Annotated in this window: 52 protein-coding genes and 1 pseudogene (1 of these 53 running past the window's edge); 31 read left to right on the plus strand and 22 right to left on the minus strand. The window is 68.3% G+C overall.

Features of this window, described 5'->3' with window-relative positions; all coding sequences use genetic code 11:
- Positions 1-163 (minus strand): annotated as a pseudogene (locus tag A6M56_RS12735) (2OG-Fe(II) oxygenase); the annotation flags it as partial.
- 164 nt (positions 164-327) lie between these two features.
- Between A6M56_RS12735 and A6M56_RS12740 the strand changes: the two are divergent.
- Positions 328-711, plus strand: coding sequence for a VOC family protein (locus A6M56_RS12740; RefSeq protein WP_045218887.1), 384 nt, complete (start codon positions 328-330; stop codon positions 709-711).
- A gap of 19 nt (positions 712-730) precedes the next feature.
- Here the strand turns inward: A6M56_RS12740 and A6M56_RS12745 are convergent, their stop codons facing one another.
- On the minus strand, positions 731-1288 hold the full coding sequence (locus tag A6M56_RS12745; protein ID WP_102079222.1) for a dihydrofolate reductase family protein: 558 nt from the start codon (positions 1286-1288) through the stop codon (positions 731-733).
- A 153-nt stretch (positions 1289-1441) separates the two neighbouring features.
- On the opposite strand from A6M56_RS12745, the gene A6M56_RS12750 reads away from it, so the two are divergent.
- The gene (locus A6M56_RS12750) at positions 1442-2062 is read left to right on the plus strand and encodes an HAD hydrolase-like protein (protein WP_102079221.1); all 621 of its coding nucleotides are present in this window, start codon (positions 1442-1444) and stop codon (positions 2060-2062) included.
- 64 nt (positions 2063-2126) lie between these two features.
- Here the strand turns inward: A6M56_RS12750 and A6M56_RS12755 are convergent, their stop codons facing one another.
- Positions 2127-2453, minus strand: coding sequence for a hypothetical protein (locus A6M56_RS12755; RefSeq protein ID WP_180964193.1), 327 nt, complete (start codon positions 2451-2453; stop codon positions 2127-2129).
- Between the two features lie 72 nt (positions 2454-2525).
- Positions 2526-2876 carry a hypothetical protein gene (locus A6M56_RS12760; RefSeq protein WP_045218896.1) on the minus strand — a complete coding sequence of 117 codons (351 nt, stop codon included), beginning with the start codon at positions 2874-2876 and terminating at the stop codon, positions 2526-2528.
- A 190-nt stretch (positions 2877-3066) separates the two neighbouring features.
- Here A6M56_RS12760 and A6M56_RS12765 point away from each other — a divergent pair, with 190 nt between their 5' ends.
- Entirely contained in the window at positions 3067-3645 is a 579-nt protein-coding gene (locus tag A6M56_RS12765) for a chorismate mutase (protein WP_102079220.1), read from the plus strand.
- 99 nt (positions 3646-3744) lie between these two features.
- Here A6M56_RS12765 and A6M56_RS12770 read toward each other — a convergent pair whose 3' ends face one another.
- The 3 genes from A6M56_RS12770 to A6M56_RS12780 all read right to left on the minus strand — a co-directional run bounded on the left by A6M56_RS12770 (position 3745) and on the right by A6M56_RS12780 (position 7416).
- A complete protein-coding gene (locus A6M56_RS12770) occupies positions 3745-5217 on the minus strand; it encodes a DegQ family serine endoprotease (RefSeq protein ID WP_045218900.1) in 1473 nt (490 codons plus the stop codon).
- 144 nt (positions 5218-5361) lie between these two features.
- On the minus strand, positions 5362-6678 hold the full coding sequence (locus A6M56_RS12775) for an ATP-binding protein (protein ID WP_062738053.1): 1317 nt from the start codon (positions 6676-6678) through the stop codon (positions 5362-5364).
- 3 nt (positions 6679-6681) lie between these two features.
- Positions 6682-7416, minus strand: coding sequence for a response regulator transcription factor (locus A6M56_RS12780; protein ID WP_045218903.1), 735 nt, complete (start codon positions 7414-7416; stop codon positions 6682-6684).
- Between the two features lie 256 nt (positions 7417-7672).
- On the opposite strand from A6M56_RS12780, the gene A6M56_RS12785 reads away from it, so the two are divergent.
- Positions 7673-8551, plus strand: a complete 879-nt coding sequence (locus A6M56_RS12785; RefSeq protein WP_045218905.1) for a MurR/RpiR family transcriptional regulator — start codon at positions 7673-7675, stop codon at positions 8549-8551.
- A gap of 7 nt (positions 8552-8558) precedes the next feature.
- Here A6M56_RS12785 and A6M56_RS12790 read toward each other — a convergent pair whose 3' ends face one another.
- The 3 genes from A6M56_RS12790 to zwf are packed head-to-tail and all read right to left on the minus strand — an operon-like array spanning position 8559 to position 11768.
- Positions 8559-9614 (minus strand): glucokinase, encoded by a 1056-nt coding sequence (locus tag A6M56_RS12790; protein WP_045218907.1) that lies wholly within the window; start codon positions 9612-9614, stop codon positions 8559-8561.
- On the minus strand, positions 9595-10299 hold the full coding sequence (gene pgl, locus A6M56_RS12795) for a 6-phosphogluconolactonase (RefSeq protein ID WP_102079219.1): 705 nt from the start codon (positions 10297-10299) through the stop codon (positions 9595-9597). Before pgl ends, A6M56_RS12790 begins: the two co-directional genes overlap by 20 nt.
- Positions 10299-11768 (minus strand): glucose-6-phosphate dehydrogenase, encoded by a 1470-nt coding sequence (zwf, locus tag A6M56_RS12800; protein WP_045218911.1) that lies wholly within the window; start codon positions 11766-11768, stop codon positions 10299-10301. Before zwf ends, pgl begins: the two co-directional genes overlap by 1 nt.
- Positions 11769-12191: 423 nt before the next feature.
- Here zwf and edd point away from each other — a divergent pair, with 423 nt between their 5' ends.
- The gene (gene edd / locus A6M56_RS12805; RefSeq protein WP_045218912.1) at positions 12192-14030 is read left to right on the plus strand and encodes a phosphogluconate dehydratase; all 1839 of its coding nucleotides are present in this window, start codon (positions 12192-12194) and stop codon (positions 14028-14030) included.
- A 44-nt stretch (positions 14031-14074) separates the two neighbouring features.
- Here edd and A6M56_RS12810 read toward each other — a convergent pair whose 3' ends face one another.
- Positions 14075-14788, minus strand: a complete 714-nt coding sequence (locus A6M56_RS12810; protein ID WP_045218914.1) for a YceH family protein — start codon at positions 14786-14788, stop codon at positions 14075-14077.
- A gap of 125 nt (positions 14789-14913) precedes the next feature.
- Positions 14914-15369 carry a universal stress protein gene (locus A6M56_RS12815; RefSeq protein ID WP_063393821.1) on the minus strand — a complete coding sequence of 152 codons (456 nt, stop codon included), beginning with the start codon at positions 15367-15369 and terminating at the stop codon, positions 14914-14916.
- Positions 15370-15499: 130 nt separating this feature from the next.
- Between A6M56_RS12815 and A6M56_RS12820 the strand changes: the two genes are divergently transcribed.
- From A6M56_RS12820 to A6M56_RS12850, 7 genes are all read left to right on the plus strand, one after another.
- Complete coding sequence (locus A6M56_RS12820) at positions 15500-15958, plus strand: DUF3293 domain-containing protein (RefSeq protein WP_045218919.1); 459 nt, start codon at positions 15500-15502, stop codon at positions 15956-15958.
- A gap of 81 nt (positions 15959-16039) precedes the next feature.
- A complete protein-coding gene (locus A6M56_RS12825; RefSeq protein WP_102079217.1) occupies positions 16040-16552 on the plus strand; it encodes a hypothetical protein in 513 nt (170 codons plus the stop codon).
- 225 nt (positions 16553-16777) lie between these two features.
- Positions 16778-17926 (plus strand): c-type cytochrome, encoded by a 1149-nt coding sequence (locus A6M56_RS12830; RefSeq protein ID WP_045218923.1) that lies wholly within the window; start codon positions 16778-16780, stop codon positions 17924-17926.
- A 12-nt stretch (positions 17927-17938) separates the two neighbouring features.
- Complete coding sequence (ctaD, locus tag A6M56_RS12835) at positions 17939-19717, plus strand: cytochrome c oxidase subunit I (protein ID WP_102079216.1); 1779 nt, start codon at positions 17939-17941, stop codon at positions 19715-19717.
- Entirely contained in the window at positions 19714-20322 is a 609-nt protein-coding gene (locus A6M56_RS12840; RefSeq protein ID WP_045218926.1) for a cytochrome c oxidase subunit 3, read from the plus strand. The genes ctaD and A6M56_RS12840 overlap by 4 nt, the downstream gene beginning before the upstream one ends.
- On the plus strand, positions 20319-21011 hold the full coding sequence (locus A6M56_RS12845; protein ID WP_045218927.1) for a heme-copper oxidase subunit III family protein: 693 nt from the start codon (positions 20319-20321) through the stop codon (positions 21009-21011). Before A6M56_RS12840 ends, A6M56_RS12845 begins: the two co-directional genes overlap by 4 nt.
- Before the next feature lie 8 nt (positions 21012-21019).
- The gene (locus A6M56_RS12850) at positions 21020-21358 is read left to right on the plus strand and encodes a cytochrome C oxidase subunit IV family protein (protein ID WP_045218928.1); all 339 of its coding nucleotides are present in this window, start codon (positions 21020-21022) and stop codon (positions 21356-21358) included.
- Positions 21359-21370: 12 nt separating this feature from the next.
- On the opposite strand, the gene A6M56_RS12855 is transcribed toward A6M56_RS12850, so the two are convergent.
- Entirely contained in the window at positions 21371-22606 is a 1236-nt protein-coding gene (locus tag A6M56_RS12855; RefSeq protein ID WP_045220328.1) for a cystathionine gamma-synthase family protein, read from the minus strand.
- Between the two features lie 149 nt (positions 22607-22755).
- Between A6M56_RS12855 and A6M56_RS12860 the strand changes: the two genes are divergently transcribed.
- From A6M56_RS12860 to A6M56_RS12910, 11 genes are all read left to right on the plus strand, one after another.
- Positions 22756-25725 carry an ATP-binding cassette domain-containing protein gene (locus tag A6M56_RS12860; protein ID WP_286758153.1) on the plus strand — a complete coding sequence of 990 codons (2970 nt, stop codon included), beginning with the start codon at positions 22756-22758 and terminating at the stop codon, positions 25723-25725.
- A gap of 119 nt (positions 25726-25844) precedes the next feature.
- A complete protein-coding gene (locus tag A6M56_RS12865; protein ID WP_233902563.1) occupies positions 25845-26279 on the plus strand; it encodes a hypothetical protein in 435 nt (144 codons plus the stop codon).
- 326 nt (positions 26280-26605) lie between these two features.
- The gene (locus A6M56_RS12870) at positions 26606-27919 is read left to right on the plus strand and encodes a glycosyltransferase (protein WP_062738040.1); all 1314 of its coding nucleotides are present in this window, start codon (positions 26606-26608) and stop codon (positions 27917-27919) included.
- A 49-nt stretch (positions 27920-27968) separates the two neighbouring features.
- On the plus strand, positions 27969-28730 hold the full coding sequence (locus tag A6M56_RS12875; protein WP_102079215.1) for an SDR family oxidoreductase: 762 nt from the start codon (positions 27969-27971) through the stop codon (positions 28728-28730).
- Positions 28721-29335: a D-glycero-alpha-D-manno-heptose-1,7-bisphosphate 7-phosphatase gene (locus tag A6M56_RS12880; protein ID WP_045218937.1), complete on the plus strand. Its 615-nt coding sequence runs from the start codon at positions 28721-28723 to the stop codon at positions 29333-29335. Before A6M56_RS12875 ends, A6M56_RS12880 begins: the two co-directional genes overlap by 10 nt.
- A complete protein-coding gene (gene waaF / locus A6M56_RS12885; RefSeq protein ID WP_062738037.1) occupies positions 29332-30525 on the plus strand; it encodes a lipopolysaccharide heptosyltransferase II in 1194 nt (397 codons plus the stop codon). The genes A6M56_RS12880 and waaF overlap by 4 nt, the downstream gene beginning before the upstream one ends.
- 40 nt (positions 30526-30565) lie before the next feature.
- Complete coding sequence (locus A6M56_RS12890; RefSeq protein ID WP_045218942.1) at positions 30566-32386, plus strand: carbamoyltransferase family protein; 1821 nt, start codon at positions 30566-30568, stop codon at positions 32384-32386.
- Positions 32383-33420 (plus strand): glycosyltransferase family 2 protein, encoded by a 1038-nt coding sequence (locus tag A6M56_RS12895; RefSeq protein WP_102079214.1) that lies wholly within the window; start codon positions 32383-32385, stop codon positions 33418-33420. Before A6M56_RS12890 ends, A6M56_RS12895 begins: the two co-directional genes overlap by 4 nt.
- The gene (locus A6M56_RS12900) at positions 33417-34577 is read left to right on the plus strand and encodes a glycosyltransferase family 9 protein (RefSeq protein ID WP_045218945.1); all 1161 of its coding nucleotides are present in this window, start codon (positions 33417-33419) and stop codon (positions 34575-34577) included. Before A6M56_RS12895 ends, A6M56_RS12900 begins: the two co-directional genes overlap by 4 nt.
- Positions 34574-35566: a glycosyltransferase gene (locus tag A6M56_RS12905; RefSeq protein WP_045218948.1), complete on the plus strand. Its 993-nt coding sequence runs from the start codon at positions 34574-34576 to the stop codon at positions 35564-35566. Before A6M56_RS12900 ends, A6M56_RS12905 begins: the two co-directional genes overlap by 4 nt.
- Positions 35563-36585, plus strand: a complete 1023-nt coding sequence (locus tag A6M56_RS12910; protein ID WP_180964192.1) for a UDP-glucuronic acid decarboxylase family protein — start codon at positions 35563-35565, stop codon at positions 36583-36585. The genes A6M56_RS12905 and A6M56_RS12910 overlap by 4 nt, the downstream gene beginning before the upstream one ends.
- 13 nt (positions 36586-36598) lie before the next feature.
- On the opposite strand, the gene A6M56_RS12915 is transcribed toward A6M56_RS12910, so the two are convergent.
- From A6M56_RS12915 to A6M56_RS12940, 6 genes are all read right to left on the minus strand, one after another.
- Entirely contained in the window at positions 36599-37522 is a 924-nt protein-coding gene (locus tag A6M56_RS12915; protein WP_045218950.1) for a glycosyltransferase family 2 protein, read from the minus strand.
- Positions 37506-38222 (minus strand): PIG-L deacetylase family protein, encoded by a 717-nt coding sequence (locus A6M56_RS12920; protein WP_045218952.1) that lies wholly within the window; start codon positions 38220-38222, stop codon positions 37506-37508. The genes A6M56_RS12915 and A6M56_RS12920 overlap by 17 nt, the downstream gene beginning before the upstream one ends.
- Positions 38219-39490 (minus strand): zinc-dependent alcohol dehydrogenase, encoded by a 1272-nt coding sequence (locus tag A6M56_RS12925; protein ID WP_102079460.1) that lies wholly within the window; start codon positions 39488-39490, stop codon positions 38219-38221. Before A6M56_RS12925 ends, A6M56_RS12920 begins: the two co-directional genes overlap by 4 nt.
- Positions 39491-39578: 88 nt before the next feature.
- Positions 39579-40850, minus strand: coding sequence for an Nramp family divalent metal transporter (locus tag A6M56_RS12930; protein ID WP_062738034.1), 1272 nt, complete (start codon positions 40848-40850; stop codon positions 39579-39581).
- An 8-nt stretch (positions 40851-40858) separates the two neighbouring features.
- Positions 40859-41125, minus strand: a complete 267-nt coding sequence (locus A6M56_RS12935) for a hypothetical protein (protein ID WP_045218958.1) — start codon at positions 41123-41125, stop codon at positions 40859-40861.
- Positions 41126-41172: 47 nt separating this feature from the next.
- Entirely contained in the window at positions 41173-41664 is a 492-nt protein-coding gene (locus A6M56_RS12940; protein WP_062738033.1) for a DUF421 domain-containing protein, read from the minus strand.
- A gap of 140 nt (positions 41665-41804) precedes the next feature.
- On the opposite strand from A6M56_RS12940, the gene A6M56_RS12945 reads away from it, so the two are divergent.
- From A6M56_RS12945 to A6M56_RS12960, 4 genes are all read left to right on the plus strand, one after another.
- Positions 41805-42665, plus strand: a complete 861-nt coding sequence (locus tag A6M56_RS12945) for an SDR family oxidoreductase (protein WP_045218962.1) — start codon at positions 41805-41807, stop codon at positions 42663-42665.
- 216 nt (positions 42666-42881) lie between these two features.
- Positions 42882-46088: an efflux RND transporter permease subunit gene (locus tag A6M56_RS12950; RefSeq protein ID WP_102079213.1), complete on the plus strand. Its 3207-nt coding sequence runs from the start codon at positions 42882-42884 to the stop codon at positions 46086-46088.
- Positions 46081-47388, plus strand: coding sequence for an efflux RND transporter periplasmic adaptor subunit (locus tag A6M56_RS12955; RefSeq protein WP_102079212.1), 1308 nt, complete (start codon positions 46081-46083; stop codon positions 47386-47388). The genes A6M56_RS12950 and A6M56_RS12955 overlap by 8 nt, the downstream gene beginning before the upstream one ends.
- Positions 47388-48857, plus strand: a complete 1470-nt coding sequence (locus tag A6M56_RS12960) for an efflux transporter outer membrane subunit (RefSeq protein WP_180964204.1) — start codon at positions 47388-47390, stop codon at positions 48855-48857. Before A6M56_RS12955 ends, A6M56_RS12960 begins: the two co-directional genes overlap by 1 nt.
- A 3-nt stretch (positions 48858-48860) precedes the next feature.
- On the opposite strand, the gene A6M56_RS12965 is transcribed toward A6M56_RS12960, so the two are convergent.
- Positions 48861-49784 carry a hypothetical protein gene (locus tag A6M56_RS12965; protein ID WP_286758154.1) on the minus strand — a complete coding sequence of 308 codons (924 nt, stop codon included), beginning with the start codon at positions 49782-49784 and terminating at the stop codon, positions 48861-48863.
- Between the two features lie 425 nt (positions 49785-50209).
- On the opposite strand from A6M56_RS12965, the gene A6M56_RS12970 reads away from it, so the two are divergent.
- Together A6M56_RS12970 and A6M56_RS12975 are read left to right on the plus strand one after the other, a co-directional pair.
- On the plus strand, positions 50210-50566 hold the full coding sequence (locus A6M56_RS12970; protein ID WP_045218973.1) for a RidA family protein: 357 nt from the start codon (positions 50210-50212) through the stop codon (positions 50564-50566).
- 13 nt (positions 50567-50579) lie between these two features.
- Positions 50580-51833: an NAD(P)/FAD-dependent oxidoreductase gene (locus A6M56_RS12975; protein ID WP_102079209.1), complete on the plus strand. Its 1254-nt coding sequence runs from the start codon at positions 50580-50582 to the stop codon at positions 51831-51833.
- A gap of 77 nt (positions 51834-51910) precedes the next feature.
- Here the strand turns inward: A6M56_RS12975 and A6M56_RS12980 are convergent, their stop codons facing one another.
- Complete coding sequence (locus A6M56_RS12980) at positions 51911-52570, minus strand: glutathione S-transferase family protein (protein WP_045218977.1); 660 nt, start codon at positions 52568-52570, stop codon at positions 51911-51913.
- A 256-nt stretch (positions 52571-52826) separates the two neighbouring features.
- Between A6M56_RS12980 and A6M56_RS12985 the strand changes: the two genes are divergently transcribed.
- Both A6M56_RS12985 and A6M56_RS12990 read left to right on the plus strand, forming a co-directional pair.
- A complete protein-coding gene (locus tag A6M56_RS12985; RefSeq protein ID WP_102079459.1) occupies positions 52827-54182 on the plus strand; it encodes a polyhydroxyalkanoate depolymerase in 1356 nt (451 codons plus the stop codon).
- A gap of 88 nt (positions 54183-54270) precedes the next feature.
- Entirely contained in the window at positions 54271-55470 is a 1200-nt protein-coding gene (locus A6M56_RS12990) for a cupin domain-containing protein (RefSeq protein ID WP_202966845.1), read from the plus strand.
- On the opposite strand, the gene A6M56_RS12995 is transcribed toward A6M56_RS12990, so the two are convergent.
- Positions 55401-55889, minus strand: the end of a protein-coding gene (locus tag A6M56_RS12995; RefSeq protein ID WP_286758155.1) for a M81 family metallopeptidase. Its footprint extends 987 nt past the window's final position; the window shows 489 of its 1476 coding nt (coding positions 988-1476); its start codon lies off the right edge, out of view; its stop codon occupies positions 55401-55403. The two genes, A6M56_RS12990 and A6M56_RS12995, sit on opposite strands and share 70 nt — an antisense overlap.

A 55889-nucleotide genomic window follows, 5' to 3' on the forward strand; every position in this document is an offset into this window, starting at 1 on the left:
CGGTATGTGGGGGAATCTCCGCCCCGTCCGGATAGCGGATCAGGTAGCTGTCGAACGGGAGCGGCCACAGCGCGGTGGCCAGCAGCATCTTGTCGTAGCCCGTGCCCTGGCGGCCGCGCTGCCAGCGGAAGGCGGTCGTGAAGAATGCGCGCAAGGAAGACATGGCATCGGCAGGTAGGGGAACGCCGCCATCTTAGCCGCGAACACAACGTGCGGACAGATGCCCTTTTGGCCAATGCACGCGGCCACGCGGGTGCCCCGTGCCCACCCCGCCTTGCATGCCAGGCTGCATGGACTATCGTGTCAGAACAGCGTTGCGGGGGCTACATGCCCATCGAGCTCAACCACACCATCGTCTGGTGCCGCAACAAGGAGCGCTCCACACGCTTCCTGCGCGACATCCTCGACTTGCCCGAGCCGATTCCGTTCGGGCAGATGCTGGTCGTCCCGCTATCGAACGGCGTGTCGCTCGACTTCTTCGACAGTGACTCGCCGATCGCCATGCAGCACTATGCCTTTCTCGTGAGCGACGCCGAGTTCGACCACGCGTTTGCCTCCATCCAGGCCCAAGGGCTGCCGTACTGGGCCGACCCCGGCAAGCACCGGGCCAATGAAACATACGTGCACCACGGCGGGCGCGGCCTGTATTTCGACGATCCCGACGGGCACCTTCTGGAAATCATGACCCGGCCCTATGACCTTGCCGGCTGAACCAGCCCGGACCCTGGCGTTACGCCCGCACCACCTCGTACCGCATCTCGACGAACGTGTCCTTGTACGGCAGCGCCGAGGTGAGCTTCAGCGGCGGCGTGACGATGCGGCGCGGCAGCAGCGGCAGGCCGCCACCCAACACCACCGGCATCACCTGCACGATCAGCTCGTCAAGCAGCCCCGCATCGAGAAACTGGCCGGCCAGCTCGCCGCCGCCGACGATCCATACGTTGCGGCCGCTGGCGGCGGCCAGCATGTCCCGATGGACTGGCGCCACATCGCCGTGTGCGAAGCGGATGTCAGCGCCTCCCACGCGCGGCAGCGTGCGCGACGTGAAGACCCACGCCGGCGCCGCATACGGCCACGGCTGCGCGTGCTCCGTGCCCGGCTTGACGAGCTCTCGCAGCAGCCATTCATACGTGGAGGTGCCCATCGCCAACGCGCCGACCTCGCGGATGAAGCCGTCGTAGCTCGTGCCCTCGAGCGAGCCGAACTGCATCAGCCAATCGAGCGAGTGGTCGGGCGTGGCGATGAACCCGTCGAGGCTGCTGGCGGCGTAGTACTGGGTCTTGGACATGGCATGCGCTCTCGTTGTTGTTCGGGGGACCGCAATGCTACGGGATCGGCAGCGCGCGAGTTTTAGATCGGCTGAGGCGCAACGGACGCCGTCGCCCCAGCGCATGCCTGGGCCGCTACAATCGGCGCCCCGCCTTTTCCAACGCCGGCACGGATGCCCTACGGACTCATCGCCTTTGACTTTGACGGCACACTGGCCGATTCCTTCGACGCGTTCGTCGATGCACTGAATGCGGCAGCAGCGAAACACGGATTCCACCGGCTCGAAGGTGCACGGCTGGCGCAGGCGCGCGGAGCATCGGCGCGCGACGTCATGCGCCTGCTGGATGTGCCGTTGTGGAAGGCCCCCGCCATCACCCTCGAGATGCGCCAGCAGATGCGTGAGCGCATCATCGCCCAGACCCGCCTGTTCGACGGCGTCGCGGACACGCTCGCAGCACTCGCAGGGCGTGGTGTGCGTCTGGCCATCGCCACATCCAGCGCCGAGGACAACGTGCGGGCCGTGCTGGGGCCGGCAACACGGTGGGTCCACCACTACAGCTGCGGCATCCCGGTATTCGGCAAGGCGCGCAAGCTGGCGGCGCTCACGGCCTCGACACGCGTGCGCCCGGAAGACGTGCTGTATGTGGGTGACGAAATGCGCGACGCCGATGCGGCGCGCGCCGCAGGCATCGCGTTCCGGGGAGTGGCCTGGGGATACACGGCGCCAGACGCGTTGCAGCAACACGCGGGGGCGCCGCTGCTCGGCCGGCCGGAGGATTTGCTGGCCTTGTAGCAGCGGCCGCAGCGCTGGCGGCAGTCCGGTGCCATCGCTGCACGCCGGCGCCGCCGCCCCGCTCTCAGCGCTCCGGGCCCAAGTCGTCGACGGCGCGCCCGCCGGCGGAGTGCAGCGCCGCTTCGGCGGCATCCACCTCCGAAGGCTCGGCTTCGATGGTCAGCAGGAAACGCCCGCCGATCACGACGTTCTGAAACTTGCGCTCGTACGTCTCGGCAATCTCGCCGCCGGGCTCGTAGTCGCCGCAGAGGAAGTTGCCGCACAAGGCGCCTGCCTCGTCAGCCTGATGCGACAGCGCCACGCGGTCGCGTGCGAGGCCCGTGCTCAGCACGGCGAGGCGGGCCGCTTCGGCGGCGGCGGAGTCTGTGAAGATGCGGACGATGGTGGGCATGGGGGTTCTCCTGGCTGGTGAACCCGAACATCGACGCATCGGCCGTGCCCGCCAATGTGCCCGGTGAGCGACTCAGAACAGCGCCATCTGGCGCATCCCGAACCCGATCGCTTCTTCCACGCGCATGCGCGCATGCGACAGCGAACCCTCGATGCCAGACAGCGTGCCGGCCAGCCAGCGGTAGACCAGCGGCAGCTGACCGCGCGGGCTGAGGTGGATTTCACCGAGCTTCTTGCCGCGCTTGTCGCGGTAGTAGTGGGAGCGATAGCCGCGTTCCCAATGCGTGATCGGGCCGCGCCATTGGCGCGGGCGACTTGGTTTGGCGGGGGGTGTTTCGGTGGGCGGCGCCGACACCGGTTCCTCCCAGCCGAATGCGGGTTTGGCGAACAGCGGCAAACCTTCCAGATCGGGGTCGAAATCCATCGTCGTACGCTCAAGCTAGCGCCGCCGCTGGCTTTGCAGACACTCACGGCGCGTAGCCCGCATGATACCTGGGTTTGTGGCCAACGGCACGTGCAAACGCAAGCGGGCCGGGCACCGGCGCAACGTTGCAGCGCGCGGGCCGTCCTTGCTTCGGTATCATGGCCGCTTCCTCCCTCAGGCCGGTAGCCGCATGAAGATCGACTGCAACGCTCCCAAAACCGCCCGACTCGCGTGCGCCATGTTGTTGGCTGCCGCGTGCGCCCTTCCCGCCCATGCCGAAGAAGGCGCGCTTGCGCCGCTGATCCGCCATCTGGCCGATCGACTCGTCACCGCAGACCAGGTCGCCCTGAGCAAATGGGACAGCGGCCAACCCGTCTATGACGCGGCACGCGAAGCGCAGGTCATTGCCAATGTCTCGGGCGAAGCGCCGGCATACGGGCTGGCCCCCGCCGATGTGGGGAGCGTGTTTGCCGACCAGATCGAAGCCAACAAGGAAGTGCAGTACGCCCTGCTCAATGACTGGCGCCGGGCCGGGGCCGCACCCCAAGCGCAGCGGCAGAGCCTGCGCGACGTCATCCGGCCCAGGCTGGACGGCTTGCAGAAATCCATCCTGCAAGCGCTGCGCGACGCGGCCCCGGCACGCGGCCGCGCGGATTGCCCGGTGCAGGTGGCAAAGGAAGTCGAGCGCGTCACGCGGGAGCAGTCGCTCGACACGCTGCATCGCATTGCACTGGACCGCGCGACAGCGCGGCTGTGCGTGGCGCACTGAGCTGCGCTGCGGCGCCATGAAACAGCGGCGCGGCCCCTCGGCGGGGCGCGCCGCAACGTGCATGCTCAGGAGAGAGGCAGGGCCCCCATCGGCCCCGAATCAGCCCAGATCCACCGGCACGAAGATCTTCGTGTCGTCACGCTGCACGAGCAATGCGACATGCTTGCCGGCGCGATCCACCAGCGTGCGCAGCTCCTGCACCGACGACACCGGCGTACCGTTGAGCGACAGGATCACGTCGCCCGGCTGGATCCCGACCTTGGCCGCGGGGCCCGTCGCATCCATCACGACCAGGCCGCCGGCCAGACCGCTCTGCCGCTTCTCTTCCGGCTGCAGCGGCCGCACCGCCAGGCCAAGGCGGCCCTGGTTGGGCGCAGCGTTGTCGCTGGAGGCCACCTTCGCGTCCTTGGCGGCGCCCACGGTCACCGACAACGTGACTGGCTTGCCCTGACGCATCACCTGCAGCGGTACCGTCGTCCCCGGCTTGATGTCGGCCACCTGCTCCGGCAGATCGCCCGATCGATCGATGTGCACGCCGTTGATCTGCAGGATGACGTCGCCGGGCTGCAGGCCGGCCTTGGCCGCGGGGCCGCCGTCTTCCACGGAGTTGACGAGCGCGCCCTCGGGCCTGGGCAGCCTGAAGGAATCGGCCAGCGACTGGTCGACCTCCTGCACCGCAATGCCCAGGCGCCCGCGCGTGACCTTGCCCGTAGCGACGAGTTGCTGCTCCACCTTCATCGCCACGTCGATCGGCACGGCGAATGACAGGCCCTGGTAGCCGCCGGTCTGGCTGTAGATCTGCGAATTGATGCCGATGACCTCGCCACGCTGGTTGAACAGCGGGCCGCCCGAGTTGCCGGGGTTCACGGCCACATCGGTCTGGATGAACGGCACATAGGTGTCGTCGGGCAGCGAGCGCGACTTGGCGCTCACGATGCCAGCGGTGACGGTGTTCTCAAAGCCGTACGGCGAGCCGATCGCCACCACCGGCTCACCGACCTTGGTGTTGGCCGGGTTGCCGATCTGCACCACCGGCAGGTTCTTGGCCGAGATGCGCAGCACGGCCACGTCGGACTGCTTGTCCACGCCCAGCACCTTGGCCTTGAATTCGCGGCGGTCCGTCAGCTTGACGTTCACTTCTTGCGCGCCATCCACCACGTGGGCGTTGGTGAGGATCAGCCCATCGGCCGAGACGATGAAGCCCGAGCCCAGGCCGCGCACGATCTGGTCACCGCGCTGCTGCGGCATCTGCGGCATGAAACGCTTGAAGAATTCGGCGAACGGATCATCGGGGCTCATGCCGGGCGGCAGCCCCTGCATGCTGGTGCGCTGCGCATGCGCGGTGGTGCTGATGTTGACCACCGCGGGGCCATAGCGCTCGACGATGCCGGAAAAGTCCATCGGCGCCGGCACGGCCACCGGGGCCGTTGCAGCGGCGGGGGCTGTCACCGCGGCCACGGGAGCGGCCACGGCGCGCGTGATCATGTCTTTCTGCAGATACGCATAACCGCCTGCAACGGCGACCACGGCGGCCAGGCCGGCCGCGCTGCGTGCCAGGGTTTGACGTGTCATTGTCTTGTCCTCTCTTGCTGGTGCGAGGGCCACGGCGGGCGGACTCGCCTGCGGTGCCCATCGGTTGCAGGCATCGTAGGCGGCCAGACTTAAACGAGACTTAAACGCGGGGGCGGCACCTGGCGTCACATGCCGCCCGCCTGGCTATGCACGCGCCTGAAACGGAAAGCGCAGCACGACACGCAGGCCGCCTCCCTCGCGCTCCTCCAGGGCCAGCGTGGCGTCGTGCGCCTGGGCGATCTCGCGCACGATCGCGAGCCCCAGGCCGCTGCCGCCCGTGGGCGCCTGCGTGGGGCGGTAGAAGCGGTCCAGCACGCGCTCGCGCTCTTCGGCGGGAATGCCGGGGCCGTTGTCTTCCACCACGAGCTGCGCGCCGCCGTCGGGTGCATGGCCGGTGATCACGTCGACGCGCGCGCCGCGTGGGCAATAGCACAGCGCGTTGTCGACGAGATTCACAAGCAGCACGCGCAGCGCATCGGCATTGCCGATCACCGACGCGGGCTGCGACTCCACGGCGATGCCCAGGTCGATGCCCTTCTGCACCGCCGTTGCCGAGAGCTCGCCCACCACGTCGGCCGCCACCGCATCGATCGCAACCGGCGCACGCTGCGTATCGGCGGCGCCAGGCTCCTGCCGCGCCAGCGTCAGCAGCTGGCCGACGAGGCGGATCATGCGCTCCACACCGCGATGCAGATCGGCGTGCGCCGCGCGGCGTTCGTCCTCGTCCTGCGCGCGGTCGGCCACCTGCAGCTGCAGCTTGAGCGCGGCCAGCGGCGTGCGCAGCGCATGCGCCGCATCGGCGACGAACGCGCGCTGATGCGCGAGCGCTGTCCCGAGCCGCACCAGCAGGTCATTCAGCGCGTTGGTGAGCGGGCGAATCTCGGCAGGCAGCCCATGCGTGGGCAGCGGCGACAGCGCTGCCGCATCGCGCGTCTGCACTTGCTGGGCGACTGTCCCCAGCGGCGCGAGCCCCCGCCCCACCGCCAGCCATACGATCCAGGCGAGCAGCGGCAAGAGGATCAGCAGCGGGGCGACTGTCCGCAGCGCCATGCGCGCCGCCACCTCGTGCCGCGCGCTGTAGGGCTGCGCGATCTGCACCACGGCAGGCCCGAACGCGACGCTATACACGCGCCAGGCACCCTCTGGCGTGTTCACATCGGAAAAACCGAGCTCCGCGCGCTCCGGCAGATCCGGCCTCGCATGCGACAGATACAGGCTGCGGCCCGAGCCGTCCCAGATGCGGATGACGACGTCGTCATCGCGCGCGATGCCCGCCAGCGCGGGCGGGGGCGGGTCGATCCACTGGCTGGGCAACGCGGCGGCCACCTGCTGCATCTGGTAGTCGAACAGCGCGTTGGCCTCCTGGCGCGCCTGCGCATAGATGAGCCCCGTGGCAATGACGATGCCGGCGAGCAGCCCGCCGGCCAGCCACCACAGCAGCGTTTTTCGGATCGATTGCATGGGCTATTGGGCGTCTGCGCCGGTGGCAGGTTCCGCGGGCGGCGTGGGCGTCTCGCGCGGGATCACATACCCCACGCCGCGGATGTTCTGGATGAAGTGGCTGCCAAGCTTCTTGCGCAGCGCGTGGATGTAGACCTCGACCGTGTTGCTGCCGACTTCTTCGTCCCAGCCGTACAGGTTGTCCTGCAGCTGCGCGATCGACCACACCTTGCCGGGCCGCGCAAGCAGCGCATGCAGCACGGCAAACTCACGCCCCGACAGCTTGACCGGAATCCCGGCGCGCAGCACCTCGCGCGTCACGGGGTTGAGCAGCACTTCGCCATGGCGCAGGAGCGGATCGGCACGGCCGCCCTGGCGGCGCAGCAGCGCATGCATGCGCGCGGCAAGCTCCTGGAGGTCGAACGGCTTGACGAGGTAATCATCGGCGCCGGCGTTCAGGCCCGCCACGCGGTCTGCCACGGCATCGCGCGCGGTCAGGATCAGGATGGGGATGGCAATGCCGCGCTGACGGACCTCGCGCACCACCTCCAGTCCGTCGCGCTTGGGCAGGCCGAGGTCGAGCAGCATGAGGTCGAACATGGAGCCGCCTGGCTCCGCGGCGTGGGCACCGGGCGCCGTCACGGCCTGCACGGCGGCCTCGCCGTCGCGCACCCAATCGATCGCAAAGCCGTCGTGGCGCAAACCCTTGCGCACGCTTTCGCCGATCATGTCGTCGTCTTCTACGAGAAGCACCCGCATGGCAGAAGAAATAAGGGGCCGGGAAAGGCTCATTGTAGAACTGTCCCGCAGGTGGGCTGTGCGGCGCTGCCGGCATGGCGTGCCGACATGCTGGCCGGACACGGCTGTCACACATGCCCGCATGGGCCGAACGTCCCGGCCGGCGGCCTCGCGCGCGATCGCCGCGGCGCAGCCGGAGCGCGCTGGATGACGCGGTTGCACCGCAGACGCCTTGCCTTTATCGTGACGCGATCCCTGTCACGAACATCGTGCGCACATGAGCGCCCAGCAAGCCACGCCCTCCGACGCCACCGAACCCGTCACCGACCTGCGCGCACGCATCCGCGCGGCACGCCCGTCGCTGTCTCCGGCCGAGCGCCAGGTGGCCGACTGGGTGCTGCGCCAAGCGGGCACGGTGCTCAGCCTGCCGGTGGCCGCCATTGCGCGCGAGGCCGGCGTCAGCCAGCCCACGGTGATCCGCTTCTGCCGCTCGATGGGCTGCCACGGGCTGTCCGACTTCAAGCTGCGGCTGGCACAAGGCAACGTCGGCCCCGAGGCCGCACGCCACACAGGCACGGCCCAGGCGCCCGCCCGTGCCGCACGCGCCGCACATGCAGCCGCGCCGTCCGGCACGCGCGTATTGCAGAACACCATCGACGCGCTCACCGCGTTGCAGGATCGTTTCGATGCGCGCGCGCTCGACGCCGCCGTCGCGCTGGTCGCCGGTGCGCAGCGCATCGACCTGTATGGCTTCGGCAGCTCCGGCGTCGTCGCTGCCGACGCGCAGACCAAGTTCTTCCGCTACGGCATCGCGGCCAACGCATATAGCGATCCGTATCTGGTGTCGATGTCGTTGAACGTGCTGCAGGCCGGCGACGTGGTGATCGCCATTTCCAAGTCCGGCACGCTGCCCGAGCTGCAGACGGCAGTGGAACGCGTGCGCGAGCTCGGTGTGCAGGTGATTGCCGTCACGGCGCCGGGCAGCCCGCTGGCCGCCCTGGCCGATGTGGTGCTGCCCGCAGACGTGGACGATGCCGTGACCGACCGCTCCATGGTGGCGCGGCTGCTGCACCTTGCGCTGCTCGATGCGCTGGTGGTCGAGGTGGCGCTGCGCAAGGGCAACGCCGTCCCGCCCCGGCATCCGCTGCCGGAATAGCGCGGCGTCAGTGGCCCTGCGCCACGGCGTGGTCCATCGCCGCGCACAGGCCGATGAGGCCGGGATACGGCGAGTGGATGACATACACCGGCATCGCCGCCACGTACGCTGAAAAGCGCCCCTTGTCTTCAAAGCGCCGCCGGAAGGGCGAATTGGCAAAGGCCGGCCCGAGGCGCGGCACGATGCCGCCGCCGATATACACGCCGCCCCGCGCGCCCAGTGTGACAGCCAGGTTGGCCGCGATGGTGCCAAGGAACGCGCAGAACGTGTCGACGGCATAGCGGCAGCGCGCGTGGTCGCCGGCGGCATCTTCCATCTCGCCCAGGGCGATGGCGGTGATGTCGGCGGCGCGGCGCACGGCGGGGCCCTGCTGCCACAGGTCGAAGCACACGCCCAGCGCTTCGTAGATCAGCTCCAGGCCCATCCCCGAAATCAACCGTTCCGCCGAGACATGCCCGAAGCGCTCGCGCGCGAAGCGCCAGATGGCGACCTCCTCGTCGTTCATGGGCGGAAACGCGACATGCCCGCCTTCGCCTGCCACGGCGATGTAGCGGCCGTCCGCCGTCGGCAGCAGCGATGCCACGCCCAGGCCCGTGCCCGCGCCGAGCAGCGCGCGCGGTGCATCGGCCACGCTTGCGCCGCCGCCCACCTGCTCCAGCTCTTCGGCGGGCAGGAACGGCAGCGCATGGGCCAGCGCCGCAAAGTCGTTCAGCACGACGAAGGTGTCGAAGCCCAGCGACTGCCGCATGGCTTCGATGGAGAAGGCCCAGTCGCGGTTGGTCATGCGGATCTGGTCGCCGAGCACCGGGTTGGCGATGCCGATGGCCGCGTGGCGCACACCCGCTGCGGCAATCTCGGGCGGCAGCGATGCCAGGTACGCCCGCATGGCCGCCTCGAGCGAGGGGTAATCGTCGCCGGCGAGGACGCCGATGTGCGCAAGGCGCATGGGCGCCATCTCGAGTGCAAAACGCACGTTGGTGCCGCCCACGTCGGCCACCAGGCGCGGATAGGCCGTCACATCGGCCACGGTGCCCGCGCTCACTTCATGCAGTCCAATAGACATCGAGCGGTACCTCCCGCTGATGAATGACATAACTCACCGGTAGCGCGGGCTGTGCCACGTCCTGCGCCGCCGTGTCGAACACCGCGCGCTTGACCGGCCCCGCGATCGACAGGAACAGCCGCCGCGCCGCGCACAGCGCCGAGAGGTTGAGGCTGATGCGCCGGTGCGGTGCGGTGCCCGGCCGCACGGGCAGGTAGCCGGGCGGCTTCGTGCGGTCCACGCCGTCCGGCAACTCGGGCGCATCGGGAAACAACGAGGCCGTGTGCCCGTCGTCGCCCATGCCGAGGATCACGACGTCGGGCTGCTGGAACGGCGCGTTGGCCGTAGCGACGCAGGCATCGACGTCCACCGAGCCGCCATGCACATGCAGCGGCAGCACAAGCGGAAAGAATCGCGCCGCGGCGGCTGCGTCCTGCAGCAGGTGTTCGCGGACCAGGCGCGCGTTGCTGTCGGCATGGTCAGGCGGCACCGCGCGTTCGTCGACGAGCGTGATCGACACATCGGCCCAGCGCAGGGGCAGCACGCGCAACGCCGCAAACAGGGCAATCGGCGATCGCCCGCCCGACACCGCCAGGCACGCGGTGCCCTGGTCTTCGATCACATGCGCGAGCGTACTGGCGATGGATGTGGCGAGCGCCTGAACCTGCGCCGCCGCGTCGGTGGCTGCGTGCCAGCGGGTTGCCATTACATCTCCTCGTGCCAGGCGGCGTTGTCGCGCGAGAGCAAGGCGCTCGATGCCGCGGGGCCCCAGCTGCCTGCCGTATACCCCTTGGGCGGCGTACGTGCCTCGTTCCACGCTTCGATGATGGGCTCGACCCAGCGCCACGCTTCGGCCTGCTCATCGCGGCGTACGAACAGGCCAAGCTTGCCGTTGACCGCATCCATCAGCAGGCGCTCATACGCGCCGGCATGGCGCACGCCGCCGTGGTCGGTGAAATCCAGATCGAGCGTGGACGGCTGCAGGCCCAGCGCCGCGCCCGGTGTCTTGGTCAGGAACTGCAGGCGGATGCTCTCTTCCGGCTGCAGTCGGATGACGAGCCTGTTCTCCGGAAACTGGATCAGCGGCTTCGGGAACAGCGCGTGTGGCACGTCATGGAAGCGCACCACGATCTCCGCCAGCCGCTGCGGCATGCGCTTGCCGGTGCGCAGGTAGAACGGCACGCCGGCCCAGCGCCAGTTGGCAATCTCGGCCTTGATGGCGACGAAGGTCTCGGTGCGGCTGTCCGGCGGAATGCCCTGCTCCTGCAGATAGCCCTGCACCGGCTGGCCCGCGATGGCGCCCTCCTGGTACTGCCCGCGCACGGTCTTGTCGGGCACCTCCTGCAGCGGGATCGGCTTGAGCGCCTTGAGGATCTTCAGCTTCTCGTCGCGGATGGCGTCCTGCGACAGGCTCGACGGCGGCTCCATGGCCACGATGCACAGCAGCTGCAGCAGGTGGTTCTGCACCATGTCCCGCAGCGCGCCGACGCCGTCGTAGAAATCGCCGCGCTTTTCCACGCCGAGCTGCTCTGCGATGGTGATCTGTACGTCCTTGATCCACTCGCGGCGCCACAGCGGCTCGAACAGCGCGTTGCCGAAGCGGATCGCCATCAGGTTCTGCACCGACTCCTTCCCGAGGTAGTGGTCGATGCGGTAGATCTGGTCTTCGGCAAAGTACTCCGCCACGGCGGAGTTGATGCGCTCGTTGGAGGCGAGGTCCGTGCCCAGCGGCTTTTCCAGCACGAGGCGCACGTTCGGCGTGTTCAGCCCGACACGGGCCAGTTGCTTGCAGATGTCGACAAAGATGCCCGGTGCGGTGGCGAGGTAGCACACCGTCACGGGGGCGCGGTCTTCGCCGAGGGCGGCGGCCAGCGCATCGAACTGCTCGGGTTTGCGGGCATCGACCTGCTGGTAGACGATGCGCTCGGCAAACGAGGCCCACGCGTCATCGGAGACCGGCGCGCCGGAGTACAGACGCATGGTCGGGCGCGTCTCGCGCTCCAGCAGCGCGAGATAACCGGCGGTTTCCAGCGGCTGCGTGCCGATGGCGAAGATGCGCCCGCGCGGGTGCAGTTCGCCGCCCTGGTGCGCATCGAACAAGGCCGGGATCAGCTTGCGGCGGGCCAGATCGCCCGTACCGCCAAACAACACCATGTCGAATGCGGGCACCGACATCGTCATCTCCTGTGTGTGAGCCATCGATTAGGCTAGCCTAGCTGACTGGAGCCTGTCATCCAATGAAACGGGCATGCGCCAGGGGGCATTGAGCTCGCATGGCGTCGTTGCGGCCCAGAGGCCCGGCTCAGGGCAACGCGCGCCCGCTCGATTGGACGACAGGTCCGGCCAGCACCTGTTTTGGCCTCATTTTGTAGTATTACTACATCGCGAGCAAGGTGCTGCAACGCTGCCCGAGCAGGGGTTTCCTGCCCGACTTGCGACGCGGATCGTGGCTCCTGGCGCGCCTTCTGGCACGCAATTCGCGTGCACGCCGTTGCGAGACGACGCATCCTTGTGGAAAACCCTGTCCCACAACGGGCGTGTTTGTAGGAAAATTACAGCACACCTCCCACCCCGGACCCCACTTCCTGGAGAACCCGCATGGCCCAGCACCGCCTGCATGACGTCGTGGCCGACGTCACCCAGCGCATCATCGACCGCAGCCGCGGCCCGCGCCAAGCCTATCTGGACGTCACCCGCAAGAACGCCGGCCGCAAGGTCGAGCGCACGCTGCTCTCGTGCACGAACCTCGCCCACGGCTTCGCGGCCATGGAGGGCGAGACCAAGATCCGGCTCAAGGCACTGGAGCGGCCGAACATCGGCATCGTGTCGGCGTACAACGACATGCTCTCGGCCCACCAGCCGCTGGAGGCATTTCCGGCGTGGATCAAGCAGGCTGCGCTCGAAGCCGGCGGCACCGCGCAGTTTGCCGGCGGCGTGCCGGCCATGTGCGATGGCGTGACGCAGGGGCAGGACGGCATGGAGCTGTCGCTCTTCTCGCGCGACACCATTGCGCTGTCGACGGCCGTGGCGCTGTCGCACCAGATGTTCGACGCGGCGCTGTACCTCGGCGTGTGCGACAAGATCGTGCCGGGGCTGGTGATCGGGGCGCTGTCGTTCGGCCACCTGCCGGCCGTGTTCGTGCCGGCCGGCCCCATGACCACCGGCATCAGCAACGACGAGAAGGCCCGCACGCGCCAGCTCTACGCCGAAGGCAAGCTCTCGCGCGCCGACCTGCTCGAAGCCGAATCGAAGTCGTACCACGGCCCCGGCACCTGCACGTTCTACGGCACGGCCAACTCCAACCAGATGCTGATGGAGATCATGGGCCTGCACCTGCCGGGCACCGCTTTCATCAACCCGGGCACGCCGCTGCGCGAGGCGCTCACGCGCGAGGCCGCGCGCCAGGTGCTCAAGCTCGTCTACAGCGGCAACCAGTACACGCCCATCGCCGATGTGCTCGACGAGCGCGCGTTCGTCAACGGCATCGTCGGCCTGCTGGCCACGGGCGGCTCGACCAACCACACGCTGCACCTGATCGCGATGGCGCGTGCGGCGGGCATCCTGCTCACGTGGGACGACTTCAACGACCTGTCGGGCGTGATTCCGCTGCTGGCGCGTGTGTACCCGAACGGCAAGGCCGACGTGAACGAGTTCCAGGCCGCCGGCGGCCTGTCGATCGTGATCCGCGAACTGCTCGACGCCGGCCTGCTGCACGAGGACGTGACGACGATCATGGGCAAGGGCCTGCGCCGCCATACCCAGGAGCCTTTCCTGGAAGGCGACAAGCTGGTGTGGCGCGACGGCATAGCTGCGTCGCTCGACACGAACATCGTGCGCGGCGTGGCCGAGCCGTTCTCGCCGGACGGCGGCCTGCGCGTGCTCGAGGGCAACCTCGGACGCTCGGTCATCAAGGTGTCGGCGGTCAAGCCGGAGCATCGCTTCGTGGAAGCCCCGGCGCGCGTCTTCCATGCGCAGGACGACCTGATCGACGCTTTCAAGGCCGGCGAGCTGGAGCGCGACTTCGTCGCCGTGCTGCCGTACCAGGGCCCCGCCGCCAACGGCATGCCCGAGCTCCACAAGCTCACGCCGACGCTGTCGGTGCTGCAGGAGCGCGGCTTCAAGGTGGCGCTCGTGACGGACGGCCGCATGTCGGGGGCATCGGGCAAGGTGCCGGCGGCGATCCACGTCACGCCGGAAGCGCTCAACGGCGGGCCGCTGGCGCGCGTGCGCGATGGCGACATCGTCGTGCTGGATGCTGAGGCGGGCACGCTGTCCGTGCGCGTACCGGAGGCGGAGTGGAACGCCCGCAAGGTCAGCACGCCGGATCTTTCGCACTATCACGCGGGCGTCGGGCGCGACCTGTTCTCGGGCTTCCGCCGCAATGTGTCTGCCGCCGAGGAAGGCGCCTGCACGCTGTTCGTGTCGCCGGGCGCGTAGGCGGATGACGATGCGGCCGTCTTCGCTGCTGAGGCCGGCCGCGTTTACAGCACGGACTTGTCGACCGGGATGCCGAGCTCGCCGGCCATCTGCTCGACCAGCGCCTGAAGCCTTGCCACCTTGTCGGCCAACTGCTTGTGCTCGGCCTTCAGGGCTTCGAATTCGGAAGGCGGAATGGCTTCGTCGGGCGCATCCGCATCACGCGGCCGCACGTCGCTCAGGGCCACTTCACCGCAGAGCCGGTGCGTCCAGCGGCTTTCTCGCTCGCCGGCCGCGCGCGGCAGCTTCACGACGTAAGGCGGGTCGTTCTCGGCCAGTTCTTCCAGAAACGCTTCAACGGACGAGATGTCTGCAAACGCGTGCAACCGCGCGGCGTTCAGGCGCAGCTCGGCGGCCGTTTGCGGACCGCGCAACAGCAGCGCGGTGAGAAGCGCCACGGACTGGCTCGGCACGCCGAGCACGCGGCCCATGTTGTGCTCGAAGCGCGGCACGCGGCTGCTGCTGCCTTCCATCACGAGGCTCAGCGATTTCAATCCGTCGATGGCGGTGAGGATTTCCGCTTCAGTAACGTTCATCACCGGCGCGCGTGCGGTCTTCTGGTTGCAGCCGGCAACCAGCGCGTTGAGTGTGAGCGGATAGGTGTCGGGCACCGTGTGCTGCTTCTCGACCAGGACGCCGAGCACGCGGCCCTCGAGAGCGGTGAGCGCCCGGATGGCGCGGATGGGGGGACGTGACTGGGCGTCCGGATTGGCGTTCATGGCGGTGGCGACGGAGACTGTTGTGGCAAACAAGCCGCGAGCCTGCCAGCCCGCGACCCGAGATGCCCACATGATATCCGTCACGCGCAGGGGCAAACCCGGCCTGCGCGCGCAACCACCGCTGCTCAGCCCTTGGCCGGACCGCGCACCAGCAGCACCGGCGTGGTCGCCAGGCGGACGAACTTTTCGGCCACGCTGCCCAGCATGGCGTGCGCCAGGCCGCGGCGGCCGTGCGTGCCCATCACCACCACATCGGCGCCGCTCTGCAGGGCTTCGCGCTGCAGGGCACCGGCCACATCCTCGCCCACGCCTTCGGTTTCCACCAGCGTGGTTTCGTTTGCGAGGCCCGCCGCGGCCAGCGCGTCCGCGGTCTCCTTCAACAGCAGCGTGCCGGCTTCGATGAACGACTTGCGCAGCTCCGTCGGGTCGTAATAGCCGACGTCGAACAGCATCGCCGGGCTGTCGACGATGTAGACGGCGCGCACGGTGCTCTGGAACGCCTTGGCCAGGCGGATGGCTTCGGCCAGGGCCAGCTTGCTCGTGTCGCTGCCATCAACGGCGACCAGGATCTTCTTGTACATGGTTCAAGCCTCGCAGGAGAGTGGTTGTCGGAACGGCGCTGGAGCAGCGTCCGCCCCCAGGCTATTCTGTGACATCGGCAGCCCTCTTTCGTTGCGCCAGATCAGATGGCCGTGTTCGCGCGGCACAACAATGCATCGGTCTCCACCCACACCCACGCCTGAACTCATTGCCGCCTACCAGCGTGCGCGCTATCGCGTGCGCGGGCCCCAAGGCGACGTGCTGCTGCGCCTGGATGCCGTCAACCCGTGCGTTGCGGGGCTGCTCGCGCAGGCCGACGCGCCGTGGGCGGTGTTCGTGACGGCGCACCAGCCGTTCTCGCGCCCGGTGTCCGCCGAGGAAAACACCGCCCGCCAGGCCGAACTGCTCGCCTGGGTGATCGCACGCGGCATGGCCTGGCTGCCCGGCGAGGGCGGCCCGCCGGACGACATGCCCGCGCACGCATGGGCGCCGGAGCCGAGCCTGCTGCTGTTCATCGACGACCCCGCCGTCGCCGACACGCTGATGCTGACGTTCGAGCAGAACGCCGTGGTGCTCTGCGATGCGCAGGGTTTTTGTACCTTGCGTTGGCACCCGTATCTGCCATTCTGAATTCCATACGATTTGCACTTGCACGCAAAGTGGCGCGTGCGATCCATAAGTGCTGACGTTGATACACCGCAGGAGGTTCGTATGGAACTGCACATGCAATCGCATCATTGGGAGCGCCGCATGCCCGACTGGCTCGCCGCGAGCGCGGCAGGGATCGTGGGCGGCGCACTCGTCATCGTGCTGGAGTTCTTCTGGTCGACCATGGTGCTCAATGAAAGCCCGTGGCGCCCGACACACAAGATCGCGGCCATGGTGATGGGCCGCGGGGCGCTGGAAGACATGGCGCTGTTCAGCTTCAGCATCGTCGGCGTGGCGCTCGTGCTGCACTTCGTGCTCGGCGCCCTCATGGGGATGATGCTGGCGGCCATCATCGCGCCGTTCCACTTCGATTCGAGCCCGGGCATGCTCGCGGTCATCGGGGTGGCGTTCGGGATCGTCGCGTACGTGGTGAATTTCTACGGCATGACGGCGGTCTTCCCGTGGTTCGTGTCGGAGCGCGGGTCGGGGCCGCTGCTGGCGAACCTGCTCTTTGGCGTGGTCGCCGCCATCGCGTACGGCATGCTGGAACGGCGCGGGCAGGAAACGATGCGCTGACGCACCGCATTTTTCCTGCGGCGCCGCAAGTCGAGCGGCACCACCAGGAGACGGCCGCCTGCGGCAACGTGTGCCGAAGGCGGCCGTTTTGCATTGCAGCGCAACAGGCTGCGCGCGCATCGAGGCGATCCGCATGCCCGGTGCGCCTCGTCCTTACGTTGCCTTGCACGAACCCGGTGCGCGAACTAGCCTAGGGTCGAAGGAGTCCCTGCGCGGGAGGTGCCCATGGCCCTTGCGATTGCGCTCGTTCTGATCGTCGTGCTGGCGGTGGGGTTTCACGTTGCCAGCCCCTGGTGGATCACGCCAGTCGCGTCCAACTGGGGCCGCATGGACGACACGCTGACGATCACCATCGTCATCACCGGCGTGCTGTTTGTCGCCATCAACCTTTTCGTGGTGGCCGCGCTGCTGCGCTACCGGCACAAGGACGGCCACCGCGCCAGTTACGAACCGCACAACAGGCGCCTGGAATGGTGGCTGATCGGCGTCACCACCGTGGGCGTGGCCGCACTGCTCGCGCCGGGCCTCTTCGTCTATGCCGATTACGTCCGCCCGCCGCCCAACGCGCTGCAGATGGAGGTGCTCGGCCAGCAGTGGCAATGGCGCTTCCGCTTTGCCGGCCCCGGCGGCAAGCTCGGCACGACCGACGTGCGCTACATGACGAACGACAACCCGTTCGGCATGAACCCGGCTGACCCGAACGGCCGCGACAACTACCTGATCGACACGCCGGAGCTGCACCTGCCGATCAACCGCCCGATCCAGGTACTGGCACGCTCGCGCGATGTGCTGCACGACTTCTATGTGCCGCCATTTCGTGCGCGCATGAACATGGTGCCCGGCATGGTCACCACCTTCTGGTTCACGCCGACCAAGGCGGGGCGATACGACATCCTGTGCGCGCAGCTCTGCGGCATCGGCCACGCCAACATGCGCGGCGTGGTCGTGGTGGAAGACGAGGCCGCGTTCGCCCGCTGGCTGGCACAGCAGACCACCTTCGAGCAACGCCAGAAAGCCAAGGCCCAGGCCGCTTCGGCATCGGCCGGCGGCCCGTCGCAGGCGTTGGCCGAGCAGGGCAGGACGCTGGCGCAGGCCAAGGGCTGCGTCGCATGCCACAGCGTGGACGGCAGCCCCGGCGTCGGCCCCACGTGGAAGGGCCTGTACGGCAAGACCGAAACCATGGCCGACGGCAGCACCGCGCATGTCGACGAGGCCTACCTGCGGGCATTCATTCGCGACCCGAAGGCACGCGTGGTGAAAGGCTTCGCGCCGATCATGCCGAGCTTCGACCTCAGCGAGCAGGAGCTCTCCGCACTGGTGGCGTACATCCAGGCGCAAGGCGGCGCGCCCGCAGCCACCACGGCGAAACCGTAGCGAGGAGACGCCATGTCCTACGGCAACAATGACCACGGCGATCCCAGCCATGCACCGCAAAGCTTCTGGACGCGCTACGTCTGGAGCCAGGACCACAAGGTCATCGCGGTGCAGTATTCGCTCACGGCCATCGCCATCGGGCTGGTGGGCCTCGTGCTGTCGAACCTGATGCGGCTGCAGCTCGGCTTTCCGGGCAAGTTCGCCTTCATCGACGCCAATCACTACTACCAGTTCGTCACCATGCACGGGATGATCATGGTGATCTATCTGCTCACGGCGCTGTTCCTCGGCGGCTTCGGCAACTACCTGATCCCGCTGATGCTGGGTGCGCGGGACATGGTGTTCCCGTTCCTGAACATGCTCAGCTACTGGGTCTACCTGCTGGCCGTGCTGGTGCTGGTGGCGAGCTTCTTCGTACCGGGCGGGCCGACAGGCGCGGGCTGGACGCTGTATCCGCCGCAGGCCATCCTGCCCGGCACACCGGGCACCGACTGGGGCATCGTGCTGATGCTGGTGTCGCTGGCGATCTTCATCGTCGCGGCCACCATGGGCGGCCTCAACTACGTGACCACCACGCTGCAGGCGCGCACGCGCGGCATGACGCTCATGCGCATGCCGCTCACCGTGTGGGGCATCTTCACGGCCACGGTGCTGGCGTTGCTGGCCTTTCCCGCGCTGTTCGTGTCGGCGCTCATGATGCTGCTCGACAAGACGCTCGGCACGAGCTTCTTCATGCCGGCCGTGGTTTCGATGGGGCAGCAGCTCAAGCACGCCGGCGGCAGCCCGCTGCTGTTCCAGCACCTGTTCTGGTTCTTCGGCCACCCGGAGGTGTACATCGTCGCGCTGCCTGCCTTTGGCATCGTGTCCGACCTCATCAGCACGCACGCGCGCAAGAACATCTTCGGCTACCGGATGATGGTGTGGGCCATCCTCATCATCGGCGCGCTGAGCTTCGTGGTGTGGGCCCACCACATGTTCGTCGCCGGCATGAACCCGTACTTCGGGTTCTTCTTTGCCACCACCACGCTCATCATCGCCATCCCGACGGCGCTGAAGGTCTACAACTGGGTGCTCACGCTGTGGCGCGGCGACATCCACCTGAGCGTGCCGATGCTGTTCGCCATCGGGTTCATCAGCACCTTCGTCATCGGCGGGCTGACGGGGCTCTTTCTCGGCAACGTGAGCGTGGACATCCCGCTGTCCAACACGTACTTCGTGGTTGCGCACTTCCACATGGTGATGGGGGTGTCGCCGATCCTCGTGGTGTTCGGCGGCATCTATCACTGGTACCCCAAGGTGACGGGCCGCATGCTGAACGACACGCTGGGCCGCGCGCATTTCTGGATCACCTTCATCGGCACATACCTGATCTACTTTCCGATGCACTACCTGGGCGTGCTCGGCATGCCGCGCCGGTATTACGCGTACGAGGGCTACAGCTTCATCCCGCCGTCCGCGCAGACGCTCAATGCGTTCATCACCGTCGTCGCCATCGTCGTGGGGGTGGCGCAGCTGCTGTTTCTCTTCAACCTCGCATGGAGCCTCGTGCGCGGCAGACAGGCCGGCAGCAACCCGTGGCGCGCCACCACGCTCGAATGGCAGACGCCGCAGACGCCGCCCGGTCACGGCAACTGGGGGCCGGTGCTGCCGGTGGTCCACCGCTGGGCCTACGAGTACAGCCCGCCCGGCCGCAGCGATGATTTCGTGCCGCAGAACGAGCCGCCTTCCCGTACGCCCGATGCGCCGCCCACGGAAGCCGACGTCGCCCACGGCAATGAGGTGCGCGCATGACGACCCTGCCCCGCCACTTCGTTCCCGACACCGGGCCGGCTCTGCCCAACGCCGGCCGCGTGGGCTTGTGCGTCTTCATGGCCGTGGCGACGGCGTTGTTTTCGTTGCTGATCCTGGCCTATGCGATGCGCATGCGCGAGCCGGATTGGATGCCCGTGCCCCACCCGATGCTGCTGTGGTGGAACACCGGCGCGCTGGTGCTGGCGAGCCTGGCGATGGCGCAGGCGCGGCGCACCGGGGCCCGCCAGGCCGCCTGGCTGCTGGCCGGCGGTGCGCTCGCGTCACTGTTCGTCTTCGGGCAATGGATGGCGTGGCAGCAACTGTCCGCCCATGGCGCAGGCGTGACGGCCAACCCGTCCAGCAGCTTCCTCTACGTCTTCACCGGCCTGCATGCAGCGCACGTGCTGGGGGGGCTCGTCGCATGGGCCATCACGGTCGCGCGCCTGAATGCACATCGCGTGCGCGCCCACCGCGCCGTCACGCTGTGTGCCACGTACTGGCACTTCCTGCTGGCCGTCTGGCTCGTGCTGCTCGCAGCGATGTGGTGGATCACCCCCGCATTCGTCGCCGCGATCTGCGGGCCGCTGTATGGAGCCGCGCCATGAGCATGCCCACGCTCCCCACCGATTCAGCCGACGCCGCCCCGCAAGGCTGGCGCGGCATCGTCGCCGACTGGTCCGCCGACCGCGAAGCCTTCAAGGTGCCGTGGGGCAAGGCCATGATGTGGATCTTCCTGCTGTCGGACACCTTCGTCTTCAGCAGCTTCCTGATCGGCTACATGACGGTGCGCATGTCGACCACCGTGCCGTGGCCCGACCCGTCCAAGGTGTTCGGCCTGTCGGTGGGCGGTGTGGAGGTGCCGCTGCTGCTGATCGCCATCATGACGTTCGTACTCATCAGCAGCAGCGGCACGATGGCCATGGCGGTGAACTTCGGCTACCGGCGCGACGCGCGGCGGGCCGCCCTGCTGATCCTGGCGACCGCGTTGATGGGCGCGATGTTCGTGTCGATGCAGGCGTTCGAATGGACCAAGTTGATCGTGCACGAGGGCATCCGCCCGTGGGGCAACCCGCTTGGCGCGGCGCAGTTTGGCGCGTGCTTTTTCATGATCACGGGCTTCCACGGCTTTCACGTGACCTGCGGCGTGATCTACCTGCTGGTGATTGCGCGCAAGATCGTGCAACCCGGCTTCACCGAACACGGCAACTTCCAGATCGTCGAGATCGCCGGCCTGTACTGGCACTTCGTCGATCTCGTCTGGGTGTTCATCTTTGCGCTGTTCTATCTGTGGTGAGGCATGTCATGGACCACACCGAACCCGCTGGCACCCACGCCCCGCACGGCCAGCATCATTCCATCGGGGTGTACCTCAAGATCTGGGGGCTGCTGTTCGTGCTCAGCACGCTGTCGTACCTGGTCGACTACTTTCGCGTGGCAGGGCTCACGCGCTGGGTGCTCATCGTCGTGCTGATGATCGCCAAGGCGGGGCTGATCGTCTCGGTGTTCATGCACATGATGTGGGAGCGGCTGGCGCTGGTGTACGCCATCCTGCTGCCGCCCCTGGCGCTGCTGGTGCTGATGGTGCTGATGGCCGCGGAAGCCGGCCACACCTTCGGCACGCGCCTGCTGTTCTTCCACTGAGCCGGGGCGCCGTCAGGCGATGGAGGTCGCGTCCAGCGCCTGCGTGAAGTCGGCCAGCAGGTCGGCCTCGTCTTCGATGCCGACCGACACGCGCACGAGCGAATCGGCAATGCCCATCGAGGCGCGACGCTCGGCGCCCATTTCCCAGTAGATCGTCGGCGCCACGGGGATCACCAGCGTGCGCGTATCGCCGAGGTGCGTGGCGCGCACGGCATAGCGAAGACGGTTGAGCATGTCGATGTAATCCGCGCCGTCCACGAGTTCGAAGCTGAGCAGGCCGCCATAGCGGCGGAACAGTTCGGTGGCGCGGGTGTGCTCCGGGTGCTCAGGCAGGCCGGGGTAGTAGACGCGCGCCACCTTCGGATGGGCCGCCAGCGTGCGTGCCAACGCCAGCGCGTTGCTGCAGGTGCGGTCCACGCGCAGGGCCATCGTTTCGGCGCCCACGGCAATGCGGTGCGCCGCATCGGCAATCAGCGTGGCGCCCTGGTCGCGCAGGCCCTTCTTGCGGATCTGCTGGATGCCCTGCATCTCGGGCTTGACCTTGCGATACGCCGGGAAGATGTTCGGATACGCCGCCCAGTCGAACAGCCCCGTATCGACCACCGCGCCGCCCAGCGCGTTGCCGTGTCCGCCGATGTACTTCGACAGCGAATGCACAACGAGGCTCGCGTGCACATCGCGCCCGCGGAACAGCCACGGCGAGGTCATCGTGCTGTCCACCACATACAGCAGACCCCGCTCCTTGCAGAGCGCGCCGATGCCCTTGAGGTCGGCCACCTGCGTGCGCGGGTTGGCGATGGTTTCCACGAAGACGAGGCGCGTGTTCGGTTGCACGGCGTCGGCCACGGCCTGGGCAGACGTGGCATCGACAAACGTGACTTGCACGCCCAGGTTCCGCAATGTCTCGAACACGCTGTTGGTGTTGCCGAACAGGAAGGCGCTGGACACCACGTGGTCGCCCGCGCGCAGCAGCGTCGAGAACACCGCCGCGATGGCCGCCATGCCGGTGGCAAAGCAGGCGGTGGCCAGGCCCTCTTCCATCAGCGTGATCTTCGCCTCGAGGGCGGCGGTGGTCGGGTTGCCCTGGCGCGCGTAGGTATAGCCGGGCTTGCCCTGGAACACCTCGATCAGCTCTTGCGTGGTGGAGTAGCCGTACGTCGTCGACGTGTGCAGCGGCTTGTGGACGGCGTAGTGCTCGACGCCGGCTTCGCGGTCGGCGTGCAGGAGGGCGGTGGTCAGTCCGGTCATGGCGGGGGCAGCAGGAAACGGCAGAAAAGGCGGAAAGTCGGACATTATCGCGCGAATCGGGGGCCACCTGGGGCGCCGGGGCCTCGCGGCGTGGAACGTGGCTTGCGTCGCACGCTCGCGTTGCAAGAGTGTCCGGAGACTCACGACTGGTGACGAATGCATCGCCCCCCTCCCTGCCGAGCGCCAGCCTGCAGCAGCGCATTTTCGGCGCCCTGTGGCGGTCCATCTGGCGCTACCGCAAGCGCGTGCTCGCGGCGGTGGCGCTGCTGGTGCTGGCCAAGCTCTGCGCGGTGGGCGTGCCCATCGTGCTCAAGTGGATCGTCGACGGCTTTAGCGACGCCACGCGCGCGCGGGTGTTTCCCGCCTTCCTGCTGCTCGCCTATGCGGTGCTGCGCTTTGGCGGCACGCTGTTCGGCGAGTTGCGCGACATGGTGTTCTCGCGGGTGGCGCAGCCCACGGTGGCGGGCTTCATGGCGCAGGCGTTCGAGCACCTGCACCAGCTCGGACCGCGCTTTCATGCGAGCCGGCAGACCGGCGGGCTGATCCGCGACGTGGAGCGCGGCACCACCGGCATTGAATTCCTGCTCGGCGTGGCGCTTTTTACCATCCTGCCCACGCTGGTGGAAATCGGCTCCGTGCTCATCATCATGATGAGCCGCTACAGTGGGTGGTACCTCGTCACCATCCTGGTGACCTTCGCGGCCTACTGCACGGCCACCGTGCTCCTCACACGCCGGCGCGTGCGGCTGCAGCGGCAGATGAACGAGTTCGACTCGATGGCCGGCAGCCGCCTGCTCGACAGCATGCTCAACCACGAGGCGGTCAAGGTGTATACCAGCGAGCGCTTCGAGGCCCGCCGCTACCGCGACATCCTGCGCAAGCGCATCGACACGGCCGTGGCCAACCAGCGCGCGCTGTCCTTGCTGCACGTATCGCAGAGCGGCGTGATCGCGGGCGGGGTGGCCACCGTGATGCTGCTCGCTGGGCAGGACGTGACGCGCGGCGTGCTCTCCGTGGGCGACCTCGTGCTGATCAACGCGTACATCATCCAGGTCTGCCTGCCGCTCAATGCGCTCGGGTTCATGTTCCGCGAGGCGAAGGACGCCGCCATCAACGCCGAGCGCCTGTTCCACCTGCTCGACCAGCGCCCCGACGTGGCCGACATGCCGAACGCCGCCCCCTTGCGCGTGACGCATGGCGACGTGCACTTCGAGCACGTGGAATTCGGCTACGAGGCCGCGCGGCCGATCCTGCACGACCTGTCGCTGCACATCCCGGCCGGCCGCACGGTCGCAGTGGTGGGCGGCAGCGGCTCGGGCAAATCGACACTCGCGCGGCTGCTGCTGCGCTTCTACGACCCATGGTCCGGCCGCGTGTCGATCGACGGGCAGGACCTGCGCGTGGTCACGCAGGAGAGCGTGCGGCGCGCCATCGGCATCGTCCCCCAGGACACCATCCTCTTCAACAACACCATCGCCTACAACATTGCCTACGGCCGCGAAGGCGCCACCATGGCCGAGGTGATCGAGGCGGCACGGGCCGCTTACGTGCACGACTTCATCGCCGCGCTGCCCGAGGGCTACCAGACCATGGTCGGGGAGCGCGGACTCAAGCTCTCGGGCGGTGAAAAGCAGCGCATCGCCATTGCGCGCGCGCTCTTGAAGAACCCGTCGATCCTGATCTTCGACGAGGCCACCTCTGCGCTGGACACGCGCTCAGAGCGGGCCATCCAGCGCGAGCTCGACCGGCTGTCTGCGCACCGCACGACGCTGGTGATCGCGCACCGGCTGTCGACCGTGGTGGACGCGCACGAGATCGTGGTGCTCGAGAAAGGCCGCATCGTGGAACGCGGCCGCCACACCGACCTGCTCGCCGCGGGCGGCGTCTACGCGCAGCTCTGGACGCTGCAGCGCCAACAGTCCGACCTCGAACAGGCCCAGCACCGGCTCGCGCAGCAGCCGATCAACCTGGTGGCGCTGGTGGTCAGCGTGCTCGACGGGCTGCGCGAAGCCATCGACGCGCGCCGCATCACCGTGTATTCGGTCATCCGGTCGGAGACGCCAAGCATCACCGGCGACCCGAGCCGGCTGCAGGGCATCGTGGGCGATGTGCTGACCCACGCGGTGCTCGCCAGCCAGCCGGGCAGCCGTGTGGAAATCGTGCTCGAACGCGTGGAGGCCATGGCGCAACTGCGCGTGACCGACACGATCCCCGTCCCGGCGGCGGCGCAGGCAGCCATCCCGAGCGCGTCCCAACCCGGGCCACCCGAAGTGCCGGAGCCCGAAACTGCGCGCGTCGCCCTGGGCGGGCCCGCTGCGCCCACCCCCGAGCCCTTCGACATGCTGGACCCCGTCGAGCCGCTCGCGCCGCTGCGGCAGCCCGCCAGCCCGTTCGACACCGAACCCGGCGAAGCCACCGTCAAGACGGCCACCCCCACGCTCGACCCGCTGTGGATTCGCTCGGTGGTGGAACAGCACGGCGGGCGGTTTGCGGTGGTGCCGCTTTCGCATGGCGGTGGCACGACATACGTGATGGATTTCCCGATCCGCGCCGTTGCGCCGCTGCCTGCCCTGCCCGACGAAGCCGAAGTCATACCGGGGCTGGAGCGCCCGCCCGAGCCCGCACATGCGCCGCTGCCGTCGACCGACGCGCTGGCCGGCGTGCACGTGCTGATCGTCGACGACCAGGAAGACGCGCGCGAGATGCTGCAGCTGCTGCTGGAAGATTACGGCGCCACCGTCACCGCTTATGGCAGCGCAAGGCTGGCACTCTCCGCCCTGCGCGCGGCGCCGAGCAGTTCGTGGCCCGACGTGCTCGTCTCCGACATCGCCCTGGGCGACGACGAGGACGGCTACACCCTGCTGCGCGAGGTGCGCCTGCTCGAGACCCAGCGCGACATGCCGCTCGATGCACGGCTGCCTGCCGTCGCGCTGTCCGGCTATGCGCGGCCCGAAGACCGCACGCGCGCGCTGCTGGCCGGCTTCCAGCTTCACCTGGCCAAGCCGACGGAGCGCGGCGAACTGGTCACCGCCATCCTCAGTGTCGTCCGTGCGCGCCGCGCACCCGCGCGTGTGGCGCATGCCCCCATCTCATCCCATCGTACGCAGGAGTCTTCATGAGCATGCTGGCCGATTTTGATCCTTCCACCGCTTCCGGCACCCGGGCCGACGCCCCGGCCGGCGCCCAGCCGCAGACGTCTTACTTTGCCGGACCCGACGCGGCACGCCGCGCCGTGGAGATGGCGCTGCCGCTCATCACGCAGGCCATGACACGGCCGCAGGAAGTGGGCGACAGCGGCTTCCTGCACATCGTGGTGATGGACCCGGCACGCTCGCCCGCCGATTGCAGCTTCGACGAGGCTGTGCTGCACGAACACTCGGTGGGCGACCGCACCCGCTGGGATGCGGACTACGCTGCATACGCGCGGGCCAAGGCGCGCCTGGCGTGGCAGCACGGCATGAGCACGCACGCCCTGCAGGCGCTGCGCCCGCATGTGCTGCGCGCCGGTGACACCAACCTGTGGGGCAGCGCGGTGCTCGACGGCATCGTGGTGGGGGTGAGCGGCGCGTTGCCGTTCTATGACGAAGCGTTCGCGCATGTGGTGGCCGCGTGCCTGCGCGCCATCGCCAAGCAGGCTGCCGCGGCCTCGGCCGGCACACTGCGCCTCGCGTGAGCCCCGCCTGCACCTGGCAAGCGTGATGCCGTCGCCGCTGCGATTCTCCTTGTCGGCCGCGTAAGAATTACGAGCACCGCGCGCCGGCCCCACGCGTCAAACACCGCAGCGGTGCGTCGCGCCCGTGCCCCTGCGGCGCCGCGCGGCACGCTGCAAACGCTTGTCCGGACAAGCGAAAAGCGGTTCTCCTCCTCGCCGTTCGCTTCCGGCATCGATGCACGCACCAGCACAAGGTGGCGACCGTGGCACGCGGGCTGCTGAGGGCATCGCACGTGGCCTGGACCACCAGATCGCCCCCACATCGCCACGACATGAGGAGAACCGACATGCGTATCGCCATGGTCAGTGAACACGCTTCGCCACTCGCCGATCTGGGCGGCGTGGACTGCGGCGGACAGAACGTCTATGTGCGCCACGTGGCGCGGCAGCTGGCCCGGCTGGGCCACCAGGTCGACGTCTTCACACGGCGCGAACGGCCTTCGGAGCCCGAGATCGTGCCGTTCGACGCGGGATGCCGCGTCATCCACGTGCCGGCCGGCCCCGCCGCCGTCCTGCCCAAGGAAGCGCTGCTGCCGCACATGCACGCGTTTGGCCGCTACCTGCTGAATCAGTGCGCACGCGCCCACGCGGCCGGCAACGGTTATGACGTGATCCATGCCAACTTCTTCATGTCGGGGCTTGCGTCGCTGGCCGCCGCGGCGCGGCTGCGGCTGCCGCTCGTGATGACGTTCCACGCGCTGGGCCGCGTGCGCCGGCTGCACCAGGGCAGCGCGGACGGGTTCCCGGATGCGCGCTTCACGATCGAAGACACGCTCGTGCAGCGCGCCGAGCGCATCATCGCCGAGTGCCCGCAGGACCAGACCGACCTGGAAACGCTCTACCACGCACGGCCCGAGCGGATCGACGTGGTGCCGTGCGGCTTCGATGCGGCCGAGTTTGCGCCCATCGACCGCGCTCAGGCCCGGCACCAGCTCGGCGTGCCGGCCGACGCGTTCGTCGTCCTGCAGCTCGGGCGCATGGTGGCGCGCAAGGGCGTGGACAACGTCATCGAGGCCATCGGCAAGCTGCCGCCCGATGCGCGCAAGCGCGTGCGCCTGTACGTGGTGGGCGGCAACACCGTCACGCCCGACGTGGCCGCCACGCCGGAACTCGGCCGGCTGCAGGCCGTGGCCGCCGCAGCCGGCGTGACCGAGCAGACGGTATTCGTCGGCAAGCGCGGCCGTGCCGACCTGCGCGCGTGGTACAGCGCCTGCGATGTCTTCGTGAGCACGCCGTGGTACGAGCCGTTCGGCATCACGCCGGTGGAAGCCATGGCGTGCGGCCGCGCGGTGATCGGCGCCGACGTGGGCGGCATCCGTTCGACGGTGCGCCATGGCCGAACTGGCTTCCTCGTCCCGCCTAAAGACCCGCAGGCACTGGCCGCGCGGCTGCTGCAACTGATGGAACAGCCCGAGCTGTGCCGTGAGTTCGGCCAGGCCGGCCTGGTGCGCGCCCGCATGCTCTACACGTGGCTCGGGGTGGCCGGGCAACTGGAGAAGGCCTACCTGAAGGCCATCGACATGCGCGCCCGCGCCAACGCCCGGATGAACGGCACGCCTTCGGTCGCCAATGCCTCGGCGCTGGCGGGGCTTGCCGCCTGAACCGCCTTCCTCGCACTTCGCAATTCCTCGCACTTCGCAACACGCTCCCATGACCCAGACCGACTTGAATACCAACGCCAATACACCGCCCACGCTGCGCAACCACGTCATCGTCGTCACCGGCGCCGGACGCGGGCTGGGCGCCGCCATCAGCCGCGTGCTGTCTGCCGACGGCGCCACCGTAGTGGCCACCGACCTGGACGCCGCCAATGCCGAGCGCACCGCCACCGAGCTCATCGCCGAGGGCGGCCAGTCGCACGCCATTGCCCTGGATGTGGGCGACGAAGCGGCCGTGCGCGGCGCACTGGATGACGTGGTCGATCGCTTCGGGCGTATCGACGCGGTCATCAACAACGCGGCCATCGACATCACGCTGCCCATCGATGAACTGAACGTCGAAGACTGGGACCGCGTGGTGCGCACCAACCTGCGCGGCCCCTTCCTGCTCGCCAAGCACGCCAGCGCGCTGATGCGCAAGCGCGCCGGCGGGGCCATCGTCAACATTGCGTCCACCGCCTCGCGCCGCGCGTGGCCCAATGCGTCGGTCTATCACGCCACCAAGTGGGGGCTGCTCGGGCTGTCGCACGCTCTGCACGCCGAACTGCGCCCGCACGGTATCAAGGTGTCGGCCGTGATTGCCGGCGGCATGCGCACGCCGTTCCTGCTGGACCGCTTTCCCGACATCGACGTCAACAACCTGCAGGACCCGGCCAACGTGGCGGCGGCCGTGCGCTTCGTGCTGCTGCAGCCGGCTGAAACGGTGATCCCGGAAGTGATGGTGCTGCCGATGCGGGAGACGTCATGGCCGTGATGCTGGCGCCAGCGCGGCGGACGTTGCCTGCATCGGGTGCGGCGGTCTTCCTGGACAAGGACGGCACGCTGCTGCAGGACGTGCCCTACAACGTCGACCCCGCCCGCATTGCGCTGGCACCGGGCGCAGGCGACGGGCTGCGCATGCTGGCCCGCACCGGCCTGCCGCTGATCGTGGTCAGCAACCAGCCCGGCGTCGCGCTGGGCTACTTCCAGATCGAAGCGCTGGAGGCCGTGGCGCAACGCCTGGCCGAGCTGTTTGCGCAGCACGGCGCCACGCTTGGCGGCTTCTACTTCTGCCCGCACGCGCCGCTGCCCGATGGCAGCGCCGGCTGCGCATGCCGCAAGCCGCACGACGGGCTGCTGCGGCAGGCTGCCGATTCGCACGGCGTGACGCTCGAACACTCGTGGATGATCGGCGACATCCTCAACGACGTAGAGGCCGGCCGCCGCGCGGGCTGCCGCACCATCCTCATCGCCAACGGCAACGAAACGCACTGGCTGCCCGGGCCGATGCGCGTGCCCGACTACATCGTCGGGCGCTTCGACGAGGCCGCCGCCATTGTCATCGCCCAGCACGCGCGCCACGCGGAGGCCGTTGCATGAACGTGGCCGGCATCCCCGAGCGCCGCGCCGTGTGGGCCAACGCCGCCCGCATCCTGTGCGTGCGCCCCGACAACCTCGGCGACGTGGTGATGACCACGCCGGCCTTTCACGCGCTCAAGACAAGCGGCCCGGCCGACCGGCACCTCACGCTGCTGACCTCGCGCGCCGGGGCCATCGCCCAGCCGCACCTGAGCGACATCGACGACGTGATCGCCTGCGACGTGCCGTGGGCCAAGCATGCCAACGCCGCCGATGCCGAGCAGACGACCTCGCTCATCCGCACGCTGCGCGACGGTGCGTTCGACGCGGCCGTCATCTTTACGGTCCACACGCAGAACCCGCTGCCGGCCGCGATGCTGTGCTTCCTGGCGGGCATTCCGCTGCGCCTGGCGCACTGCCGCGAGAACCCGTATGCCCTGCTGACCGACTGGATTGCCGACGCCGATGCGCGCATCGCCGCCACGGCCCCCGGCGACGTGCGCCATGAAGTGCGCCGGCAGCTGGACCTCGTGGCGCAGGTCGTCGATACGCACGCGCACCTGCCGCAGCGCCTGCGCTTTACCGTGCGTGCGGCCGACCGCGATGCGGTGCGCGCCAAGCTTGCCGCCCATGGCATCGGCCCGCGGTCGCCGTGGATCGTGCTGCATCCCGGGGCGACCGCGGCATCGCGGCGGTATCCGCCCGAACGCTTTGCCCGCATCGCCAATGTGCTGGCGCAGCGCTACGACTGCCCGGTGCTCGTGACCGGCGCGCCGGGCGAGGCCGAGCTCGTGGCGCAGGTATGCGCACCGGGCCAGGCCGCTGGGCGGCGCGTGATCAACCTGGCCGGTGCGCTGGTGCTCGGCGAGCTGGCGGCGCTCATCGAAGGCGCGGCGCTGCTGGTGTCCAACAACAGCGGGCCGGTGCACCTGGCCGCCGCCACGCAGACGCCGGTGGTCGACCTCTACGCCCTCACCAACCCGCAGCACACGCCGTGGGCCGTGCCGCACGCGGTGCTCTCGCACGACGTGCCGTGCCGCTACTGCTACCGCAGCGTCTGCCCGCTCGGCCATCAGGCGTGCCTGACCGGCGTGACGGAAGACGAAGTCATCGCGGCAACGCACGCGCTGTGGCAGCCGACGCGCGTGGCGCAGGCCTTGTGGTCCGCACTTGCCTCACCGGGCTTGGCCGCACCCACACCGGTTGCCTGAGCCCTTTACCTTGTCCCACCACCGATTGCCGGAGCCCTGCATGGAAGCCAAACCGCTCTATACCCTCGGCATCAACGCGGCGTATCACGACTCGTCGGCCACGCTCGTGCGTGACGGCGTGGTGATCGCCGCGGCCGAAGACGAACGCTTCACGCACGTCAAGCACGCCAAGCGGCCGGTGCCGTTTTCCACCTGGCAGCTGCCGTATCACGCCATCGACTATTGCCTGGCCGAAGCCGGCATCGATCTGGCCCGTGTCGACCACGTCGCCTACTCGCTGGACCCGGCACTGCTGGCCGATCTGCAGGGGCAGACGCACATCGCCCTGCCGCTGCAGCCGTCGGCACAGACCGACCTGGCGCCCGGGACCGCGCCGTGGGACGCGCTGTTCCTGTCGTACGTGGTGAACGCGCCGCGCCAGCTGGCAGGCGGAGCACCGCACCACCTGCGCGCACGCTTCGCCAATGTCAGGCATGACGGGCCGTTCCGCTGGTCGTATGTCGAGCACCATCTCGCGCACGAGGCAAGCGCCTTCCTGGCCGCGCCGTTTGACGACTGCGCGGTGCTCACCATGGACGGCCGCGGCGAGCGCGCCACCACGTCGTACGGCCTGTTCCGCAACGGCGAGTACACGCGCCTGCAGCAGGTGGACCTGCCGCACTCGCTCGGTCTGCTCTATGAAGAGGTGACGGACTACCTCGGCTTCCTGCGCTCGTCCGACGAATACAAGGTGATGGCGCTGGCCTCGTACGGGCAGCCGCGCTACGTCGATGCCTTCCGCGAGATGGTGACGATCAGCGGCGACGGCCGCTACACCGTCGCGCCGCTGCGGCTGGAAGCGCGCTTCGGCCCGCCGCGCCAGCGTGGCGGCCCGATGGAGGCACGGCACTTCGACATCGCACGCTCGCTGCAGCAGGTGCTGGAAGAAACCGTGCTGACGATGACCCAGTGGCTGCATCAGGCCACCGGCGCGCGCAACCTCGCCATGGCGGGCGGCGTGGCGCTCAACTGCGTGATGAATGCGCGTGTGCGTGACCGCGGCCCGTTCGAGCAGGTATGGGTGCAACCCGCCGCCGGCGACGCGGGCACGTCGCTGGGTGCGGCGCTCTGGACCGACTACCAGGCGCGCGGCAACAAGCGGCGGCTCTGGAAGATGGACCACGCCTACCTCGGCCCCGCCTACAGCGACGAGGAGATCGAACAGTTCCTCACGTGGTCCAAGCTGCCGTTCGAGCGCCTGGACAACATCGCGGAACAGACCGCGGAGCTGCTCGCGCAGGGCCAGGTGATCGGCTGGTTCCAGGGCCGCATGGAGTTCGGCCCGCGTGCGCTGGGGGCGCGCTCCATCCTCGCCTCGCCCATCCCGCCCGACATGCAGGCACGCCTGAACGAGATCAAGGACCGTGAAGACTTCCGCCCTGTCGCCCCCGTGGTGATGGAAGAGCGCGCTGCCGACTGGTTTGTCGGTGCCCAGCAGCCCGCGCCCTTCATGCTGTTCGTCTTTGACGTGCGCGAAGACCGCGCCGCCCAGATCCCGGCCGTGCGCCACGTCGATGGCACCGCGCGCGTGCAGACGGTGAACCGCCGGCAGCATCCGCTGTATTACGACCTGCTCGCCGCCTTCGAAAAGCGCACCGGCGTGCCGATCCTCGTCAACACGTCGTTCAACACGCGCGGCGAGCCGATGGTCTGCAGCCCGCGCGATGCGGTGGAATCGTTCTGGACGTCGCCGCTCGATGCGCTGGTGATCGGCCCGTTCCTGCTGCGCAAGACACCGCGCGCAGGCGGCGCAGAGCAGGACGGCGCGGCCCGCGCCACTACCGGCGTGCGGCGCGTGCCCGGCCTGGCGGGGGTCGCATGAACCAGCCGTTGCCGTTTGATGTGTCGCAGGTGCCCTTGCGGCGGCGTGCGCCCGCCGTGTTGTCGGTCGTCATTGCGACATGGCGGCGACCGCAGATGCTGCAGCGCTGCCTCGATGGCCTGCTGGCCCAGACCTTTGATGCGCACCAGCTGGAGCTCGTGGTTGCCGACGACGGGCCGGACGACGAAACGCGCGCGGTCGTCGAGGCCTTTGCCGCCGCCGCGCCGGCCTGGCGCGTGCGCTACGTGCCCGTGCGCGAAACGCAGGGCCCCGCCGCAGCCCGCAATCGCGGCTGGCAGGCCGCCAGCGGCGACATCATCGCCTTCACCGACGACGACACCATCCCGGCGCCCACGTGGCTGGCCGAAGGCTGGCGCGTCATGACGGCGGCCGACGGCGGCACCGCGCCCGATGCCGCCACGGGCGCCATCCGCATGCCGCTGCCCGCGCAGCCGACCGATTACGAACGCGACGCCAGCGGCCTCACGCGCGCCGAGTTCGTCACCGCCAACTGCTTCGTGCGGCGCGCGATGCTCGAGCGCATCGGTGGCTTTGACGAACGCTTCCGGCTGGCCTGGCGCGAAGACTCCGACCTGCAGTTCCGCATCCTCGATGCGGGCGGGCACATCGCACAGGCGCCGAACGCGCTGATGCACCACCCGGTGCGGCCGGCGCCGTGGGGCGTGAGCGTGTCGCAGCAGCGCAAGGTGTTCTACGACGCGCTGCTCTACAAGAAGCATCCGCAGCGCTACCGCACGCGCATCCGGCCCGTGCCGCCGTGGCACTACTACGGCATGGGCGCCGCGGTGGTGGTGGCCGTTGCGGCGCTCGCGCTGGGACGGCCGTGGGTGGCGGCGGGGGCTGCGCTGCTCTGGCTGGCGCTCACGCTGCGCTTTGCAGCCATGCGCCTGCGGGGCACCACGCATTCGCCGCGGCACGTGCTGGAAATGCTGTGGACATCGATCGCCATCCCGCCGCTCGCGCTGTACTGGCGCCTGCGCGGTGCGTGGCACTTTCGGGTGTGGTTCCTATGACGCCGCCTGTCGAACTCCTGCGCGGCGCACGCCGCATCGCCGTGTTCCGGGCCTTGCAGCTTGGCGACATGCTGTGCGCGGTGCCCGCGCTGCGCGCGTTGCGGGCCGCTGCGCCGCACGCGCACATCACGCTCGTCGGCCTGCCGTGGGCGCGGCAGTTCCAGCAGCGATATGCCGATCTGCTGGACGACTTCGTGCCCTTCCCCGGCGGCAACGCGTTTCCTGAAGCCGGCCCCGCCGACACCGATGCCACGCAGGCGTTCTACGCCGACATGCAGGCGCGCCGGCTGGACGTGGCCATCCAGCTGCACGGCAGCGGCCCGCAATCGACGGAAGTCGTCCGGCGCTTCGGCGCACGGCAGGTCTTCGGCTTTCAGCCCGATGCGGCGACCGCGCGCCAGGCCGATCCGGCACTGCTGCCGTGGCCGACGCAGTTGCCCGAGGCCGAGCGCCTGCTGGCGTTGCTGACCTACCTGGGGGCTCCTGCGGTACCGGCCATCCCGGACTTTCCCCTGCGGCGCGAGGACTACGCCGAGGCGCTTGCGCTGCTGCGCCATCGCGCGCTCGACCGCGACCGCCTCGTCTGCCTGCATGCCGGCGCCCGCATGCCGTCACGCCGCTGGTGGCCCGAGCGCTTTGCCGCGGTGGCAGACACCTTGATCGTCAGCGGGTTTCACGTGGTGATGACCGGCGCGCCGTCCGAAGCCGAGCTGGTGGACGCCGTGCGCAGCCGCATGCGCCAGCGCGCGGCATCGGTCGTGGGGCAGACGTCGCTGGGCGGCTTGGCGGCGTTGCTGCGGCTGGCCCGGCTGCTCATCTGCAACGATACGGGCGTCTCGCACGTGGCGGCGGCCGTGCGCGCGCCGAGCATCGTGGTCGCGTGCGGCAGCGATGTGGCGCGCTGGGCCCCGGCAGACCGCATCCTGCATCGCGTGCTGGCGGCCGCGCCGCCGTGCCGGCCGTGCATGCACTGGACGTGCCCGACCCAGCATGAATGCGCGCGCGATGTGAGCGTGCGGCAGGTGCTCGACGCCGCCTATGGCGCGCTGTTCGACCCCGAGCTGGAACTGCGCACGTCGCCGCCGGCACCCACACGCGCCGCGTCGGCACCCATCCCGCCCTCCGCATCCAAGACATTCGGGAGCACCACGCCATGAAGCGGTCCACCGCACGACGCCTGCGCATTCTGACGTGGCATGTGCACGGCAACTACCTGTATTACCTCTCGCAGGTGCCGCACGATTTCTACCTCGTCACGCGTCCGCCTGACGCATCGGGCTGCGTGCCGCCCGGTTATGCCGGCAAGGTGGGCGCGCTGCCGTGGGGCGACAACGTTCATGAGGTGCCGTTCGATGCCGTGGCGGGCGAGCGGTTCGATGCCGTGCTGTTCCAGTCGCGGGTGCACTGGGAGCAGGACCGCCTCACGGTGCTGAGCCCCGCGCAGCGCGCCCTGCCGACGATCTATCTCGAACACGATCCGCCGCAGGAGCACCCCACCAACACGCGCCACTGGGTGCAGGATCCGAACGTGCTGCTGGTGCACGTGACGCCGTTCAACGCGCTGATGTGGGACAGCGGCATCACGCCCACGCGGGTGATCGAGCACGGCGTGCACCTGCCCGTGCCGGCGCGCTACAGCGGCGACCTGGCGCGCGGCATCGTGGTCGTCAACCACCTGGCCAGGCGCGGGCGCCGGCTCGGCGCCGACGTGTTCGACACGCTGCGCCGCCAGGTGCCGCTCGACCTGGTGGGCATGGGCGCCGAAGACGCCGGCGGCATCGGCGAGGTCGGCAACCTGCATCTGCCCGCGTTCTGCGCGCGCTACCGCTTCTTCTTCAACCCAATCCGCTACACCAGCCTGGGGCTGGCCGTGGTGGAAGCCATGACCATCGGCATGCCCATCGTGGGCCTGGCCACCACCGAGATGAGCACCGTCATCGACAGCGGCCACAACGGCTATGTCGACACGCGCCTCGATGCGCTGGCCGACGCCATGCACACGCTGCTGCACGATCCGGCTCTCGCCCGCCGCTGGGGCGACGCCGCACGCGACACCGCACGCCAGCGCTTCGGCATCGACCGCTTCGTGGCGGACTGGCTCGATGCGTTCGATGCGGTCATGGCGAATCGCCAGGAGGCAGCATGAGACACCACGGTGACCCGCACCATCCCGGCCATCCCGAGCCCCATCACCACTGGCGCGACCAGCGTCGCGTGCTGGTGACCGGCGGCGCGGGGTTCCTCGGCTCGCACCTGTGCGACCGCCTGCTGCGCGATGGGCATGACGTGCTGTGCGTCGACAACTTCTATACCGGCACCAAACGCAACATCGCGCACCTGCTCGGTCACCCGCGCTTCGAGGTGCTGCGCCACGATGTCACTTTCCCGCTCTACGTGGAAGTGGATGACATCTACAACCTCGCCTGCCCGGCCTCGCCCGTCCATTATCAGCACGACCCGGTGCAGACGACCAAGACCAGCGTGCACGGCGCCATCAACATGCTCGGGCTGGCCAAGCGGGTCGGCGCGCGCATCCTGCAGGCATCGACGAGCGAGGTGTATGGCGACCCGCGCGAACACCCGCAGACCGAGGCGTACTGGGGCAACGTCAACCCGATCGGCGTGCGCTCGTGCTACGACGAGGGCAAACGCTGCGCAGAGACGCTGTTCATGGACTACCGCCGCCAGCACGGCCTGGACGTGAAGGTGGCGCGCATCTTCAACACCTACGGCCCGCGCATGCACCCGAACGACGGGCGCGTCGTGTCCAACTTCATCATGCAGGCGCTCGCCGGCGAGCCCATCACGCTCTATGGCGACGGCCGCCAGACGCGCGCTTTCTGTTACGTCGATGACCTGATCGACGCCCTCGTCCGCCTCATGAACACGCCGCCCGACTTTGCCGGGCCGGTCAACCTCGGCAATCCGGTCGAGATGAGCATGCTGGAGATTGCGCGGCACATCGTGGCGTGCACGCGCTCGAATTCGGAACTCGTCTTCCGCCCGCTGCCGCAGGACGACCCCACGCAACGGTGCCCAGACATCACGCTCGCGCGTGAGAAGCTCGGCTGGGAGCCGTCTACCGCGCTGGAAGTGGGGCTCGCGCGCACGGTCGAATACTTCCGCCAGCAGTTCTTCCTGGCGCCGGCCCCCGTGCTTGCCTGAGACCTCGCGCGGGTCAGCCGATCGACAAGGTCGGGATGGCCTGGCGGCGCTGGCGGTCGGCGTCCATCTGCCGCCACAGCGCGGCCGTCGCGGGCTGCACGGTGTGCCGGCGCAGCAGCGCGCGCGGCAGGCGCACGAGCGCCGCTGGCAGCGCCTCGCCCAGCACACCCTGTTCGGCCATCGCACGCAGCGCCCGGCCGGTGACGCGCCAGGCGAGATCCTGCGGCAGCCGCAGCCATGCGGCCAGCAACTCGTTGCGCGTGAGCAGCGCGCGCCGCTGCATCACGTCGCGCACCGGCGAGGGGTTGTGGTGCGTGACCACCTCGCGGCAATAGACGATGCGCCAGCCGGCATCCACCAGGTCCAGCGCCAGCACGCTTTCCTCCCCGCCGATGAAGAGGTCGTGCCGGTACCCCCCTGCCTCGGTAAAGGCACGCGCGCGCACCACGCAGGCGCCTGCCATGAAGCCGAGCAGCGCCGGGCCCGGCAGGCCTTCGGAGGGCAGCGTGCTGGCCGCCATCGGCTCGCACGCCGGATCGTCCCGCCGCGTGGGGCCCACCACGACGTGCGCCGCCACCACCGCCACCGAGGGATACCGCTGCAGGACGTCCACGGCACGCGCGATGGAGCCCGGCAGCCACACCGTGTCGTCATCGCAGAACGCCACGTACGGTGTGTCGACCGACGCGACACCGAGGTTGCGGCCGGCGGCGCCATAGTTGCGCGGCGCGCGCACGAGCGTCACACCCGGAAAGCGGGCCGCGATCTGGTCGGCCGTGCCGTCGGTGGAGCCGTTGTCGACCACGACGATGGGCCACGGCTCGGCCAGGGCCGTGAGCTTGCCGAGCGTTTCCAGCACGGTGGCCGCACGGTTGTACGTGAGCACGACGATGGAGCACGGCACAGGCGCCGTGCGGGCGTCATCCAGTGGTTGCATGATCGGAATCTCCTTGTTCCAGCAGCCAGAAGCGCTCCGGCTGGTAGACGTCTTCGATACCGCCGGGGCCGAACGCGCGCAACTGGCTTGCATAGCAGGCGACGGCGCGCCGCTTCTGGCGGCCGTCCACGGCGCAGACCGGCGAGACCGGCGTGGTGACGATGCCGCGCTCGGCCAGGGCGACCAGGCGCGACTGCACGGCGCCGCGCCCGCGCCGGTACAGCGCGTCTTCGTAGCCGATCCACAACCGCTTCGGCAGCTTGGGCAGCATCAGCAGCGCCGCTTCGTGCACGAGGACGTGGTCGCTATGGAACAGCCCGAGCGGCACGAACACCGCCTCGGCGGAGTGACGCGCGACCAGCCGGTACAGTGCGCGCTCCAGCGCATCGAGGGCGGGCGTCTGCCCGTACTGGCTGTCGCAGAAGTCGAGGTGATGCACGGTGGCGCTCACCTGGGCGTGGGCCTGGGCATCCTCCTGCCGACGCACGGCGATGGCCTCGGTGGAATGGGCAAAGCCGGCCTGGGCGTCCCACTCCGTGGACATCGGGGTGTCGGGCGCGCCGCCGAACACCGTGGCGGTGTGGCTGCCATGGTGCGCGGCCAGGAGGTTGCCGCACGAGAAGATCGCGTCGTCAAAGTGCGGTGAGATCACCAGCACCGGCCCCAGACGCGCGACGCGATCGTGCAGTGCGCGGCTCATGCGCGGGACGCACCCGGTGCACGCGCGCCGTCGCCGGACTGCGGATCGAGCTTGACCTTGATCCACCCGGGCTGGCGCGTATCGAAAGCGCGGTAGGCGTCCAGCGCCGCGGCCATGGGCTCGCGCACCGACAGCACCGCCGCCGGGTCGATTGCGCCCGTGCGCACCAGCTCGACCAGCTTGGGCAGATAGCGGCGATGGTTGCAGTTGCCCATGCGCAGCGTGAGGTTCTTGTTCATCGCCATGCCGATCGGGAACGTCGTGTCGGTGGGCGGATACACGCCGATGATCGACAGCGTGCCCGCCTTGGCCAGCCCTTGCACGGCCCAGCGCAGCGCTTGCGACGGCGCATCGCCGGCCTGCCATGGCGCATTCTCGTTGGCGTCGGACACCGCGCCGGTGCCGCGCGCCTGCGGCGCGGTGGCCTTGCGTTCGGCGGCAAAGGCCTGCGTGGTCTTGTCGTCGGGCCGCGCCGGGCCGTGGTCGGCATGCTGAGCGTCCACGCCGACGGCGTCGATGGCGCAATCCACGCCGATGCCGCCGGTCAGCCGGCGCAGCGCCTGCACCGGGTCTTCACGCTCGAAGTCGATCACCTCGGCGCCCTGGGCGCGCGCCATGTCGAGCCGGTCCGGCACATGATCGATCGCGAAGATGCGCCCCGCCTGCATCAGCTTGGCCGAGGCGATCACGAACTGCCCCACCGGGCCCGCCCCGAACACGGCCACGGTGTGCCCCGGCTTGATGTTGGCCAGGTCGGCGCCGAAGTAGCCCGTGGGGAAGATGTCGGACAGCAGGATCGCCTGGTCGTCGCTCACCTCGTCGGGCAGCTTGACGAGGTTGACATGCGCGAAGGGCACGCGGGCCTTCTCGGCCTGCAGGCCGTCAAACCCGCCGGCGCCTTCGGGGCCACCGTAGAACGCCGTGCCGGCGAGGTGGCCGTGCGGATTGGCGACGTCACATTGCGCGGTGTAGCCCGCACGGCAGTACGCGCACGCCCCGCACGCAATGGTGGACGGAATCACCACACGGTCGCCCACCGACAGGTTGCGCACGTCCTCGCCGAGGGCCTCGACCACACCCACACCCTCGTGGCCAAGGATGCGCCCTTCCTTCACATCGGACATCGTGCCGCGCACGAAATGCAGGTCCGTCCCGCAGATGGCGCTAGCCGTCAGGCGCACGATGGCGTCGGTCGGCTCGCGCAGTGTCGGCTCGGGCACGTCTTCCAGACGGATGTCTCCGACGCCGTGAAATACGACAGCTTTCATGATGGACCCCTCGTTGGATGATTGGACGCTCATGACACGCAACTGCAGTGCCCGCGTCGCCTCGGGCGCAGCGAGGGTGCGAAGGCCGTCAGTCCCCCAGTACCGCCAGTGCAAGGAACAGCAGCGTGCTGGCGCACATGCAGATCGTGGCGACCCACGCCGTGCCGTGCAGCGCCGGGGAACTGCGAAACGGCCCCATCACGGTCTTGCGTCGCGACATGAGCTGCAGCATGACCATCACCGGGGTGGCGGCCAGCCCGTTGAGCACCGCGGCCCAATAGAGCAGCTTGAAGGGTTCCACCGGCAGGAACACCATGCCGGTGCCCATCAGCATCACCAGGGCCAGGAACAGATAGAACTTGGGCGCGCGGGCCGGCCGGTCTTCCAGGCTCCTGCGCCATCGGAACGCCTCTGCGGCGGCATATGCGGCGGAGCCCGCCAGCACCGGCACCGCAAGCAGGCCGGTGCCGACCACACCCAGTGCAAAGAGCATCTGCGCAAAGCGGCCCGCGACCGGCTTGAGCGCCTCGGCGGCCTGCGCGCAGGTTTCGATCTGCGTGACGCCGTGGGTGTGCAGCGCATAGGCGCCGGTGAGCATGATGCAGAACGCGATGAGCGCGGAGACCGCCATGCCGACCGTCGTATCGAGGCGGATGCGCGCCAGCTGAGCCTCGGCCTGCCACGGCGCCTTCTTCAACGGTTGCTCGCCGTCCGCCAGCCGCGTCTCCTCGACTTCCCCGGCGGCCTGCCAGACAAACAGGTACGGGCTGATGGTCGTGCCGAACACGGCAATCAGCGTCATCACGTAGTCCTTGGACCACCGCATCTTCGGCACCACCGTGTCGTGCAGCGCCTGCGCCCAGTCCACCTTGACCACGAACGCCGTTGCCACGTAAGCGAGCAGTGACAGCGCGACCCATTGCAGATAGCGCGCGTACCGGCGGTACGGCATCCATACCTGCAGCACGAGCGAGACAACGGCAAACCCGCACGCATACAAGGCAGTAGAGCCGCCCAGCAGCAGCCGGATGCTGTCGCCCATGGCTGCGATATCGGCGCCGACATTGATGACGTTGGCCAGCGTGACCAGCGCAACGAACGCATACGCAAGCCACGGCGAATGATGCCGGCGGATGTTCGCCACCACGCCGGAGCCCGACACCCGCCCGAGCCGCGCGCTGACGAGCTGGATCGCAATCATCAGCGGCAGCGTGAGCAGCAGCGTCCATAGCATGCTTGTCCCGGACTGCGCACCGGCCTGCGCATAGGTCGCAATGCCGCTCGGGTCGTCGTCAGCCGCCCCGGTAATGAAGCCGGGCCCCAGCCGGCGATACCACGGGGCGTCGTCCGCGTCCGGCACGATGGCGGTCAGCTGCGGTTGTCGGTGGGCGGCGCTTCGGGCGTCTGCCGGCCGGGGTCGTGGAGCTTGTCGCGCGTGACGCCGGGCGGTACTTCACCCTGGCGGATGCGCCGCGCTGTGTCGTGCACGCTCTCCGGTCTGGGCGCGGTGCTCCCCGGGCGGCCCAGCGCGGCGTCGGCGGGACGTTCGCCCGGCTTGCGGTGCGACTCGGCCTGTTCCCAATCGGCCTGGCGCTTCTCTGCGCCACGGTTTTCGGTCTGCTGCTTTTCTCGCATGGTGGCCTCCAGTGTCCAGTGGTGTGCGGGTTGTGCGGTCGTGCGGATCAACGGCGCTTGCGGATCAGGCTGACCTGGCCGTTGCGCTCCAGGATGGCGGCCTGCACGTCGTCGAGCGTGCGCGTGCCGAGCGTCTGGCGCACGGTCTCTTCGATGTCGCCAACGGTGAGCAGCGCCGCATCCATCTGGTCCTGCTGGAACCGGCCGTCGCGATAGACCTCCCGCTCGCGCCCCGCGATCATCCGGTCCAGCCCGGGCAGCCGCACGCACGCCCAGCCAAGCAGCCGATGCACCGCCACGAGGGCGAGCGACGCCGACAACGTCGCCACAAACGGCGACGCGCCCACGATCGCGCGGCTCAGCGTTGCACCCAGCAGCACGGCGACAACGAAATCGAACGGCGCACGCTGCCCGAAGGACCGCCGGCCCGACAGACGCACCAGCACCAGGCCGATGGCGAACACCACCACGGCACGCATGGCGGTCTGCAGCGGGTTGAGGTCCTTGCCCTCGCCAAACAGGAACAGCAGCGCGTCCATGGCACCTCCTGCCGTCGATGTGGATTGCTCTTCCACCGCCCAGCAAGCGGCGTGCCGGGCAGCACCCGCCACATGCGCCCGCCATGGCATGCGGTGTGCTGAAGATGGAGGACCGTTCCACCCACCGATCGAGAACCGCCATGCCTGACCAACCACAGCAGCAACCGCCACAGCATCAGGACCGCCAGCCCGGCACCGAAAGCGACATGACGCCGCGCCCGCGCGCAGAAATGGAACACTACGTCGGCAGCGGCAAGCTCACCGACAAGGTCGCCATCGTCACCGGCGGCGACAGCGGCATCGGCCGCGCGGTGGCCATCGGCTTTGCCAAGGAAGGCGCCGACGTGCTGATCGCGTACCTGGACGAACACGACGACGCCAACCAGACCTGCCGCCTCGTGCGTGCCACCGGCCGCCGCTGCGAAGCGATCGCCGGCGACCTCGGCGACGAAGCGCACGCCCGCGCCGTCGTCACGCAGGCGGTGGCCACGTTCGGCAAGATCGACATCGTGGTCAGCAACGCCGCCGAGCAGCACCCCCAGCAGAGCCTGGCCGACATCGACGCCGCGCAGCTCGAGCGCACGTTCCGCACCAACGTCTTTGCGATGTTTTACCTGCTGCGGGCCGCGCTGCCGCACCTGCACGAAGGCGCGCGCATCATCACCACCACGTCGGTCACCGCGTTCCGGGGCAGCGGGCACCTGGTCGACTACGCCGCCACCAAGGGCGCGATCCTGGCGTTCACGCGCTCGCTGGCCCAGCAACTCGCCGAGAAGGGCATCCTGGTAAACGCCGTGGCGCCGGGCCCGATCTGGACGCCGCTGATTCCGTCCACCTTCGATGCCGAGCATGTCGCCAAATTCGGCAGCAACGAACCGCTCGGCCGCGCCGGCCAGCCCGACGAGGTGGCGCCGTGCTACATCTTCCTGGCGTCGGCCGACGCCAGCTATATGACGGGCCAGACGCTGCATCCGAACGGGGGTGAGATCGTCAACGGCTGAGGGCTTCCTGCCCAAGCAGCGTTCAGCCCGTGCGCGCCGGTACGGGCTGGACTGCGGTGCGCTCAAGTTGCGGCGGCACAGGCCGTTATGCAATGTAATAAAGTCAGAACAAAGCGACATGCTGACCGAACGGCCCCGGCGATAGAATGACGGGTCGCCGCCGTTCGAGCGGTGTGCGCCCCTTAACGCCTCGCACCGCAGTTCTGAAACGCCTCCATGTGGATTGTCCAACTCGCGCTGCGAAGGCCGCTGACGTTCATCGTCCTCGCCCTGCTGATCCTGCTGGCGACGCCGTTTACGCTCATGCGTACGCCGACGGACATCTTTCCGGAAATCGACATTCCGGTCGCCAGCATTATCTGGAACTACAACGGGCTGCCTGCCAAGGAGATGGCCGACCGCATCGTGTCGGTCACGGAGCGCAGCCTGACGACCACCGTCAACGACATCGAGCACATCGAGTCGCAATCGTTGGGCGGCGTGTCGATCATCAAGGTCTTCTTCCAGCCCAACGCCAACATCCAGACCGCACTCGCGCAGATCGTGGCGAGCACGCAGGCGCAGGTGCGGCAGTTGCCGCCGGGCACCACGCCGCCGCTGGTGATCAAGTATTCGGCGTCGAGCATTCCGATCCTGCAACTGGGGCTGTCGAGCAACACGCTGTCGGAGCAGGAACTCAACGATGCGGCGGTGAACTTCCTGCGCCCGCGCCTGATCACGGTGCCGGGCATTGCCGTGCCGTTTCCGTATGGCGGCAAGAGCCGGCAGATCACGGTCGACCTCGACACGCAGAAGCTGCTGGCCCAGGGCCTGACGCCCGTGGATATCGTCAACGCCGTGGGCGCGCAGAACCTGATCCTGCCGGCCGGCACGCAAAAGATCGACGCCACCGAATACGGCGTCACGCTCAACGGCACGCCGGGCAGCATCGCCGCGCTCAATGCGATTCCGGTCAAGACGAGCAACGGCGCCACACTCTATCTGGGTGACGTGGCCAATGTGCGCGACGGCTTCTCGCCGCAGACAAATGTGGTGCGCCAGGACGGCCAGCGCGGCGTGCTGCTCTCCATCCTGAAGAACGGCGGCGCGTCGACGCTCGATATCGTCAACAACATCTACAAGCTCCTGCCGGCCGCGGCCGCCGTGTTGCCGCAAGACCTGAAGATCACGCCGCTGTTCGACCAGTCGCTGTTCGTGAAGGCGGCCATTGAAGGCGTGGTCCGCGAGGCGCTGATCGCCGCATGCCTGACGGCCGCGATGATCCTGCTGTTCCTGGGCAACTGGCGCAGCACGGCCATCATTGCGGTGTCGATTCCGCTGTCGATCCTGTCGTCCATCATCGTGCTGCACCTGATCGGCGAGACCATCAACCTGATGACGCTGGGCGGCCTGGCGCTGGCGGTCGGGATTCTCGTGGACGACGCCACTGTCACCATCGAGAACATCGAGCGCCACCTGCACGAAGGCAAGGAACCGATCACCGCGATCCTCGACGGCGCCGCCGAGATCGCCGTGCCGGCCTTCGTGTCGACCCTCTGCATCTGCATCGTCTTCGTGCCGATGTTCTTCCTCACGGGCGTGGCGCGCTACCTGTTCGTGCCGATGGCCGAAGCAGTGATCTTTGCGATGCTGGCTTCCTACGTGCTTTCGCGCACGCTGGTGCCGACACTCGTGATGATGCTCATGACCGGCCACACGCAAGACGCCCGGAAAGCCGGCGCAAAACCGAGCACGTTCGGCCGCATCTACCGGGCATTCAACACGCAGTTCGAGCACATGCGCGGCAACTACGCCGCCATCCTCGGCGGGCTGCTGGAATACCGCCGCGTGTTCGCACTGTCGTTCCTGGGCTTCTGCGTGGCGTCGTGCGCCCTGTACCTCGTGCTCGGGCGCGACTTCTTCCCCGATGTGGATGCCGGCCAGATCCGCCTGCACATGCGCGCGCCGTCGGGGCTGCGGATTGAAGAAACCGCACGGCTGGCCGATGAAGTGGAAACCGCCATCCGCGAGATCATTCCCAAGCAGGAGCTGTCGACCATCCTCGACAACCTGGGCGTGCCGAACTCGGGGATCAACCTGTCGTACAGCAACGCGGGCACCATCGGCACGCTCGACGGTGAAATCCTCATCGCCCTGCACGAGGGCGAACGCAAACCCAGCGCGGAATACATCCGCCGCCTGCGCGAAGAATTACCGAAGCGCTTTCCGGGCGTGGAATTCGCCTTCCAGCCTGCAGACATCGTCAGCCAGATCCTGAACTTTGGTTTGCCGTCGGCCATCGACGTGCAGTTCTCCGGCGCCGACGTGGCGACCAACCAGCAGCTTGCGGGCATCCTGGCCAACCGCATCAAGCAGATTCCTGGCGCGGTGGATACGCATGTGCACCAGCGTTTCGACCAACCCACGCTCGCCTTGAACATGGACCGCACGCGCATCCAGCAGGTCGGCCTGGAAGGGCGCGACGTGGCGCAGAACCTGCTCGTGTCGCTCAGCTCAAGCTTCCAGACCTCGCCCACGTTCTGGCTCAACCCGATCAACGGTGTGGTGTACCAGGTGGCCGTCACCAGCCCGCAGTACCGCGTCGATTCGCTCGACGCGCTGCTGCGCACGCCGGTGGCAAGCTCGCGCGGTGGCGCCGCACAGGCAGGCGGGCCGCAGTTGCTGGGCAACCTCGTGCAGGTGAGCCCCGCGGTGCAGCCGCAAGTGGTGTCGCACTACGACATCACGCCGGTGGTGGACGTCTATGCCGCCGTGCAGGGCCGCGACCTGGGCGCCGTCGCCAAGGAAGTGCAGAAGGCCGTCGACGACATCCGCCCGAAGCTGCCACGCGGCGCGCAGGTCACGGTGCGCGGTCAGGTCAACACGATGGAATCGTCGTTCCTTGGCCTGGGCGTCGGGCTCGTCATGGCCATCGTGCTGGTGTACCTGCTGATCGTGGTGAACTTCCAGTCGTGGATCGACCCGCTCATCATCGTGACCGCCCTGCCCGCCGCGCTGGCCGGCATTGCGTGGATGCTGTTCCTGACGGGAACGACGCTGTCGGTGCCGTCGCTCACGGGGGCGATCATGACGATGGGCGTGGCGACCGCCAACTCGATTCTGTTGATCTCGTTCGCGCGCGAGCGATTGGCCGAAGGCATTGCGCCGGTGCAGGCCGCGCTCGAAGCCGGCGCCACCCGCCTGCGTCCGGTGCTGATGACGGCGCTGGCGATGATCATCGGCATGGTGCCCATGGCGTTGGGCCTCGGCGAGGGCGCAGAGCAGAACGCACCGCTGGGGCGCGCGGTGATCGGCGGTCTGCTGTTCGCGACCGTCTCGACCCTTTTCTTTGTTCCGGTGGTGTTTGCCAGCGTGCACAACAGATTGCAGCGGCGCGCCGCCCGGCGTAGTGACGATTTGCGGGGAAGCGAAGGACATGTCTGAGCAAACATCCAGTGCCCATCCTGGGGCGCATTCCGGGCATCCCGCGGACGGCCCGCCGCACCACGTCGTCACCGTCGACCCGATCGAACAGGTGGACCGCGCGCCGGCCATGCGCCGTGCACGCTGGGTCGTGATCGTCGTGGTGGTTCTGCTGGCGCTGGGCGCTGGGCGCACGCTGGTCAGCCGCTACTACAACGCGCATGCGCTGGAGCGTCAGGTGAGCGCGCAGACCAGCCGCTACGTCACCACCACTGCACCCAAACCGGCCAACGCCAGCCGCGAGCTGACGCTGCCGGGCACGCTGCAGGGCTACGTTGAATCGCCGATCTATGCCCGCACCAGCGGGTACGTGCTGCGCTGGTTCAAGGACATCGGCGCCCACGTGGACAAGGGCGAAGTGCTGGCGCTGCTCGACACGCCCGAAGTCGACCAGGAACTGAACCAGGCACAAGCCACACGCAACCAGGCCGCCGCACGCAAGGCGCTGGCGCAGACGTCGCTCACGCGCTGGCAGAACCTGCGCCAGAAAGACGCCGTCTCGCAACAGGAACTGGACGAGCGCACCAGCGCCGCCAACCAGGCCCAGGCCGACCTGGCCGCCGCCGAAGCCAACGTGCGCCGCCTGCAGGAGCTGCAAGGCTTCCGCCGCGTGGTGGCACCGTTTGCGGGTGTGGTGACCAAGCGCAACGTCGATGTCGGCACGCTGGTCAATGCCGGCAACGCGGGCGCCAACCGCGAGCTGTTCACGCTGGCGCAGACCGATCCGCTGCGCATCTACCTGTATGTGCCGCAGGCGTATTCGCAGCAGGTGAAGGTTGGGCAGGACGTGGCCGTCACGCTGTCGGAGCTGCCCGGCCAGACCTTCCACGGCACCATCGCTCGCGCCTCGGGCGCCATCGACGCCACGACCCGCACCATGCAGGTGGAAGTGCAGCTGCCCAACAAGGACGGCCGCCTGCTGCCGGGTGCGTACGTGCAGGTCGCCATCAAGGGCAAATCGTCCGGCGATAGTGCGAGCGCGAGCGCCAGCGCGCAGGGCACCTACCTCGTGCCGACGAACACGCTGCTCTTCCGCAAGGAAGGCCCGCGCATCGCCATCGCAGAAAACGGCCGCGTCGACCTGCGCCCCGTCACCATCGGGCGCGACTACGGCCGCACGGTGGAAATCGTCTCGGGCCTGAAGGCGACGGACGCGCTGATCCTGAACCCGGCCGATTCGATCGAGCAAGGCGAGGCGGTGACCATCGTCACGCCCGCACCGGCTTCGGCACCGGCGGCATCGGCGCCGCGCGCATCATGATGGGTCGACCGCGGTTGCGCTCTGCCGCGCTGGCGGCTTCGCTGATCGTCTCGCTGGCCGGCTGTTCGCTGGCACCGACGTACGAGCGCCCCGCCATGGACGTGCCGGCGCACTGGCAGACCGAAGCACCGTGGCGCGCCGCGCAGCCCGCCGATGCAGCGCCCAAGGGACCGTGGTGGCAGCGCTTCAACGATCCACAGCTCGACAGGCTGATCACAAAGGCGCTTCAGGAAAACCAATCGCTCAAGGTTGCGCTGTCGAACCTGGAGCAGGCACAGGCGCAGACGCGCGTGGCACGCGCCAGCCTGCTGCCGACCATCACGGCCACCAACAACGACACGCGCACGCGCACCTCGTCGGAGCGGCCGCTTTCGTCGTACACCAGCCCCACCATGTCGACCGTGCAAAGCGATTTCGTGGTGCGCGCCGACGTAAGTTACGAAGCGGATCTGTTCGGCCGCGTGCGCAACACCGTCGCCAACGCGGCGGCGAGCGAAGCGCAGGCCGGCGCCAATGCCGAGAACTTCCGCCTGCTGCTGGCCGCGCAGGTCGCCACCACCTGGTACAACCTGCGCGAGACCGATGCGGAAATCGCCGTGGTGCAGGAAGGGCTGGCGCTGCAGCGCAAGGCACTCGATTTCGTCACCTCACGGCATCAGGACGGCGTGGCATCGGGGCTCGATCTGGCGCAGCAACAGGCGCTTGTCGACAGCACCGCCACGCAGGCCGAACTGCTGACCAAGCAACGCGCGCAGTACGAGCACGCGCTGGCCACATTGGTCGGCACACCGGCGCCTGCTTTCCATCTCGACCCGAACCCGCTCAAGGGCACGGCGCCACAGATTCCGGTGGCGCTGCCGTCCGACGTCATCGAACGCCGCCCCGACGTGGCGGCCGCTGAACGCGGGGCCGCCGCTGCCAACGCGCAAGTCGGCGTGGCGCGCGCAGCGTTCTTCCCGAGCGTGATGCTCAGCGGCGGCGCCGGTTGGGAAAGCCGCGATCTGGCGCTGCTGTTTTCTGCGCCGACGCTGCTGTGGTCGTTCGGCACGCAGATCGCCCAGACCGTGTTTGACGCCGGTCGCACGCGGGCGCGCGTGGACATTGCCAACGCCGCCTACCAAGGTGCGATCGCGAACTACCGCCAGACGGTGCTGGGCGCGCTGCAGGAAGTCGAAGATGGTCTGGCCGGACTGCAATCGCTGGACCGTGCCGCAAGCCAGGCGCGCCACGCCGTGGAAAGCGCCCGCAAGGTCTACGACATTGCCAGCGCGCGCTATGAGGGCGGCCTGGCAACGTCGTTGGACGTGATCACCGCGCAGCAGTCGCTGTTGAACAACCAGCGCACGGCGGTGCAGATTCTCGGCCAGCAGATGACGACGAGCGTGTTTCTCGTCAAGGCGGTGGGCGGCGATTGGAACCACGTGATGGCCCCACCAACGCCCACGTCCACGCCAACGGCCAACCGTTAAGCCTCAGGCGCGCAGGAAGCGCGCGCCCACAAACAGCCCGGCCAGCCAGCTCAACGTCAGCGCCACGGCAACGAGCAACTCAAGCAGCGCGGTCGCCTCGCCCGGCACGCTCATCGCCAGCGCAATCACTGCGGCCATCAACGCAGCCGCTGCGAACAGGCTGACCAGCAGCGCGCCCAAACCCGATGCGAGTGTGCGTACGAGCGGCGGATGCACATGCGCCGGAGGACACAGCACAGCCATGCGCGCCCGCACATACGCCGTCGTGCGCGCCGCATCGGTGGCCTCCGCGTGATGGCGCATCACGTGCATCCAGGTTTGCGTGTCGAGCACGCCGGAACTGAGTTCCTGCGTCACGCGGCGCAGCGCAGCGCGTTCGCGCGCATGGTCGGTGGCGTCAGACGGCGTTTCGTTCGGGTTCAGCCTGTCGAACACGGCAGGCGCGGCGGCCGGATCGCTGGCGCGCACCTCGTGCCGATACCTCACGCGCACGCGGCGGGAGCGGGCGAGATACGCGAGCGTCCCGATCGGCACCAACACCTCCGCCGCCAGCAACAGCGCAAGCGGCCATCCCGCCGACGTCGCACCGGATGCCTGCGCGGCCCACGCCTTGAGCCCACCGCTCATGCCCAGCGTGGCGGCCAACTGCAGCAGGCAATATCCCAGCCAGACCCACGGAAACCAGCGCACACGCAAGAACGCCACCACCACCAGCCCCAACGGAAACGCCAGCACCGCCAGCGCCGGCAGCGACCGCGCCGCGCCATCGCCCGTCTCGCCCGACATCAGGACCATGGCCATCGCCAGCACCGCCACCAGCGCGGGCAGCGTGTTCAGCCACAGCAGCGTCACCAGCCAGCCGCGAACGCCATACAGCCGATGCGCCCGCGCACGCGCCGCCGATATCGCAATCCAACTTCCTTGCATGAAGCTCCTCATCCGGGTCCGCCATGCGGCGCGCCGGGGCGCGGCATGGATTTCTGAATTTCGGCGATTGTGTCATTGGGGCAAAGCGGGCGCCCCCCTCTAGAGTGGGGGCGGCAGCACATTGTCGCCAATGACTGGGCCGATCCAATGCCGGCAAGGGGTTGCGGGTGATTAGTTGTTCTTAAATCAGATGTTGAAATCACTGAGTGTTGTATCGGCGCCTTATGTGGGCGCATTCGCCGGCAAGCGCCAGCATGTCCGCCGCGCATACCGGTCGGAACCATTTGCATGCGATGTGTGCGACGAGGCTCCTTACACTCGCTGCAACCTCACAGGAAGCCGATATGCGCCCACACCGTCTGCCGCAGTGAGGAGCGCTACCATCGACGCTTCTTTCGCTTTTTTTTGTTCACACCCGAATCGACATGACCGACATCCAACGCCTCCACACCAACGCCCGCATGAGCCAGATCGTGATCGCCAACGGCATCGTGCATCTGGCCGGCCAAGTGCCTGACAGCGACTTCAAGTCGATCACCGAGCAGACCGAGAACATCCTCGCGCGCATCGACGCGTTGCTGGCTGAAGCGGGTGTCGACAAGACGCGTCTGATCTCCGCCAACATCTGGCTGACCGACGCCAAGCACTTCGCCGAGCTGAACGCCGCGTGGGAAGCGTGGGTGCCGGCCGGCCACGCGCCGACGCGCGCCTGCGTGCAGTCGGGCCTGATGCGCCCGGGCATCGATGTGGAGATCGCCGTCACGGCGCTGGCCAAGGGTTAAGGAGCCAACCGCCATGCGGTTTGACACCCTTGTGCTGGGCGCCGGCATTGTCGGCGTATCGGTGGCGGTGCATCTGCAGAAACGCGGGCACGCCGTCGCGCTGGTCGACCGCCGTGCGCCGGGCTTTGAGACGTCGTTCGGCAATGCCGGGCTGATCCAGCGCGAGGGGGTGTATCCGTATGCGTTTCCGCGCGACCTGTCGACGTTGTTGCGTTATGCGGGCAACACGTCGGCGGACGTGCATTACCACCCGGGCGACCTTCCCCGGTTGCTGCCGTTTCTGTGGCAGTACTGGCGCAACTCGCACCCCACGCGGCACGCGGCGATTGCGCGTGCGTATGCGCCGCTGATCGCGCACAGCGTGAGCGAGCACCGCGCGCTGGCCGAAGCCGCCGGCGCCACGCATCTGATCCGGCCCAGCGGCTGGATCAAGGTCTTCCGCAATGCCGCCACGCAAGACAAGGAAACGCGCAACGTCGAGCGCTGGCAACGCGAATACGGCGTCGCCTTTGAAGCGCTGGACCCAGCGCGCCTGCGCAGCGTTGAACCGCATCTGGACACATCGCTGCTCGGCGGCCTGCGTTATACGGAAGCCGATTCCGTGAGCGACCCGAACGCGCTGGTCACGGCCTACGCAAGGTATTTCGAGCAACTCGGCGGCCGCCTGTTTGAAGCCGATGCCAACACGCTGACGCCCAACGCCCCGTGGCTGTTGCAAACCAAGGAAGGCGAGCTGCGCGCAGACAACGTCGTCATCGCCATGGGCCCCTGGGCGGACGTCCTCACCTCGCGCCTGGGCTACAGCCTTCCGCTGGCCGTCAAGCGCGGGTACCACATGCACTACGCACCCGCGCAAGGTGCGCAGTTGAATCATCCCGTGCTCGATGCGGACGGCGGTTATGTGCTGGCACCGATGGCGCGCGGCATCCGGCTGACGACGGGCGCGGAACTCGCACACCGCGATGCACCGAAGACGCCCGTGCAGCTCAACGCCGTCGAGCCCGTGGCGCGCAAGCTCTTTCCGCTGGCCGAGCGTGTGGATGCGGAACCCTGGATGGGCGCACGCCCCTGCACGCCCGACATGCTGCCGATCATCGGACCGGCGCCGCACCACGCAAACATGTGGTTCGCGTTCGGCCATGCACACCACGGCTTGACGTTGGGGCCCATCACCGGGCGCTTAATTGCGGAAATGATGCTGGGCGAAACACCGGCTGTGGATGCTCGCCCGTTCCGTGCAGAGCGGTTCTGGGATTCAGCGGGCTAGTTCCATCCGCGCGGGTGCGGGGCGGGTATTTGATCGGCAGGCCATCGTCACGCCGGTCCTTCGGCGCCCTCGCCCGCCTAAAACTCCATATCCAGCTCATCGATATCTGCCTGCTCAGCCTTCGCCCCGGCAATCCATTCGGCGACGTGCGGGTGCTCGAGCACGCGCAGGCAGTACTCGGCAATCTCCGGATCGAGCTTGACGTCATAGGTCAGGAATCGCATGACGACTGGCGCGTACATCGCGTCGGCCATGCTGATCTCGCCAAACAGCCAGGGGCCGCCGTACTGGGCGAGGCATTCGCGCCAGATGAGCGTGATGCGCTCGATGTCGTGCTGCGCGCGGGACCAGATGCGGAAGTTCGGAAAATGTGCGCGCAGGTTCATCGGCAGCGCCGAGCGCAGCGCGCTGAAGCCCGAATGCATCTCACCGCAGATCGATCGGCAATGCGCGCGGGCATGTCGGTCGGCGGGCAGCAGCTTGGCCTCGGGCGAGAGTTCGTTGAGGTATTCGGCAATCGCCAGCACGTCCCACACCTTGCGGCCTTCGTGCGTGAGGCACGGCACGAGAATCGACGGCGACAGCAGCAGCAATTCCGCCCGCGATGAGGCGTCGATCGGCACGCTCACCGTCTCGAAAGGCAGGCCGCTGAGCTTGGCGAGCAGCCAGCCGCGCATCGACCACGACGAATAGTTGCGACTGCTGATCGTCAGCGTTGTCAGGTCGACGGATTTCATGTCGGTCCCCGGTTGTCCCCGTTTTTCAATCAGGTGCATGACCGGCGTCAGGCACCTTGCCGGTGCGCTGGTTGCACCCGCGCGCTGCAAAGACGCGTGCCACGCCGCACCCCGCATGGATGCCGCGCAAAGCCTGTGCCAGTCATCATCAGCGCGGATGCGGTTTGGCGCCCACCGGCATGTGAGTTGGCACATGTATTGCCTGCTTCGTTCCACCGGCCTTGACGTGTCTTGCGACGCCATCACGGAAGCTGCCATGAACCTGCTCGCGTATCCCCTCTACCAGTGGCTGTCCGAATGCCTGCGGCCCGCGCGTGCATGGGCCTCGTTCTCCCGGCTGGCGATGGCGCAGTGGCCACAGTCGACCGAGCATCCCACTGCCCGGGCAGTGGATGCGTGGCTCGAACTGCTGGAGTGCAGCGCGATCACGCACCGCCGCCCATCGTTCGGTATCGACAGCGTCGAGGTCGACGGCCGCGTGGTGCCGGTCGTGGAAGAGACCGCGATGCAAACGCCGTTCGGCACCCTCGTGCACTTCCGCAAGACCACGCCCACGCCGCAACCGCGCGTGCTGGTTGCCGCGCCCTTGTCCGGGCACTTCGCCACGCTACTGCGCGGCACGCTGCGCACGATGCTGGCCGATCACGACGTGTACGTGACGGACTGGCACAACGCGCGCGACATTCCGGTGTCAGCCGGGCGCTTCGGCTTCGATGAATACGTCGGCCACCTGATCGATTTCATCCGCCACATCGGCCCCGACGCACACGTACTGGCCATCTGCCAGCCGACCGTGGCGGCGCTCTCGGCGGTCTCGCTCCTGGCCGCCGACAACGACCCCGCGCAGCCCGCCAGCCTCACACTCATGGCCGGCCCCATCGATTGCCGCGTCGGCCCCACCGCGGTGAATGCGTTGGCCAACAGCAAACCGATCGAATGGTTCGAGAAGAACCTGATCGGCGTTGTGCCGCCCGGCTTTGCTGGCGAGCAGCGCCGCGTGTATCCGGGCTTCGTGCAGTTGAGCGCGTTCATGTCGATGAATGCGGAACGCCACGTGCAGTCGTTTGAAGAGATGTATTACCAGCGCGCCAAGGGCGACCCGGCCAAGGCCGACACGATCCGCGCCTTCTACGACGAATACCTCGCCACGTGCGACCTCACCGCCGAGTTCTATCTGGAAACGGTCGAGAAGGTGTTTCAGCAATACGCATTGCCGCGCGGCGAGTTGATGGTCGGCGGTCGGCTGGTCGAACCGGCGGCGATCCATCGCACCGCGCTGCTGACGGTCGAGGGCGAGAAGGACGACATCTGCGCGGTCGGGCAGACCGTCGCCGCGCAGGATCTGTGCTCGGGGCTGCCGCCCTACCTGAAGACACACCATGTGCAGGCCGGTGCGGGCCACTACGGCGTGTTCAACGGCAGCAAATGGGAAAAGCAGATCTACCCGATCGTGCGCGCCACCATCCACGACAACGAGCCCTTCGACGCCAGCACCACCGCCAGTGACGAAGACAACGCGCACCGCGTCACACTGCGCGCGCTGCTCGATGCGCGAACGTCAAGCCAGGCCGCCACCCGCCGACGCTCGCGCAAGATGGCGCTCACGCACTGACTGTCAGCGAGGCGTCATTCAGCAGGGCGAGGATCGAAGCGGGGCAGGTCGTTCTCCATCGATGTTGATCGATTCACGGAGGGTTGCGATGAACACGCACACCACGGAGTTCCAACGCGCTGCGAGCCTGTTGCATCCGGGCGGCAATCCCATCCGGCTCAATACAGGCGACTTCGTTGCGGTCGATCGCCGCCAGGATGCCAGGTACGAAGCGACCTATCGCCCGCAGGCGCTGTACAGCCGCGCCGACGAAGGCTTTGCCGCCAACAACGAAGCCTTCCTGCTGCATGAGGTCGCCACCAACCGGCCGATCTATCTGGAAGACACCGGCCCGACCGATTTCCATCTGCATCTGCCGCCGGGCGCGTTTCAGTTCGTGCTGGTCACCTCGGGCGTATTTACGTTCGACTATGATGGCCGGCTGCATTACGTCGGCCCGGGCTCGGTGATCCTGCAAAGCGCAATCGTGCATCGGCAGCTTTTTTACACGTGGTCGGGCCTGTCGACCGAAGACAACCTGAGCACGCCGCAAACCGTGGTGCCCGACGCACTTTCCATGGGGTGCTCGGGCAAGTTTCTCGAAGCGTTCATCACCGATCCGACAACGTTTCCCAACCCGACGATTGTGCCGTCGGCGCTGATCGACGAAGCCGAGACGCCGCGCATCGCCTGGAGTCATCCGGCACATGACCGGCCGGCTGGCGCCGACTTCTGGGTGCAAGACCCGCTGGAATTGCATGCGCTGTACAAGCCGCTTGCCGGCGACTCCATCCAATCGCCCGGACCGGTCTACGTGCGCGACACCGGCATCGAAGCACCCAGCGGCCAGCTTGTGACGGGACACATCATTGCCACCGACCCGCGCGGTCAGTCGAGCCTCCCCAAGAGCCAGGCAGGGGCAGTGGACGCGGCGTCCTTCTCGAAAGGCGAGGTGGTCGTTTACCGCGTCATTCGCGGCACGGCCGAATTCAAGGACGGCGCGGGCAATATGCTGGAGCTGGCCGCCGGCGACGTGGTCACGGCAGGCCAGCATTCGGTCAGGCTTGTCGGCATGGGCGAAGACACGCAGATCCTCCGCCTCGGCCTGCTGAGCAACATCGAAAAGCTGCGCAGCTGGACGCGCGCGCAATGCGACGAGATCGACGGCCTGGCGGGCCGCATCATCAACAGGACGGAGACGCGCCCGCAACGGACCGAGGGTAAGCCGGTCGGGTATCTCTACGAAACCGTCGCGGCATCCAACGGGAACACGGGCCGCTTGAGCGTGGCAAACGGAAAGCGGGTGTAGTCCGAACTCGTCACGCCGCCGCCGTCGCACTCCACCACGGCCCTGGCAATGGGCACGAACACGGGCCGGCAATACATGCGCGACTTCAGCAGCACGAAGCGCGCGGCATGCGGGTCCACGCCGATGTGCGTGAAGATGCCGAGGTCCCAATGCTCCTGCGGCGTCTCCGTGACGACGATCTGCGCCGCGCCGATGTCGAGCAGCGCCGTGCGGCCCATGCGGATGCGCTGGCCCGTATAGGTGGGCCCCGTGATGGTGTATTCGCCGTCGCTGATGGCGACGACCTTGCCCGTCAGCGCGCGCGGCACGGGGTAGATGCCGAGCTGCACGAGCGGCACCTTGTCGCCCACCGGCAGCGTGACCGTGGCCCCCTTGCCCGCCTCGATCATCGCCGCGACGGCTTCCGGGTCGCACACCGG

The sequence above is a fragment of the Ralstonia sp. RL genome (genome assembly GCF_001683835.1).
Taxonomy (GTDB): domain Bacteria; phylum Pseudomonadota; class Gammaproteobacteria; order Burkholderiales; family Burkholderiaceae; genus Ralstonia; species Ralstonia mannitolilytica.

What these genes read in the sequence shown, in the direction of transcription:
- A6M56_RS12945 (WP_045218962.1), top strand. Translation starts at nt 41,805, where the DNA reads ATGCCTGACCAACCACAGCAGCAACCGCCACAGCATCAGGACCGCCAG.
- A6M56_RS12950 (WP_102079213.1), top strand. Translation starts at nt 42,882, where the DNA reads ATGTGGATTGTCCAACTCGCGCTGCGAAGGCCGCTGACGTTCATCGTC.
- A6M56_RS12750 (WP_102079221.1), top strand. Translation starts at nt 1,442, where the DNA reads ATGCCCTACGGACTCATCGCCTTTGACTTTGACGGCACACTGGCCGAT.
- A6M56_RS12905 (WP_045218948.1), top strand. Translation starts at nt 34,574, where the DNA reads ATGAAGCGGTCCACCGCACGACGCCTGCGCATTCTGACGTGGCATGTG.
- A6M56_RS12740 (WP_045218887.1), top strand. Translation starts at nt 328, where the DNA reads ATGCCCATCGAGCTCAACCACACCATCGTCTGGTGCCGCAACAAGGAG.
- A6M56_RS12925 (WP_102079460.1), bottom strand. Translation starts at nt 39,490, where the DNA reads ATGAAAGCTGTCGTATTTCACGGCGTCGGAGACATCCGTCTGGAAGAC.
- A6M56_RS12825 (WP_102079217.1), top strand. Translation starts at nt 16,040, where the DNA reads ATGGAACTGCACATGCAATCGCATCATTGGGAGCGCCGCATGCCCGAC.
- A6M56_RS12745 (WP_102079222.1), bottom strand. Translation starts at nt 1,288, where the DNA reads ATGTCCAAGACCCAGTACTACGCCGCCAGCAGCCTCGACGGGTTCATC.
- A6M56_RS12975 (WP_102079209.1), top strand. Translation starts at nt 50,580, where the DNA reads ATGCGGTTTGACACCCTTGTGCTGGGCGCCGGCATTGTCGGCGTATCG.
- A6M56_RS12785 (WP_045218905.1), top strand. Translation starts at nt 7,673, where the DNA reads ATGAGCGCCCAGCAAGCCACGCCCTCCGACGCCACCGAACCCGTCACC.
- waaF (WP_062738037.1), top strand. Translation starts at nt 29,332, where the DNA reads ATGAACGTGGCCGGCATCCCCGAGCGCCGCGCCGTGTGGGCCAACGCC.
- A6M56_RS12960 (WP_180964204.1), top strand. Translation starts at nt 47,388, where the DNA reads ATGGGTCGACCGCGGTTGCGCTCTGCCGCGCTGGCGGCTTCGCTGATC.
- zwf (WP_045218911.1), bottom strand. Translation starts at nt 11,768, where the DNA reads ATGTCGGTGCCCGCATTCGACATGGTGTTGTTTGGCGGTACGGGCGAT.
- pgl (WP_102079219.1), bottom strand. Translation starts at nt 10,299, where the DNA reads ATGGCAACCCGCTGGCACGCAGCCACCGACGCGGCGGCGCAGGTTCAG.
- A6M56_RS12900 (WP_045218945.1), top strand. Translation starts at nt 33,417, where the DNA reads ATGACGCCGCCTGTCGAACTCCTGCGCGGCGCACGCCGCATCGCCGTG.
- A6M56_RS12855 (WP_045220328.1), bottom strand. Translation starts at nt 22,606, where the DNA reads ATGACCGGACTGACCACCGCCCTCCTGCACGCCGACCGCGAAGCCGGC.
- A6M56_RS12915 (WP_045218950.1), bottom strand. Translation starts at nt 37,522, where the DNA reads ATGCAACCACTGGATGACGCCCGCACGGCGCCTGTGCCGTGCTCCATC.
- A6M56_RS12990 (WP_202966845.1), top strand. Translation starts at nt 54,271, where the DNA reads ATGAACACGCACACCACGGAGTTCCAACGCGCTGCGAGCCTGTTGCAT.
- A6M56_RS12820 (WP_045218919.1), top strand. Translation starts at nt 15,500, where the DNA reads ATGCATCGGTCTCCACCCACACCCACGCCTGAACTCATTGCCGCCTAC.
- A6M56_RS12940 (WP_062738033.1), bottom strand. Translation starts at nt 41,664, where the DNA reads ATGGACGCGCTGCTGTTCCTGTTTGGCGAGGGCAAGGACCTCAACCCG.
- A6M56_RS12910 (WP_180964192.1), top strand. Translation starts at nt 35,563, where the DNA reads ATGAGACACCACGGTGACCCGCACCATCCCGGCCATCCCGAGCCCCAT.
- A6M56_RS12980 (WP_045218977.1), bottom strand. Translation starts at nt 52,570, where the DNA reads ATGAAATCCGTCGACCTGACAACGCTGACGATCAGCAGTCGCAACTAT.
- A6M56_RS12845 (WP_045218927.1), top strand. Translation starts at nt 20,319, where the DNA reads ATGAGCATGCCCACGCTCCCCACCGATTCAGCCGACGCCGCCCCGCAA.
- A6M56_RS12920 (WP_045218952.1), bottom strand. Translation starts at nt 38,222, where the DNA reads ATGAGCCGCGCACTGCACGATCGCGTCGCGCGTCTGGGGCCGGTGCTG.
- A6M56_RS12770 (WP_045218900.1), bottom strand. Translation starts at nt 5,217, where the DNA reads ATGACACGTCAAACCCTGGCACGCAGCGCGGCCGGCCTGGCCGCCGTG.
- A6M56_RS12870 (WP_062738040.1), top strand. Translation starts at nt 26,606, where the DNA reads ATGCGTATCGCCATGGTCAGTGAACACGCTTCGCCACTCGCCGATCTG.
- A6M56_RS12985 (WP_102079459.1), top strand. Translation starts at nt 52,827, where the DNA reads ATGAACCTGCTCGCGTATCCCCTCTACCAGTGGCTGTCCGAATGCCTG.
- A6M56_RS12875 (WP_102079215.1), top strand. Translation starts at nt 27,969, where the DNA reads ATGACCCAGACCGACTTGAATACCAACGCCAATACACCGCCCACGCTG.
- A6M56_RS12890 (WP_045218942.1), top strand. Translation starts at nt 30,566, where the DNA reads ATGGAAGCCAAACCGCTCTATACCCTCGGCATCAACGCGGCGTATCAC.
- A6M56_RS12755 (WP_180964193.1), bottom strand. Translation starts at nt 2,453, where the DNA reads ATGCCCACCATCGTCCGCATCTTCACAGACTCCGCCGCCGCCGAAGCG.
- A6M56_RS12880 (WP_045218937.1), top strand. Translation starts at nt 28,721, where the DNA reads ATGGCCGTGATGCTGGCGCCAGCGCGGCGGACGTTGCCTGCATCGGGT.
- A6M56_RS12955 (WP_102079212.1), top strand. Translation starts at nt 46,081, where the DNA reads ATGTCTGAGCAAACATCCAGTGCCCATCCTGGGGCGCATTCCGGGCAT.
- A6M56_RS12840 (WP_045218926.1), top strand. Translation starts at nt 19,714, where the DNA reads ATGACGACCCTGCCCCGCCACTTCGTTCCCGACACCGGGCCGGCTCTG.
- A6M56_RS12895 (WP_102079214.1), top strand. Translation starts at nt 32,383, where the DNA reads ATGAACCAGCCGTTGCCGTTTGATGTGTCGCAGGTGCCCTTGCGGCGG.
- A6M56_RS12830 (WP_045218923.1), top strand. Translation starts at nt 16,778, where the DNA reads ATGGCCCTTGCGATTGCGCTCGTTCTGATCGTCGTGCTGGCGGTGGGG.
- A6M56_RS12850 (WP_045218928.1), top strand. Translation starts at nt 21,020, where the DNA reads ATGGACCACACCGAACCCGCTGGCACCCACGCCCCGCACGGCCAGCAT.
- A6M56_RS12775 (WP_062738053.1), bottom strand. Translation starts at nt 6,678, where the DNA reads ATGCAATCGATCCGAAAAACGCTGCTGTGGTGGCTGGCCGGCGGGCTG.
- edd (WP_045218912.1), top strand. Translation starts at nt 12,192, where the DNA reads ATGGCCCAGCACCGCCTGCATGACGTCGTGGCCGACGTCACCCAGCGC.
- A6M56_RS12935 (WP_045218958.1), bottom strand. Translation starts at nt 41,125, where the DNA reads ATGCGAGAAAAGCAGCAGACCGAAAACCGTGGCGCAGAGAAGCGCCAG.
- A6M56_RS12965 (WP_286758154.1), bottom strand. Translation starts at nt 49,784, where the DNA reads ATGCAAGGAAGTTGGATTGCGATATCGGCGGCGCGTGCGCGGGCGCAT.
- A6M56_RS12810 (WP_045218914.1), bottom strand. Translation starts at nt 14,788, where the DNA reads ATGAACGCCAATCCGGACGCCCAGTCACGTCCCCCCATCCGCGCCATC.
- A6M56_RS12970 (WP_045218973.1), top strand. Translation starts at nt 50,210, where the DNA reads ATGACCGACATCCAACGCCTCCACACCAACGCCCGCATGAGCCAGATC.
- A6M56_RS12815 (WP_063393821.1), bottom strand. Translation starts at nt 15,369, where the DNA reads ATGTACAAGAAGATCCTGGTCGCCGTTGATGGCAGCGACACGAGCAAG.
- A6M56_RS12780 (WP_045218903.1), bottom strand. Translation starts at nt 7,416, where the DNA reads ATGCGGGTGCTTCTCGTAGAAGACGACGACATGATCGGCGAAAGCGTG.
- A6M56_RS12865 (WP_233902563.1), top strand. Translation starts at nt 25,845, where the DNA reads ATGGCGCTGCCGCTCATCACGCAGGCCATGACACGGCCGCAGGAAGTG.
- A6M56_RS12765 (WP_102079220.1), top strand. Translation starts at nt 3,067, where the DNA reads ATGAAGATCGACTGCAACGCTCCCAAAACCGCCCGACTCGCGTGCGCC.
- A6M56_RS12760 (WP_045218896.1), bottom strand. Translation starts at nt 2,876, where the DNA reads ATGGATTTCGACCCCGATCTGGAAGGTTTGCCGCTGTTCGCCAAACCC.
- A6M56_RS12790 (WP_045218907.1), bottom strand. Translation starts at nt 9,614, where the DNA reads ATGTCTATTGGACTGCATGAAGTGAGCGCGGGCACCGTGGCCGATGTG.
- ctaD (WP_102079216.1), top strand. Translation starts at nt 17,939, where the DNA reads ATGTCCTACGGCAACAATGACCACGGCGATCCCAGCCATGCACCGCAA.